Source organism: Pedococcus sp. P2_D7, from assembly GCF_056404295.1.
In genome coordinates this window covers 55679-112798 of the sequence record NZ_JBFUEH010000006.1, presented here as the reverse complement: position 1 = coordinate 112798, position 57120 = coordinate 55679, and the positions used below count along the sequence as shown (strand labels likewise).

General features: G+C 72.5%; 48 protein-coding genes and 1 pseudogene (2 of these 49 only partly in view). 29 read left to right on the top strand and 20 right to left on the bottom strand.

All coding sequences use genetic code 11. The features are described 5' to 3' along the window. Positions 1–707 carry the 5' portion of an LCP family protein gene (locus AC1DWJ_RS15565; RefSeq protein WP_477621260.1) on the bottom strand. It extends 571 nt beyond the left edge of the window, so only the first 707 of its 1278 coding nucleotides appear in the window; the start codon lies at positions 705–707; the stop codon falls past the left edge of the window. Between the two features lie 186 nt (positions 708–893). Between AC1DWJ_RS15565 and AC1DWJ_RS15560 the strand changes: the two genes are divergently transcribed. The 10 genes from AC1DWJ_RS15560 (at position 894) to AC1DWJ_RS15515 (ending at position 15556) form a co-directional block, all read left to right on the top strand. Next, positions 894–2441, top strand: a complete 1548-nt coding sequence (locus AC1DWJ_RS15560) for an LCP family protein (RefSeq protein ID WP_477621259.1) — start codon at positions 894–896, stop codon at positions 2439–2441. Continuing rightward, positions 2438–3478, top strand: a complete 1041-nt coding sequence (locus AC1DWJ_RS15555) for a glycosyltransferase family 2 protein (RefSeq protein ID WP_477621258.1) — start codon at positions 2438–2440, stop codon at positions 3476–3478. Before AC1DWJ_RS15560 ends, AC1DWJ_RS15555 begins: the two co-directional genes overlap by 4 nt. Positions 3479–3614: 136 nt before the next feature. After that, positions 3615–7097 (top strand): bifunctional glycosyltransferase/CDP-glycerol:glycerophosphate glycerophosphotransferase, encoded by a 3483-nt coding sequence (locus tag AC1DWJ_RS15550; RefSeq protein ID WP_477621257.1) that lies wholly within the window; start codon positions 3615–3617, stop codon positions 7095–7097. Positions 7098–7168: 71 nt separating this feature from the next. Next, on the top strand, positions 7169–8842 hold the full coding sequence (locus AC1DWJ_RS15545) for a glycosyltransferase family 39 protein (protein WP_457252531.1): 1674 nt from the start codon (positions 7169–7171) through the stop codon (positions 8840–8842). Beyond that, positions 8839–10038 carry a glycosyltransferase family 2 protein gene (locus AC1DWJ_RS15540; protein WP_457252530.1) on the top strand — a complete coding sequence of 400 codons (1200 nt, stop codon included), beginning with the start codon at positions 8839–8841 and terminating at the stop codon, positions 10036–10038. The genes AC1DWJ_RS15545 and AC1DWJ_RS15540 overlap by 4 nt, the downstream gene beginning before the upstream one ends. Positions 10039–10160: 122 nt before the next feature. Beyond that, on the top strand, positions 10161–10973 hold the full coding sequence (locus AC1DWJ_RS15535; RefSeq protein ID WP_457252529.1) for an ABC transporter permease: 813 nt from the start codon (positions 10161–10163) through the stop codon (positions 10971–10973). Beyond that, positions 10973–11722 (top strand): ABC transporter ATP-binding protein, encoded by a 750-nt coding sequence (locus tag AC1DWJ_RS15530; protein ID WP_457252528.1) that lies wholly within the window; start codon positions 10973–10975, stop codon positions 11720–11722. The genes AC1DWJ_RS15535 and AC1DWJ_RS15530 overlap by 1 nt, the downstream gene beginning before the upstream one ends. Continuing rightward, positions 11719–13764, top strand: coding sequence for a DUF5941 domain-containing protein (locus AC1DWJ_RS15525; RefSeq protein ID WP_457252527.1), 2046 nt, complete (start codon positions 11719–11721; stop codon positions 13762–13764). The genes AC1DWJ_RS15530 and AC1DWJ_RS15525 overlap by 4 nt, the downstream gene beginning before the upstream one ends. Further along, complete coding sequence (locus tag AC1DWJ_RS15520) at positions 13761–14567, top strand: CDP-alcohol phosphatidyltransferase family protein (protein ID WP_457252526.1); 807 nt, start codon at positions 13761–13763, stop codon at positions 14565–14567. The genes AC1DWJ_RS15525 and AC1DWJ_RS15520 overlap by 4 nt, the downstream gene beginning before the upstream one ends. Beyond that, complete coding sequence (locus AC1DWJ_RS15515; protein ID WP_457252525.1) at positions 14567–15556, top strand: glycosyltransferase family protein; 990 nt, start codon at positions 14567–14569, stop codon at positions 15554–15556. The genes AC1DWJ_RS15520 and AC1DWJ_RS15515 overlap by 1 nt, the downstream gene beginning before the upstream one ends. 2 nt (positions 15557–15558) lie before the next feature. Here the strand turns inward: AC1DWJ_RS15515 and AC1DWJ_RS15510 are convergent, their stop codons facing one another. Both AC1DWJ_RS15510 and AC1DWJ_RS15505 read right to left on the bottom strand, forming a co-directional pair. Continuing rightward, positions 15559–15969, bottom strand: coding sequence for a DUF2304 domain-containing protein (locus AC1DWJ_RS15510; protein ID WP_457252524.1), 411 nt, complete (start codon positions 15967–15969; stop codon positions 15559–15561). Positions 15970–15996: 27 nt separating this feature from the next. Next, positions 15997–16665: a glycosyltransferase family 2 protein gene (locus AC1DWJ_RS15505; RefSeq protein ID WP_457252523.1), complete on the bottom strand. Its 669-nt coding sequence runs from the start codon at positions 16663–16665 to the stop codon at positions 15997–15999. Between the two features lie 61 nt (positions 16666–16726). Here AC1DWJ_RS15505 and AC1DWJ_RS15500 point away from each other — a divergent pair, with 61 nt between their 5' ends. Beyond that, on the top strand, positions 16727–17794 hold the full coding sequence (locus AC1DWJ_RS15500) for a hypothetical protein (protein WP_477621256.1): 1068 nt from the start codon (positions 16727–16729) through the stop codon (positions 17792–17794). 6 nt (positions 17795–17800) lie between these two features. Here the strand turns inward: AC1DWJ_RS15500 and AC1DWJ_RS15495 are convergent, their stop codons facing one another. From AC1DWJ_RS15495 to pseB, 3 genes are read right to left on the bottom strand one after another with little or no spacing between them, the layout of a single operon-like run. After that, positions 17801–19252, bottom strand: coding sequence for a lipopolysaccharide biosynthesis protein (locus AC1DWJ_RS15495; RefSeq protein ID WP_477621255.1), 1452 nt, complete (start codon positions 19250–19252; stop codon positions 17801–17803). After that, complete coding sequence (locus tag AC1DWJ_RS15490) at positions 19230–20372, bottom strand: DegT/DnrJ/EryC1/StrS family aminotransferase (protein ID WP_457252520.1); 1143 nt, start codon at positions 20370–20372, stop codon at positions 19230–19232. The genes AC1DWJ_RS15495 and AC1DWJ_RS15490 overlap by 23 nt, the downstream gene beginning before the upstream one ends. Before the next feature lie 2 nt (positions 20373–20374). Next, positions 20375–21382: a UDP-N-acetylglucosamine 4,6-dehydratase (inverting) gene (gene pseB, locus AC1DWJ_RS15485; RefSeq protein ID WP_457252519.1), complete on the bottom strand. Its 1008-nt coding sequence runs from the start codon at positions 21380–21382 to the stop codon at positions 20375–20377. Positions 21383–21425: 43 nt separating this feature from the next. On the opposite strand from pseB, the gene AC1DWJ_RS15480 reads away from it, so the two are divergent. Together AC1DWJ_RS15480 and AC1DWJ_RS15475 are read left to right on the top strand one after the other, a co-directional pair. Then, a complete protein-coding gene (locus AC1DWJ_RS15480) occupies positions 21426–22154 on the top strand; it encodes a cytidylyltransferase domain-containing protein (protein ID WP_457252518.1) in 729 nt (242 codons plus the stop codon). Further along, positions 22154–23794, top strand: coding sequence for a GNAT family N-acetyltransferase (locus tag AC1DWJ_RS15475; RefSeq protein WP_457252517.1), 1641 nt, complete (start codon positions 22154–22156; stop codon positions 23792–23794). The genes AC1DWJ_RS15480 and AC1DWJ_RS15475 overlap by 1 nt, the downstream gene beginning before the upstream one ends. Here the strand turns inward: AC1DWJ_RS15475 and pseI are convergent. Next, complete coding sequence (pseI, locus tag AC1DWJ_RS15470; RefSeq protein ID WP_477621254.1) at positions 23791–24849, bottom strand: pseudaminic acid synthase; 1059 nt, start codon at positions 24847–24849, stop codon at positions 23791–23793. The two genes, AC1DWJ_RS15475 and pseI, sit on opposite strands and share 4 nt — an antisense overlap. A 202-nt stretch (positions 24850–25051) precedes the next feature. Here pseI and AC1DWJ_RS15465 point away from each other — a divergent pair, with 202 nt between their 5' ends. After that, positions 25052–27778, top strand: a complete 2727-nt coding sequence (locus tag AC1DWJ_RS15465) for an FG-GAP-like repeat-containing protein (protein WP_457252515.1) — start codon at positions 25052–25054, stop codon at positions 27776–27778. Next, positions 27765–29684 (top strand): annotated as a pseudogene (locus tag AC1DWJ_RS15460) (FG-GAP-like repeat-containing protein); the annotation flags it as partial. The gene AC1DWJ_RS15465 and the pseudogene AC1DWJ_RS15460, both read left to right, overlap by 14 nt. Before the next feature lie 92 nt (positions 29685–29776). On the opposite strand, the gene AC1DWJ_RS15455 reads toward AC1DWJ_RS15460, so the two are convergent. Further along, positions 29777–30418: a CoA transferase subunit B gene (locus tag AC1DWJ_RS15455; RefSeq protein ID WP_457252513.1), complete on the bottom strand. Its 642-nt coding sequence runs from the start codon at positions 30416–30418 to the stop codon at positions 29777–29779. A 1-nt stretch (position 30419) separates the two neighbouring features. Next, the gene (locus tag AC1DWJ_RS15450) at positions 30420–31241 is read right to left on the bottom strand and encodes a CoA transferase subunit A (RefSeq protein WP_457252512.1); all 822 of its coding nucleotides are present in this window, start codon (positions 31239–31241) and stop codon (positions 30420–30422) included. A 282-nt stretch (positions 31242–31523) separates the two neighbouring features. Here AC1DWJ_RS15450 and AC1DWJ_RS15445 point away from each other — a divergent pair, with 282 nt between their 5' ends. Then, a complete protein-coding gene (locus AC1DWJ_RS15445; protein ID WP_477621253.1) occupies positions 31524–33179 on the top strand; it encodes a peptidoglycan-binding domain-containing protein in 1656 nt (551 codons plus the stop codon). A gap of 41 nt (positions 33180–33220) precedes the next feature. Here the strand turns inward: AC1DWJ_RS15445 and AC1DWJ_RS15440 are convergent, their stop codons facing one another. Together AC1DWJ_RS15440 and AC1DWJ_RS15435 are read right to left on the bottom strand one after the other, a co-directional pair. Then, positions 33221–33931 carry a TIGR03089 family protein gene (locus tag AC1DWJ_RS15440; protein WP_457252510.1) on the bottom strand — a complete coding sequence of 237 codons (711 nt, stop codon included), beginning with the start codon at positions 33929–33931 and terminating at the stop codon, positions 33221–33223. Further along, positions 33931–34365, bottom strand: coding sequence for an FAD synthase family protein (locus tag AC1DWJ_RS15435; protein WP_457252509.1), 435 nt, complete (start codon positions 34363–34365; stop codon positions 33931–33933). The genes AC1DWJ_RS15440 and AC1DWJ_RS15435 overlap by 1 nt, the downstream gene beginning before the upstream one ends. Positions 34366–34437: 72 nt before the next feature. Here AC1DWJ_RS15435 and AC1DWJ_RS15430 point away from each other — a divergent pair, with 72 nt between their 5' ends. Next, positions 34438–36552 carry a hypothetical protein gene (locus AC1DWJ_RS15430; RefSeq protein WP_477621252.1) on the top strand — a complete coding sequence of 705 codons (2115 nt, stop codon included), beginning with the start codon at positions 34438–34440 and terminating at the stop codon, positions 36550–36552. Positions 36553–36567: 15 nt separating this feature from the next. Here AC1DWJ_RS15430 and AC1DWJ_RS15425 read toward each other — a convergent pair whose 3' ends face one another. Both AC1DWJ_RS15425 and AC1DWJ_RS15420 read right to left on the bottom strand, forming a co-directional pair. Continuing rightward, positions 36568–36882, bottom strand: coding sequence for a hypothetical protein (locus AC1DWJ_RS15425; RefSeq protein WP_477621250.1), 315 nt, complete (start codon positions 36880–36882; stop codon positions 36568–36570). A 25-nt stretch (positions 36883–36907) separates the two neighbouring features. Next, on the bottom strand, positions 36908–37699 hold the full coding sequence (locus tag AC1DWJ_RS15420) for an inositol monophosphatase family protein (RefSeq protein ID WP_477621249.1): 792 nt from the start codon (positions 37697–37699) through the stop codon (positions 36908–36910). A 177-nt stretch (positions 37700–37876) separates the two neighbouring features. Here AC1DWJ_RS15420 and AC1DWJ_RS15415 point away from each other — a divergent pair, with 177 nt between their 5' ends. The 4 genes from AC1DWJ_RS15415 (at position 37877) to AC1DWJ_RS15400 (ending at position 42842) form a co-directional block, all read left to right on the top strand. Next, positions 37877–39028: a glycosyltransferase family 2 protein gene (locus AC1DWJ_RS15415; RefSeq protein WP_477621248.1), complete on the top strand. Its 1152-nt coding sequence runs from the start codon at positions 37877–37879 to the stop codon at positions 39026–39028. A gap of 67 nt (positions 39029–39095) precedes the next feature. Further along, positions 39096–41012, top strand: coding sequence for a glycosyltransferase (locus AC1DWJ_RS15410; protein WP_477621247.1), 1917 nt, complete (start codon positions 39096–39098; stop codon positions 41010–41012). Position 41013: 1 nt separating this feature from the next. Next, a complete protein-coding gene (locus AC1DWJ_RS15405; protein ID WP_457252503.1) occupies positions 41014–42042 on the top strand; it encodes a lysylphosphatidylglycerol synthase domain-containing protein in 1029 nt (342 codons plus the stop codon). Next, positions 42039–42842, top strand: a complete 804-nt coding sequence (locus AC1DWJ_RS15400) for a class I SAM-dependent methyltransferase (RefSeq protein ID WP_457252502.1) — start codon at positions 42039–42041, stop codon at positions 42840–42842. The genes AC1DWJ_RS15405 and AC1DWJ_RS15400 overlap by 4 nt, the downstream gene beginning before the upstream one ends. Positions 42843–42910: 68 nt before the next feature. Here the strand turns inward: AC1DWJ_RS15400 and AC1DWJ_RS15395 are convergent, their stop codons facing one another. Next, positions 42911–43612 (bottom strand): DUF3105 domain-containing protein, encoded by a 702-nt coding sequence (locus AC1DWJ_RS15395; protein ID WP_457252501.1) that lies wholly within the window; start codon positions 43610–43612, stop codon positions 42911–42913. A gap of 90 nt (positions 43613–43702) precedes the next feature. Here AC1DWJ_RS15395 and AC1DWJ_RS15390 point away from each other — a divergent pair, with 90 nt between their 5' ends. After that, on the top strand, positions 43703–44635 hold the full coding sequence (locus AC1DWJ_RS15390) for a DNA-3-methyladenine glycosylase family protein (RefSeq protein WP_457252500.1): 933 nt from the start codon (positions 43703–43705) through the stop codon (positions 44633–44635). Between the two features lie 103 nt (positions 44636–44738). On the opposite strand, the gene AC1DWJ_RS15385 is transcribed toward AC1DWJ_RS15390, so the two are convergent. Continuing rightward, positions 44739–45794 carry a coenzyme F420-0:L-glutamate ligase gene (locus AC1DWJ_RS15385; RefSeq protein ID WP_457252499.1) on the bottom strand — a complete coding sequence of 352 codons (1056 nt, stop codon included), beginning with the start codon at positions 45792–45794 and terminating at the stop codon, positions 44739–44741. 2 nt (positions 45795–45796) lie between these two features. Next, on the bottom strand, positions 45797–46783 hold the full coding sequence (gene cofD / locus AC1DWJ_RS15380; protein WP_477621246.1) for a 2-phospho-L-lactate transferase: 987 nt from the start codon (positions 46781–46783) through the stop codon (positions 45797–45799). Positions 46784–47096: 313 nt separating this feature from the next. Between cofD and AC1DWJ_RS15375 the strand changes: the two genes are divergently transcribed. The 3 genes from AC1DWJ_RS15375 (at position 47097) to AC1DWJ_RS15365 (ending at position 52054) form a co-directional block, all read left to right on the top strand. Next, positions 47097–47312 (top strand): WhiB family transcriptional regulator, encoded by a 216-nt coding sequence (locus AC1DWJ_RS15375; protein WP_153269213.1) that lies wholly within the window; start codon positions 47097–47099, stop codon positions 47310–47312. Positions 47313–47408: 96 nt separating this feature from the next. After that, complete coding sequence (locus tag AC1DWJ_RS15370; RefSeq protein WP_457252497.1) at positions 47409–50570, top strand: glycosyltransferase; 3162 nt, start codon at positions 47409–47411, stop codon at positions 50568–50570. Then, a complete protein-coding gene (locus AC1DWJ_RS15365) occupies positions 50567–52054 on the top strand; it encodes a DUF5719 family protein (protein ID WP_457252496.1) in 1488 nt (495 codons plus the stop codon). The genes AC1DWJ_RS15370 and AC1DWJ_RS15365 overlap by 4 nt, the downstream gene beginning before the upstream one ends. A 53-nt stretch (positions 52055–52107) precedes the next feature. Here AC1DWJ_RS15365 and AC1DWJ_RS15360 read toward each other — a convergent pair whose 3' ends face one another. Next, positions 52108–52554, bottom strand: coding sequence for a metallopeptidase family protein (locus AC1DWJ_RS15360; RefSeq protein ID WP_477621245.1), 447 nt, complete (start codon positions 52552–52554; stop codon positions 52108–52110). A gap of 60 nt (positions 52555–52614) precedes the next feature. On the opposite strand from AC1DWJ_RS15360, the gene AC1DWJ_RS15355 reads away from it, so the two are divergent. The 4 genes from AC1DWJ_RS15355 to AC1DWJ_RS15340 are packed head-to-tail and all read left to right on the top strand — an operon-like array spanning position 52615 to position 55875. Continuing rightward, a complete protein-coding gene (locus AC1DWJ_RS15355) occupies positions 52615–52998 on the top strand; it encodes a DUF3499 domain-containing protein (RefSeq protein WP_056922854.1) in 384 nt (127 codons plus the stop codon). A 19-nt stretch (positions 52999–53017) separates the two neighbouring features. After that, entirely contained in the window at positions 53018–54460 is a 1443-nt protein-coding gene (locus AC1DWJ_RS15350) for a phosphomannomutase/phosphoglucomutase (protein ID WP_477621244.1), read from the top strand. Beyond that, a complete protein-coding gene (locus tag AC1DWJ_RS15345; protein WP_457252492.1) occupies positions 54460–54660 on the top strand; it encodes a Trm112 family protein in 201 nt (66 codons plus the stop codon). Before AC1DWJ_RS15350 ends, AC1DWJ_RS15345 begins: the two co-directional genes overlap by 1 nt. 18 nt (positions 54661–54678) lie before the next feature. Continuing rightward, positions 54679–55875 (top strand): SIS domain-containing protein, encoded by a 1197-nt coding sequence (locus tag AC1DWJ_RS15340; RefSeq protein ID WP_477621243.1) that lies wholly within the window; start codon positions 54679–54681, stop codon positions 55873–55875. 3 nt (positions 55876–55878) lie between these two features. Here the strand turns inward: AC1DWJ_RS15340 and AC1DWJ_RS15335 are convergent, their stop codons facing one another. The 3 genes in view from AC1DWJ_RS15335 to AC1DWJ_RS15325 are tightly spaced (each overlapping or abutting the next) and all read right to left on the bottom strand, a layout consistent with a single transcriptional unit that may run on beyond the window. After that, positions 55879–56571 (bottom strand): TetR family transcriptional regulator, encoded by a 693-nt coding sequence (locus AC1DWJ_RS15335; protein WP_477621242.1) that lies wholly within the window; start codon positions 56569–56571, stop codon positions 55879–55881. Then, positions 56546–56977 carry a DCC1-like thiol-disulfide oxidoreductase family protein gene (locus tag AC1DWJ_RS15330; RefSeq protein ID WP_477621241.1) on the bottom strand — a complete coding sequence of 144 codons (432 nt, stop codon included), beginning with the start codon at positions 56975–56977 and terminating at the stop codon, positions 56546–56548. Before AC1DWJ_RS15330 ends, AC1DWJ_RS15335 begins: the two co-directional genes overlap by 26 nt. Then, a protein-coding gene (locus tag AC1DWJ_RS15325) for a hypothetical protein (RefSeq protein WP_477621239.1) crosses the window boundary here: on the bottom strand, positions 56974–57120 show its 3' portion. It continues 312 nt past the right edge of the window; 147 of the gene's 459 nt are visible here — the last part of the coding sequence; its start codon lies beyond the right edge, outside the window; the stop codon is at positions 56974–56976. The genes AC1DWJ_RS15330 and AC1DWJ_RS15325 overlap by 4 nt, the downstream gene beginning before the upstream one ends.

Below are 57120 nucleotides of genomic sequence, written 5' to 3'. Positions count from 1 at the left end.
GTCACCTGCTCGACGGTCTGGACGAGGAGGTTGGGGCCGCCGAAGGCGAACGCGGCGTTGATCTTGTTGCTGCCGTGGCCCGGGATCGGGACGTAGGAGTCGCGCGGCAGCGAGATGAGGGCGGGCTTGCCACCGTTCGCGGGGACGTGGACCAGGATGATCGAGTCGGTGCGCCGACCGGCCGCGTTGCCGGTGGCGTACTCCTTGCGCTGGGCCTTGGTCAGCCCCTCGCGGCTGTCCGACCCGACGAGCAGGTAGTTGTAGCCCTTGGAGTCAGCCGGGCGGGTGCCGCCGGGGGTGGTGTCGACCTTGGTCACGGAGTTCCAGGCGTGCAGCGGCGTGAAGATCATGAACGCCACCCACGCGACGATGAGCAGCAGCACGATGCGACCCGCGGGGAACCGGCGCCGCCGCCGGGGCCCGTCGTCGTACCCGTGGTCATAACCGTCGTCGTAGCCACCGGAGTCGACCGGCGGCGGGGTGGCCCGGCGCGGCCGGTCGGACGCGGCCGGACGGGTGGCGCCGACCGGCATGGCCCGGGTCGACGACTCGTCACCCGAGCGAGGCCGACGGCGGCCTCGGACGTCGACGGTGTAGACACCCTCGGCGCCCTCTCCCGAGCCGTCGCCAGGTCCCGACGCGTCGTCGCCGGACCCCTTCTGGGGGATGGCTCGGGCGTCGTCGGGGCCGCTGCGGCGTCCAGTCATGTCGTCCAGTGTCCAGTGCGCTCCTGTGGACTGGCAAAACGCCGCACGGACTCGGCGGCTGGCCCCTGAGCCGCCCAAAGCCCGCAGAACGGGACGAACCCGACCGCGGCAGACAGAATGCGGCGACACTCGGGAAATCACACGCGTCACAGGAATCACACTGGTGCTGCCTGATACTGGTCCACCATGAGGGCCTCCCATGCCGCGCACGCGGGCGCTGACACCGGGGTCTACCTGTCCCGCCGGTCGGGCGGTGGGCTCGGTGACGCCGACTCGCTGACCCCGCGGATGCGCCGTCGGCGCGCCTTCACGCTGGTCCTCCTGACGCTCCTGGTCCCGGGCAGCGCCCAGCTCGTGGCCGGTCGCCGCGGTCTCGGCAGGTTCGCCCTGCGGGTCTGGGCCTCGCTGGCGGCACTGGCCGTCGTGCTCGCCGTCGTGTTCATGCTCAGCCAGTCGCTGGCCATCGGCGTGCTCGGGCGGGGGTGGGTGCTCACCGTGCTCCAGTGGCTGCTGGCCGGCTTCGCCCTCCTCTGGGCCATCCTCTTCGTCGACGCGTGGCGACTGGGTCGCCCCGCGACCCTCCTGCTCACGACCCGGCGCTGGCTCACCGGCGTGACCGCCGCGCTGCTCGTCGTGACCTCCGGTGGCCTCGTGTATGCCGCGAGCTCGGTGGGCGCCGGACGGGACGCCATGAGCGCGCTGTTCCAGGGCCACGAGGCGGTGGGCGCCGTCAACGGCCGCTACAACATCCTGATGCTCGGGGCGGACTCCGGACGGGACCGGGTCGGCACGCGCCCCGACAGCATCCAGCTCGTCAGCATCGACGCCGACACCGGCAGCGCGGTGACCTTCGGCTTCTCGCGCGACACCGAGAACATCAACTTCCGGCCGGGCTCCACGATGGCGCGGCTGATGCCCGAGGGCTGGAACTGCGGCGACGAGTGTCTTCTCAACGGCCTCTACACCTGGGCCCAGAACAACGCCGCCAAGTTCCCGCCCGGCACGGCCAACCCCGGGGTGCTCGCCACCCGCGAGGCGGTCGAGGCGCTCAGCGGCATGGACATCCAGTACTACGTGATGATCGACCTGCGCGGCTTCAAGAAGATGGTGGACGCGGTCGGCGGGCTGGACATCAACGTCAAGTACCGCACCCCGATCGGCGGCGGAACGTCGCCCATCGTCGGGTGGATCGAGCCGGGGGAGCAGCACCTCGACGGCTTCCACGCGCTCTGGTACGCCCGGTCCCGTCAGGGGTCCACCAACTACGAGCGGATGGCCCGGCAGCGCTGTGTCATGACCGCGATGGCCGACCAGCTCGACCCGCAGACCGTGCTGGTCCGGTTCCAGAAGATCGCGGGCGCCAGCTCCGGGCTCATCCAGACCGACCTGCCCCAGTCCGAGCTCGGCCGGTTCGCGGACCTCGCCATGAAGACGCGGCAGCACCCCATCCGTGGCGTCAACTTCGTGCCCCCGCTCATGAAGCCCTGGGACTACGACCCCACCCTGATCACCTCGACGGTCCAGAAGACCATCAAGGCTTCCGAGCGGGCCGCGGCAGCCAAGGGGAAGGGCTCCAGCACCAAGGCCACGACCGGCAAGACCGCGGGCAGCAAGCCCAAGGTCAGCACGAAGAAGCCCGCCGCTCAGCCCGGCACCGCGGTGCAGGACCCGAACAAGGCAGCAGGCAACGCGGCGGAGAACGACCTCTCCTCCGTATGCTCAGCAGCCTCATGACGACCCAGCACCACGACGAAACCCCCCAGCCAGCCGAGACCGCGTCCACCGCCGCGGCCCCCACCACGGCGCCGGCAGTGGGCGTCATCATGCCGATCCTCAACGAGGAGCGGCACCTTCGCGAAGCCGTCGACGCCGTGCTCGGCCAGGACTACGCGGGCGACCTCCACCTCGTGCTCGCGCTCGGGCCCAGCTCCGACGCCACCGACCAGATCGCCGCGCAGCTCTGCGCCGAGCACCCTGCCGTCCGCAGCGTCGCCAACCCGTCGGGGCGGACCCCGGAGGCGCTCAACGCTGCCATCGCCGCACTGGGGGACACCGAGGTGGTCGTCCGAGTCGACGGGCACGGGGTGCTGGACCGCGACTACGTGCGCACGGCGGTCGAGCTGCTCGACGAGACCGGTGCGGCCAACGTCGGCGGCCTGATGGACGCAGAAGGCGTCACCTCCTTCGAGCGCGCGGTCGCAGCCGCCATGACCTCCCGGTTGGGCGTCGGGGCCTCGCGCTTCCACACCGGCGGCGAGGCCGGACCCGCCGACACCGTCTACCTCGGGGTCTTCCGACGGCAGTGGCTCACCCGGCTCGGGGGCTACGACCCGCGGTTCGTCCGGGCGCAGGACTGGGAGCTCAACCACCGGATCCGCGAGGCCGGTGGGCTCGTCTGGTTCTCGCCCCGGCTGCGCGTGGCCTACCGCCCCCGACCGACCCTGGCCGCGCTGGCGCGGCAGTACCGCGACTACGGGCGCTGGCGTCGCGTCGTGGCCCGCACCCACGCGGGCACCATCAACGCGCGCTACCTCGCCCCGCCGGTCGCACTGGTGGGCGTGGTCGCAGGGCTGGTCGGCGGCTTCCTGTGGTGGCCCCTCTGGCTGGTGCCCGCGGCATACCTCGTGCTCACCACTGCGGGTGGACTCAGCGTCCGCGACCCGCGGCTGGAGCCGCGCGACCGGGTCTGGCTACCCGTGATCTTGCCCACGATGCACCTGGCGTGGGGCTGGGGGTTCCTCACCAGCCGCGTGCGGATCGAGCAGGCCTGACGCGTCCGCCGCGTCGCCTGAGGCCGCCCTGAACGGCCAGCCGCCGATGGGGGCCGGGGGTCCCTCCTGCGTTTAGCATGGCCTGAACCCGACTGACCCCACCGACTGACCCCCACGGAAAGGGACTCACCCCTCCATGCCTTCGCTGAGCGTCGTCGTGCCCATCTACAACGTGAGCGACTACCTCGTGGCCTGCCTGGACTCCCTCGTGGCCCAGACGCTGGAGGACCTCGAGGTCATCCTCGTGGACGACGGCTCGACGGACGGCTCGGGTGAGCTGGCCGACGCCTTCGCCAAGGACCGCGCGCACTGGCAGGTCCTGCACGTCGAGAACGGCGGCCTCGGACGGGCCCGCAACATCGGCATGGACCACTCGAGCTCGGACTTCGTCGCGTTCGTCGACTCCGACGACCTCATCCCGCGCGACGCCTACGAGCTGATGCTCCACGCCGTCTCCGAGAGCGGCTCCGACATCGTCTGCGGTGGCGTGCTGCGCTTCGACGGCGCCAAGACCTTCAACTCCCCGCTGCACCGCAGGGCGATCATGCGCAACCAGATGCGCACCCACATCCGCGAGACGCCCTCGCTCATCTTCGACACCACGGCCTGGAACAAGGTCTACCGACGCGCGTTCCTCACCGAGCACGACCTGCGCTTCCCCGAGGGCGTCTACTACGAGGACATCCCGCTGACCCTCCCGGCGCACTTCCTGGCCCGGTCGGTCGACGTCCTGGTCGACCCGGTCTACCTGTGGCGCGAGCGCCAGACCGCCGTGCAGTCGATCACCCAGCGCCGGGCCGAGACCAAGAACCTCGTCGACCGCCTCGCCGCGGTGGCTGCCGTGGACGACTTCCTCGTCGCGCGAGATGACAAGCAGGGCAAGGCGATCCACGACGCGAAGGTGCTGTCGATCGACATCCCGCTGTTCATCGATGTCCTCCACGAGGGCACTGACGAGTTCCGCGAGCGGGTCGTCGAGCTCGTCGGCAGCTACCTCGAGCGCATCCCGGCCGCTGCCGTCGCGAAGCTCCCGCCGATCCGGCGCCTGCAGTACCACCTGATCTCGAAGGGCATGCTGCCCGAGCTGCTCGAGGTGCAGGACTACTACCGAGTGCCCGCGAACCGCGGCAACTTCGTCCGGTCGGGCGTGCGCCTCTATGCCGACCTCCCCTTCCGGACCGACGCCAGCAAGGGGATCCCGGCGTCGGTCTACGAGACGACCCGGTCCCAGCCGCTGCGGACCGGTGTCCGCGACGTGCAGTGGGACGGCGACTCCCTCGTCGTCGAGGGCCACGCCTTCATCCACCGGGTCCCTGAGGCCACCTCGGTGTCCTCGGTGCGCCGGTTCCAGCTGCGCCGCGTGGGTGCTCCGGCCACCGAGCGCACGTCCGTCCGCGCGCGCCGGGTGCGCCGTCCGGACCTGACCGCCAACACCACGGGCACGGCGGTCTCCTACGACGCGGGCGGCTTCAGCGCCCGCATCCCGAGCAGCCGGCTCCACCTGCCCCCCGGCCAGCAGGAGGCCAGCTACGAGCTGCTGGTGCAGCTCGCCACCCCTTCCGCGCGCCGCGGCTCCAGCGTGGGCAACCCCGAGCTCGGGGCGGGCCGCCACCCCCGACGCCGACTCATCGCCCCGGACCAGCTCGCGGTGCCGGGCTACGACGGGCGCAAGCTCACCGTCACGGTCTACCGGACCGAGGCCCTCCTGGAGTCGGTGAGCGCCGAGGGCGAGAACCTCCGCTTCACGCTGCGCCGGACCGTCGGCGACTGGGACGACACCGCCCTCTACCTGCGCCGCACGGATGCCCTCCGGGGGCTCAGCGTCCCACTCGCGATCGACGGCCACACCGCCACGGCCGTGGTCAGCGCCGACCAGCTCGAGGTGCGGGCGGCGTCCTTCGCCGCGCGTGAGTGGGTCCTCGGCCTCGCCGACCCGGACCAGCCACTGGACGCGCCGCCACGCACCCTGCTGCACCTCGCGCCGGAGATGGAGGACGCCTTCGTCACGGTCCGCAACCGCTCGGTCGTCGTCCGCGAGGGTGCCGACGGCGGTGCCCGCCTGTGGGATGCGCGCCCCGGACCGGTCCTCACGTCGTTCCGCTGGACCGACGAGGGGCTCCACCTCGAGGGCGACGCGAGCGGTTCGCGGGTGGACGCGCTCTCCCTGACCACCGGCAGCGGCGCCAGCCACCAGATCCCGGTGACCGCCGACGGGACGCGCTGGCAGGCCACCATCCCGGCGCGCGGCGAGCCCGGTTCCGCGGTGCTGCGCTGGCTCGAGGACGGCCGCTGGTTCGTCAACCTCCTGACCGACGACGACGGCCAGCGCGAGCGCAGCGTGCGGACGGCCAGCACCGCCGAGGCGCTCCTCGGCAGCGTCGGGGCGGTCGACGGCCTGACCTACCAGCTGCGCTCGGACTCCGCCCACGAGCTGTCGCTGGTGGTCGACGCGTCGGGTGACTACAAGGACCGCGGGGCGTTGCACCGGATGCGCAACCGCAAGTACTACTACCGGCTCCAGCGCCGCCGACCCCTCGAGGACACCGTCTTCTTCGAGGCCTGGAAAGGCCGGCAGTACTCCGACAACCCGCGGGCCATCTTCGAGGAGCTGCAGCGCCAGGGCGACCCGCGCACCTGCGTGTGGGCCGTGCAGGACCACGCCGTGGAGGTGCCCGACGGCGTCACGCGCGTCATCACCGGCAGCCGGGAGTACTACCGCCGGCTCGGCACCGCCCGCTGGGTCGTGAGCAACGACTCGATGCCGGTGCACTACGTCAAGCGCGAGGGCAGCACCTATGCCCAGACCTGGCACGGCACGCCGCTCAAGCGGATCGGGTTCGACATCGAGTCGATCCAGATGTCCAACAAGAACTACCTCACCCAGTTCGCGCGCGACGTCGCGAAGTGGGACGCCCTGGTCTCACCCAACGAGTTCTCGACCGCGATCCTCAACAAGGCCTTCCAGTTCCCGGGCGAGGTCCTCGAGATCGGCTACCCCCGCAACGACATCTTCCACCGGCCCGAGCTCGCCCAGGAGCAGGCCGACGCCACCCGGCGGCGGCTCGACCTCCCCGAGGGCAAGCGCGTGATCCTCTACGCCCCGACCTGGCGCGACAACGACTACGACGCCAGCGGTCGCTACCAGTTCACGATGAAGCTCGACCTCGAGGCGCTCTACCGCGCCTACGGCCACGACAGCGTCCTGCTGATCCGCGGCCACCAGCTCGTGGCATCCGAGATCGACGCCGCCATGTTCGGGGGCTTCGTCCGCAACGTCTCGAGCTACCCCGACATCCGCGACCTCTACCTCGTGTCGGACGTCCTCATCACGGACTACTCCTCGGTGATGTTCGACTTCGTCAACACCGGTCGGCCCATCCTCTTCTTCACCTGGGACCTGGCCGACTACCGCGACAACCTGCGTGGCTTCTACTTCGACTTCGAGCAGGACGCGCCCGGACCGTTGCTCACCGAGTCCGTGGCCGTCATCGACGCCCTCGGGCGCCTCGACGAGGTGACGACCGAGTATGCCGCGCGGTACGAAGCGTTCCGCGAGCGCTTCACCGGGCTCGAGGACGGCGGTGCCTCCGCGAGGTTCATCGACCGGGTGCTCGGCTGAGTGGCGTGACCGGACTGGCACACACAGCCGATACCCTTGGCCCCACCCCGCGCGACCTTCCGGAGGACCCCTTGACCCACATCGAGAACTCCAGGCGCGAGCGCGCCCGGGCGTCCCGAGAGGTGGTCGACGACCCCGAGCGGACCGAGACGGCTGAGCCGGCCGAGACGGCCGAGCCGCGTCGCGACTGGCTCGCAGGCACGGCGTGGTCGCGCGCCGACGTCCTCGTCGCGGTGCTCGTCGGGGTGGCCGTGATGGTCCTGGCCTACGTCTTCCGGTCGATCATCGTGCCCACCGACCCCTGGCACTACGTGCGGGCGGCGATGCACTTCCCGGAGGACACCTGGGTCCCGCTCGGCTACACGCGCTACGGCATCATCCTGGCGTCGATGCCCCCGGCCTTCGTCTTCCGCAACGCCCAGGCCACCTACTACTTCTGGCCGCTGCTGTCGGCAGGGGTGCTCTCGGGTGCGGTCTACCTGCTGGGCCGCCGGTGGTGGGGTCGACTGGCCGGGCTGGTCGCGGTCGTGCTCGTCGTGTCCAACACCGTCGTCTTCTACAACCTGTCGCGTGGCTACCCCGACATCATGTCGATGGCCATCTTCACGCTCGCGATCGTGGTCGCCCTCATGGCTCGGGACCGCGAGTCCTGGGACCGGTGGACCATCGCCCTGGTCGTCGTCGTGGGCTTCCTGCTCGGCTGGGGGTTCGAGACCCGCGAGACCTCGATGCTGGCCTGGCCGCTCATCGCCGTCATCCTCTGGCGTCGTGGCCGGCTCGTCCGCACGGCGGTCTTCCTGCTGCTCCCGCTGGCGTTCTGGGCCGCGCTCGACATCGGCATCAGCGCCATCGCCTACGGCGACCCGCTGCTCAAGCTGCACGTCCTGAGCGGCACGGACATCAGCGCGACCAAGACGGCGGACGGCGAGCTGGCCAACGGCAACCTCGTCAACCAGCCCCGCCTGACCTACTTCACCTTCATCCCCAAGATGGCGTGGGCGATGGCCGGCGGGCACGCCATGGTCGTCATCGGCGTGATCGCGGCGCTCGGCGTCTTCGTGCGCAACGGCGGCATCCGCCTGATGGCCTGGTGGTTCCTGGGCGTCTACACCCTCACCGTCCTGGCCGCCGGAGGACTGGACCCGGCCCACCCTCGAGGCCGGCTCGACATCGCCCGCTACTGGATCCCGTTCGTTCCCGCCGAGTCGCTGGTCGTGGCCGGGATCGCCGCCCTGGCGACGGCCTGGGTGGTCCGACGACTCGCATCGGCCGGCGCGCCGCGGGTGGTCGCGAGCGTCCTTCCCGCGCTCGTGGCAGTGCTCGTCCTCGCCGTCCCCGTCTTCGAGGGTGCCCGTTACGCGACGACCGGGCCCGCCAGCACGGCCTTCGCGGCCAACGGCGGTGACGCCCTCGAGGAGCTGCGTGACCACCTCGACCAGGAGGACTTCAAGACCACCACGGTCTGGACCGACTGGGAGACCGCCCGCATCCTGCCGGCCTACCAGCGCGAGTTCTTCGGTGGCGACAAGGTCTGGGAGGGCAAGGCCGAGTCGATCACCGGCCAGGATGCCAAGCCGGTCAGCGGTGACTACGTCCTGCTGTTCCAGCCCGGCTCGCGCACGTGTGGCTTCTGCCTCACGGCACTGACCCCCTGGACGATCAAGAACCCCTCCGGGCCGCCGTCCACCTGGGAGCCCGTCTTCGAGTCCGATGCGCGCAACCTGACCCTCTACCGGGTGCGGTGACCGCGCCCTCGGGCCGGCCGCCCCTGCTCAGCGTCGTCGTGGCGGTCTACGACGTCGAGCGCTGGGTCCGTGAGTGCCTCGAGTCGGTGGCGCAGGTCGTCCCGCGTGACACCGAGGTCATCGTCATCGACGACGGCTCCACCGACTCCAGCCCCGCCATCTGCGACGCGATCGCCGCCGGCCGTCCGGGCTGGCGGGTCGTGCACCAGTCCAACGCCGGGCTCGGCGCCGCGCGCAACGTCGGCATCGACCTCGCCACGGGGGAGTACGTCGGCTTCGTGGACGGCGACGACGTGCTGCTGCCTGCGTACGCCGAGCTGGTCCGTCGTGCCGTCGCCGACGGGGTCCACGTCGCGACGGGTGCGGTGAACCGCACCGACGGCGAGCGCGACTGGCCGAGCGCCCTGCACGCCCGGGCCCTGCAGGGCGTGGGCGACCACGGCGTGCTGGTCGACGACCCGTCGCTGATCTTCGACACGACGGCCTGGAACAAGGTCTACCGACGATCCTTCCTGCTCGAGCACGGTCTGCGGTTCCCCGAGGGCGTCCTCTACGAGGACCTGCCCGTCACCGTGCGGGCCCTGCACTTCTCGGGCCGGGTGGCCGTCGTGCACGAGCCGGTGTACCGCTGGCGCAGCCGGCTGGGCGAGCGCTCGATCACCCAGCGGCGCAACGAGCTCGGCAACCTCACCGACCGGTTCGCGGCCGTGCGCGACGTCGACCAGTTCCTCGAGGCGCAGCAGCTCCACGGCCTGCGCGAGCACCACGACGTCAAGGTGCTCCAGCTCGACCTCCCGCTCTACACCGCGGCACTGCCGGAGTCGGACGGCGCCTACCGCGCGGCATACCTCACGTTCTTCCGGCACGTCGTGTCGGGGCTGCCGCAGCGCCTCCTGGACGCGCAGCCGCCCACCCTGCGGCTCTATGTCGCGCTGGCCGACGCGGGCCGGATGGACGACCTCGTCAAGGTGGTCCGCGCCCGGCGCGGCCGCAAGGCCTGGGCCGACGACGACCGGGGCCGGCTGGAGCGGGCCCGCGACAACCTCGCCAGCTTCGCCATCGAGCGCGAGGTGGGCCCCGCGACGACGGTGCAGCTCGTCCGCCGGGCCACGACCAGCACGCTCAAGGCACTCCTTCCCGAGCGCGCCAAGCAGCAGGTCGACGCGCTGCTGCGCGTCCGCGGCCAGGGCGGCTGAGCGGTGCGGATCAGTGCAGTGACGGGTATGCCGTGTGGCGTACGCTGCGTCGGCGGGTTCGCCGCGAGAAGATGGCCTCCGATGGAACCGCCGCGCGCGCGGCACACGACAGGCAAGGACGAATGAGACTCATCTCCCGGACGCAGGCCATCGCGGCCAAGCGGAGTGTGCTCTGGACCCTCATCGTGCGCGACCTCCGGGTCCGCTACTCGCGCAGCGTGCTCGGCTACGTCTGGACGGTCCTCGACCCGCTGCTGATGTCGCTCATCTACTTCCTCGTCTTCGTCTACATCTTCAAGCGCGGCGACATCGGCCACAAGCCGTACTTCCTGTTCCTCGTGATCGGGCTGCTGTCCTGGCAGTGGTTCTCCGGCTGCCTCACGGACACCTCGCGGGCCCTGATCCAGGAGGCGAAGCTGGTCCGGTCGACGAACCTCCCGCGCGAGATCTGGGTGCTACGGGTGGTGTTCTCCAAGGGCATCGAGTACCTGCTGTCGCTCCCGGTCCTGCTGGCCTTCACCGCCATCTACTTCGTCAAGCACGACACCCACCTCAACTGGTGGCTGCTGATGTTCCCGTTCGCGATCGTGGTGCAGGCGGTCGCGCTCACCGGACTCGGGCTCCTGCTGGCACCGGTGACGGCGCTGGTCACTGACATGCAGCGGGTGATCCGCATCTTCATGCGGATGCTCTTCTACGCGACCCCCGTCATCTACGCCAGCCACGTCGTCCCCAAGCCCTACGACAAGGTGACCTGGCTCAACCCGATGACCGGCATCCTCGAGATGATGCGAGCCGGGTTCTTCTCCCACGAGGGGAAACAGGCGATCTCGTGGGGTGCCATCAGCACGTCGCTGGTCGTGACGGTCTTGCTGCTGCTCATCGGCAACGTCGTCTTCGGCCGCCTCGAGCGCGCCGTCCTGAAGGAGATCTGATGGCCGATCCCGTCATCTCCGTGCACGACCTCGGGGTGGAGTTCTACCGCTCGCGTCGTCGTCGGATGCAGCTGCGCGAGCTGCTGTTCCACGGCCGCAACAGCGCACCCAAGGAGTCCTTCTGGGCGCTGCGCAACATCAGCTTCGACATCCACGCCGGCGAGGCGGTCGGCCTGGTCGGCGGCAACGGCGGCGGCAAGAGCACGCTGCTCAAGATGATCGCGGGCGTCCTCCTGCCCGACGAGGGCTCGGTCGACGTGACCGGGGGTGTTGCCCCGCTGATCGAGCTGACCGGCGGCTTCGTCGGCGAGCTCTCGGCCCGCGACAACATCTACCTCACGGCCGGTCTGCACGGCCTGAGCAAGGAGAAGATCGAGGCGCGCTTCGACGAGATCGTCGACTTCGCGGGGCCAGAGGTCCGGGCCGGGCTGGACACGCCCTATCGGCACTTCTCCTCGGGCATGAAGGTGCGACTCGGCTTCGCCGTGGTCACCACGCTCGACGAGCCGATCGTGCTGGTCGACGAGGTGCTCGCCGTGGGTGACCGGGCGTTCCGCGAGAAGTGCTACAAGCGGATGGAGGCAATGCTCGCCGACGGCCGCACGCTCTTCCTCGTGTCCCACTCCGAGAGCGACCTCAAGCGCTTCAGCACCCGGGGTCTCTACCTGCGGAAGGGACACCTCGAGATGGACGGCCCGATCACCGACGTGCTGGACCGCTACAACCACGACCTGGATGCCGGGGCGTGAGGCTCGACGAGCAGCCCTTCGTCGGCAGCGAGGCCGCCCGCGCCGTGCACGGACACTCTGCGGGCGGGTCGGTCGCCTTCCTCGGCGCGGACGAGCCGTCTGCCGACCTGCGCGAGTCGCTCGACCCCTTCGGCTTCTCCCTGGCGGGTCCGTGGGGTCCCGACCGCCCCGACTGGCTGGCGTCACTCGCCTCGCTCGCCGAGGGCGACGACGTCGCGCCACTGGTGCTGGTGGCCGCCGACCTGACCATCAGCCCGGTGGCCCTCCTCGACCTGCTCGACCGCCCCGGCGACCCCACCGCCGCCATCACCGTCGAGCTGCCTGCGCTCCGGACCCCCGGCGCCGACCTGACCCTCCTGCGGGTGCACCCCGAGCAGAAGCTCGTGCACTCGGTGGGCACCACCCGGCACACCGTCACGGCTCCCACGCACGTGGGTCTCGGCGTCGTGCGGCTCTCCGGTGCCGTCCGCGCGCAGGCCGCACAGGTGTGGCGGGCGGCCTCCTCGACGCCGGCTGCGGCAGACCCGGCGGTCGACCCGTTCGACCTGGCGCTGCTCGTGCTCGTCCGCGGCGGGGTCGCCGTCGGCTCGTCCCCCCTGGGGCCGTTCGCCTTCCGGCGGGGCAGCGACGAAGCAGTGGGCGCCCCGGGTTCGGCCTGGCAGCAACGACTTCGCGGCGCCTCCCGCGGCGGCGACGGCTACTTCTCGACCCGCGTCATCCGCCCCATGTCCCGCCGCGTCACGGCGGTCGGCCTGCGTCAGAACTGGACCCCCAACGCGGTCACCGTGACCAGCCTCGGGGTCGGGCTCGTGGCGTCGGGCCTCGCCGCGGTCGACAACCGCTGGGCCTGGGTGGCGGCGGCCGTCCTCCTCCAGGTGGCGATCGTCATCGACTGCGTCGACGGCGAGATCGCCCGGTTCACCCGCAGGTTCAGCGCGCTAGGGGCCTGGCTGGACGCGGTCGGCGACCGGATCAAGGAGTACTCGCTCCTCGCCGCCGTGGCCGTCGTGGCAGAGCGGCGGGGGACCGACCTCTGGGTGCTGGCGATCCTTGCGATGGTGCTCATCACGGCCCGTCACCTCGAGGACTACGCCTACGTCCACCGCAGCCGCGTCGCCAAGGCGCACGAGACGCCCGACCTGGTGCCGGTCGACGCACCCCGCGACAGCGGGCCGGAGGGTGCTCGGCTGACGATCCCCCCGGCGCGCCGAGGGCTCGCCGAGGCGGTGTTCTGGACCAAGAAGGTGCTCCACCTGCCGATCGCCGAGCGCTATCTCCTGCTGTCCGTCGGCCTCCTCACCTTCCACCCCCAGTGGCTCCTGTGGGCCATCACCCTCGCCGTCGCCTTCGCGCTCGTCTGGACCCAGGGCGGCCGCACGGTCAAGGCGGTGCTCGGCCTCGACGACCACCGTGCCGACGACGCGCTGTCCGCGGAGCACTGGGGTCACCTCGACCACCAGGCCGACCTCGGGCCGGTGGCTCGACTGGCCGGCCGTGTCCTGCCGGCGCCCCTGGCCGTGGCTCTCCTCGGGGTGCTCGTCCTGCTGGGCGCCGCGCTGGTGGCCTGGCGCACGGACCAGCCCTGGGTGGCGGTGGCGCTGGTCGCGGTCGGCGTGCTCCTCGTCGGCGCGGGCTCACACCCCCCGCTGCAGAGCCGGTTGGCCTGGCAGCTGCCCACCTTCCTCTGGGCCAGCGAGTCGGTCCTGGTCATCGCCCTGCTCGTGGCCGCCCCCGACGTCCACCGCTGGACCGGCTTCGCCTACCTCGCCGCCGTCGCCTGGCACCGGTACGACGTGGTCTACCGGCTGCGCGACACCGGGTCGCCCGCGAGCGCGTGGGTCACCCTGGTGACCCTCGGGGTCGACGGCCGGATGCTGCTCCTCGTCCTCGTGTGGGCCGCGGGCGGACCCGTGCAGGCCGTCCTCGCGTGGGGTGCCCTGGCCCTCATCGCCGTGTATGCCGTGGAGTCCGCCCTCGGCTGGCGGGCCTGGGCGCGCACGGAGGCCGGCCCGGTCACCTCGGGTGAGGAGGTGATGGTGTGAACCACGACCCCTCGGACAACCACCCGTCGCTCGCCGAGCTGCGCGCCGTGGCGCAGCCGCCGGAGCACATCGCGCGCTACAACGCCGAGCACTGGGCCGGCGCCCTCTACATCCGACACCTGTCCGTCTACGCGACGCGTGCCCTGCTCCCGACCCGGATCTCGCCCAACGGCGTCACCTGGCTGATGATCCTCGTCGGCGTGGTCGGGGCGCTGCTGCTCCCGCTCCCCGGCGTCGTCGGCCCACTGCTGTGCGTGCTGGCCATGCAGCTGCAGATCCTGCTCGACTGCAGCGACGGCGAGGTCGCCCGGTGGCGACAGAGGTTCTCACCCGCAGGCATCTACCTCGACCGGATCGGCCACTACGCCACCGAAGCCGCCATCCCGGCCGCGCTGGGGCTGCGGGCCGACGGGTGGTCGCTCTCCGAACCGGGCGACGTCGGCGGCTGGACCGTGCTCGGGCTGCTGGTCGCGCTGGTCGTCCTGCTCAACAAGGCGTTCACCGACCTGGTCCACGTGGCGCGGGCGAAGACCGGGCGTCCGGTCCTCGAGGACGTGGCCGCCACGACCCGCTCCAAGGTGTCCGGCCTCGCCGCGGTCCGTCGCGCGATGGGCTACCTCCCGATCTTCCGCGCCTTCGTCGCCGTCGAGGCGTCCCTGCTCGCACTGGCGGCAGGCATCGTCGACGTGGCGCGGGGTGACCTGCTCGGCACGCAGGTGCTGGTCGCCGTGATGGTCCCGCTGGCCCTCGTCACCGCGGGCGGGCACCTCGTCGGCGTCCTCACCAGCTCGCGGCTGGACTGATGGCCGGCGCCAGCGCACCCCACCGGTCGGCCCGCGTCCTCCAGTGGGCGCAGGAGCACGGCGAGGTGGGGGGCGTGCACGCCAGCCACCGCCAGCTGACGCAGGCGCTGCGCGCCGAGGGGTATGCCGTGGCCTACGTCGACACCGGGTCCGCCGCGCGGGCGGCCCGCTCGGTCCCCGGCTGGTGGGGTCGCCGCACCCTGCACCTGTTCCACATCACGCGGCTCTGGCGCGCGGTGGTGCTGGCACCGCTGTTCGCAGTGCTGCCCGGGCGCACCGTCGTCGTGCTCCACTCGGGCTCGACGCAACAGCAGGTCCGGCGCCTGGGTGGTGCTGGCACGACCGTGCTCCGCCTGGCCCTGCACGCCTACGACGAGATCTGGGCCGTCAACGACGAGATCCGTGGGGTGCTGCCCGACTCGCTCCAGGAGCGGGTGCGGGTCGTCACGCCGTTCGTGCCCACCCCGGCCGACCCGACGGTCGAGGCTCCCCGGCGTGACCCGCACGCCGTCTCCGTGGCGACCAACGCCGGCCTCGCGCACTACCGCGCCGAGCTCGCCGTCGAGGCGGTGCGCATCCTCCGTGCGGCCGACTGGCCCGATGCCACGCTGCGCGTGCTGGCCTACGGCCACGACGGTGAGCACCTGGGACGACTGCGCGCGGCCGTGGCCCCCCTCGACTGGGTGACCCTGACCTTCGACTCGCCCGCCGAGGAGGTCCGTGCGGTCCTGGCATCGTCCGGCGTCTTCCTGCGGCCGACGGACTGGGACGGCGACTCGGTCATCGTGCGCGAGGCGCTCGACGCCGGCGCGCGCGTCATCGCCAGCGACACCGCACCCCGGCCGCTCGGGGTCGAGCTGTCCGCCCTCGACGCCGCCGCCCTCGCCGTGGCCCTCGAGCGCGGTGGCCGCCCGAGCGACGGCACCGGGCTGGCCGTGGACACCCTGCTGGTGGCTGCCGAGGCGGCCCTGGCGACGCTCGAGGCCTGAGCTCAGGCCTGGTCGGTCGCGGGCGGGGAGTCCGCCCCGTCCTCGTCGGCGACGGGCTTGGCTGCCGGCCTCGAGGTCGCGTTGGCGCGAACCTCGTCGAGGGCGAGCCTGCGCGCGAGGCGGGTGTAGCGGGCCTCGAAGTCCCGGAACCGCAGGTAGGTGGTCACCGTGAAGCTGAGGAACGCCACCACGAGGGCGTAGAGGACCAGGTCGGTGCCGCGCCGGACGCCGGCGACGGTGGCCATCCGGTTCCACAGGTTCGGGAAGAGGATCGAGACGACGGCGAAGGCCGCGAACATGAGGAGTCCGAGCCGGCGCACCGCCTGCGAGCGGGCCCCGCGCGACCGGAACAGCCGGGCGGCCACCGCCACCACGACGACGATCAGCAGGACCTGGATCAGCACGATGTTCATCTCAGCGCACTCCTGCGGTCGGCCGGCTCATCGCAGGATCAGCTCGGCCAGGATGTTGACGGCGTTCCAGAGGGACTGGCCCTTGGCCTTGGAGTAGTCGGTGTAGAGGATGTGGACCGGGCTCTCGGCGTAGCGGATGTCGAGCGCGCCGATCTGCTGCACCAGCTCCGATGCGTGGGCCATCCGGTTCTGGGTGATCTCGAGCCGCTCGACGACCTCCCGCGAGATGAGCCGCAACCCGTTGTGGGCGTCGGTCAGCTTGGTGTGCGTGGTCAGGTTGGTGTAGCCGACGGCCATCCGCAGGACGAGCTTCTTGAGCAGGCCGGCATCGGTGCGGTCGTCGAGGAAGCGCGACCCGAACACGACCGCGAGGTCCTCGGCGCGGGCCTTCTCGAGCATCGCCAGGACGTCCGAGGTCTGGTGCTGACCGTCGGCGTCGAAGGTCACGACCCACTTCATGTCGGGCCGGGTGAGTGCGTACTCGAACCCGGTCTGCAGCGCGGCTCCCTGCCCCAGGTTGACGGGGTGCTGGACCACCACCGCACCGGCCGCGGCCGCAGCGGCCGCGCCGCCATCGCTGGAACCGTCGTCGACGCACACCACGTGGGGGAACGTCTCGCGGGCCTGGGCGACCACATCGCCGATCACTGCGGCCTCGTTGTAGAGAGGCACCACGAGCCAGACGTCGTCGTTCATCGCGCCCAGCCTAGTGGTCGCCGCCGGTGGGGAGCCGCAACCACCCCGATAGCCTTCCGGCATGGAGTCGCAGAACCATTTCTACGGGCACAGCGCCGCCTTCGCGGTGTATGCCGGTCGGCCGAGACCTCGTCACATCCACGGCCTGGTGCAACACGGCTGGACCGCCGTCTCCCCGGTGCAGACCCACTTCCGCGACTTCCCCAAGGTCGGGCTCGACGCCAAGAGCCAGCGGCGCCTGCTGGTCTGGTCGCACGAGTCGCGGGCCTGGGACTCGCAGGCGGAGCGGCACACGACGACGCCGGTCGGTGCGCAGTTCGCCTACCTCGCCCGCGCGGCGGGCCCGACGCCGCAGCCGCGGGACGAGCGCGACGAGGTCGTCCTCATGCCGGTGCACGGCATCCAGACCCAGCGGGTGCGCGGCGACCACGCCGGGCTGGCCCAGCTGTGGCGTGAGCAGGAGGGGCCGGCCACTGCCTGCCTGTATGCCGCGGACGCCGCCGACCCGGCGATCCTCGGGGCCTACACCGGGGCCGGTCACCGCGTCGTGGTGCTGGGGGAGCGGATGGACGCGGAGTTCCTCTGGCGGCTGTGGACGATGCTGGGCCGCGCCCGGCGGGTGGTCTCCAACCGGCTCTCGACCCCGGTCCTCTACGGCGGTCACCTCGGCGCCGACCTCGGCGTCTATGGCGACGCCCTGCGCATCGACGGCGAGAGCGACGCGATGAACGAACGTGTCCGCCAGACCTGGCCCGAGCTGCACGGCCAGCACCTCGACCCCGCCACTGCCCGCCCGGTGGTGGACCGCGAGCTGGGCGTGCAGCACCTCCTGGAGCCGGGCGAGCTCGAGCGCCTGCTGGGCTGGCGAGGGCTGGGCCCGGCCATCCCGGCCACCGAGTTCTGGACCACCTCGGTCGTGTCGAGGGCGGTCATCAACCTGCGTCGTCGCGCGGACGCGCCGGCCGCACCCCCTACCGCCACGGAGGGGGAGGCGCCCACCGGCCTCGCCTTCGGGCCGTGGCTGCGGGCGGCGATGTCCTACCTGCCGCGGCCGCTGCCGCGGAGCCTGCCCGCGGCTGGGCAGCTCGTCGAGCCGATCGAGGTGCCCCCCACGGCGTCGGTCGGCTGACCCCCGTCAGCGGGTGAGGACGCGGCGCAGCATGGCGAGGCTGGCCAGGAAGACGACCGCCGCCACCGCGAGCCGCACCACGGTCCACGACCCGTCCACCGGCAGGGCGGCACCCAGCGCGCAGAGCACGAACCCCAGCCCGAGGGCCGGGAGGAGAGCACGCTCGTGCCAGCGGGTCGGGCTGACCCGGCGGGCGAGACGCGCGACGCCCAGCGCCATCGCGGCATACGTGATGGTCATGCCGACGCCCACGGCGGCGACGCCGAAGAAGTGGCCCGCCAGCCACGCCCCGGCCGTTCCCAGCACCAGGGACAGCGGCGTGACCAGGGCGAGGCCCTCACTGCGCCCGGAGGCGAAGACGAGGTGGACGTTGCAGAGGTAGAGCACGGACAGCACCGTGCCGGCCGCGACCAGGCCGACCGCCGGGGTCATCTCGCCGGGGCTGTAGGAGGCCGGTGCCACGATCCGCAGCAGCACCGGTGCGGCCGCTGCGACGAAGCCGGCCGCCAGTGCGGTGAGCACGGCGATGTCGCGACCGGTGTGCTCGAGCACCTCGGCGCGGTCGTGCTCGGGGGTGCGGTAGACGATCGGCGCCCAGGCGTTGTTAAGGCTGGAGGTGAGCACCCCCGGGGCCGACCCAATGAGCACGGCGAGCTGCAGGCGACCGGCTTCCGCGGACCCGAACAGCCAGCCGGCGACCAGCACGAGGATTCCACTGGCCAGGAAGATGGCCACCTGGTGGGGCACCGTCGGCACCCCGACGCGCAGGGCCCGACGGGTGTCGCCGCGGTGGTGCTCGACCCCGCGCACGACCATCGCGAGGCCGCACAGGGCGGCGGCGAGGTAGCCGATGGCCAGACCGCCGAGGTAGAGGGCCGCGGTCGGCTCACCGGTGAGGAGGAGGAGCATGCCGAGCACCGGTCCGCCCAGGGCACTGCCGAGGGACAGCAGGACGAACGGCAGGGGACGGTCGAGCACCCGGAGGTAGGACTGGACGTTGACGACCATCGAGAAGCCGGCTGCCGAGGCGAGGGCGAGGACCAGCGCGAGGGGCTCGCGGATCCCCAGCCATCCGGCGCTCCAGCCTGCGGTCAGCGCGCCGAGCGCAGTGAGGACCACGGCAGCGGCCGCGCCCCTCAGCACCAGGCTCCGGGCGCCCGAGACGCCGGAGCTCTCGAGGATGCCGTGGCGCGTGATGGCGGCGGCCAGGCCGAGACCGGCCACGATCATGCCGACCTGGACGACCACCAGCCCGGTCGCCACGGAGCCGTACTCGGTGCTGCCCAGCTGGCGGGTGACGAACGGGGTGACGACCGCGTTGCTGAGCACCGGGGCGGCCGTGCCCATCGTGTAGAGGAGCCCACGGCCGAGGACGGCCTTGCTCGCGGTGCTGCCGGTGGAGCCGGCCGCGAGCCCGGGGTCGGACGGGAGCGGCTCAGCCACCCAGGACTCGGCCACTCAAGAACCTGCGGACCAGCTCGATGACCCGGTCGACGTCGGAGTCCAGCAGGTCGGGGAACAGCGGCAGGGAGATCTCCTGCTCGTAGTACTCCTCGGCCGCGGGGCACATGCCGCGCTGGTAGCCCTGCGCGGCATACAGGGGGTGCCAGTAGACCGGGATGTAGTTGACCTGCACCCCGATCCCGTTGTCGCGCAGGTGGTCGAACAGCGCGCGGCGACGTCCGTCCCGGATCCGCAGCGAGTAGAGGTGCCACGTGGGGTCGGCGCCGGCGCGGGTCGGGGGCAGCACCAGCTCCTCGAGCCCGGCCAGGCCCTCGGTGTAGCGCGCGTGCAGCTCGGTGCGACGGTCCTTGAAGTGGCCCAGCCGGGTGAGCTGGTTGGACCCGAGGGCGGCCAGGACGTCGGGGAGGCGGTAGTTGACCCCGACGTCGTGGACCTCGTACCACCAGGCGCCCTCGTCGGTGCGCTGCAGGCGCTCGGGGTCCTTGACCATGCCGATGTTGCGGAATGTCGCGGCGCGGAGCAGCACCTCGGCGTCGGTGGCGACGACCGCACCGCCCTCAGCAGTCGTGAGGTTCTTGGTGGGGAAGAACGAGAAGGTCGTGACGTCGGCCAGCGACCCGACCGGGGTGCCGTCGAGGCTGCCGCCGATCGAGTGGGCGGCATCCTCGAGGAGGAGCACGTCGCGCCCGTCGATCGCCGCGCGCAGGCCGGGCGCGTCGATCGGGTGGCCGCCGTAGTCGACCCCCGCCACGACGCGGGTGCGGTCGGTGAGCGCGGCCGAGACCGACGCGGCGTCGAGGTTGCCGGTGTCGGGCGTGACGTCGGCGAAGACGACCGTGGCGCCGAGCATGGTGGCGGTGCTCGCCGTGGCCACGAAGGTCAGTGGGGTGGTGACCACCTCGTCGCCGGGGCCCACCCCGATGGCCGCGTATGCCGTGTGCAGGGCTGCCGTGCCCGAGGTCACCGTGACCGCGCCCTGGGTGCCGGCGAGGGCAGCGAGCTCGGACTCGAAGGAACGCACCCACGGCCCGGTGGTCAGCCAGTCACTGGTGAGGACCTTCGAGACCGCGGCGACGTCGCTGTCGTCGACCGACTGGCGACCGTAGGGGAGCACGCTCAGACGTCCGTCTCGAGCAGTGCGGTGAAGTCCTCCCTGGTGAACCACTCGGTGTTGTTGTCCGAGGTGTAGTGGAAGCCGTCCGGGACGGACTCGCCGTGCTCCGGAGCGGTGTAGCCCCAGGACGCGAGGTCGGGCTGGAGGACGAAGCGGTCACCGAGGCGCAGCGCCCGGCGGCCTTCCTCGGGGCTGATCATCTCCTCGTGGAGCTTCTCACCGGGGCGCAGGCCGATCTCGTGCATCTCCGCACCGGGGGCGACCGCCTGGGCGAGGTCGGTGATCTTCATCGACGGGATCTTGGGCACGTAGAGCTCGCCGCCCTGCATGATCTCGAACGAGTCGGTCACGAACTTGACCGCCTGGGGCAGGGTGATGAAGAAGCGGGTCATCCGCAGGTCCGTGATGGGCAGCGACTTCCCGTCGGCCGCGAGCTTGCGGAAGAACGGGATCACCGAGCCGCGGCTGCCCATGACGTTGCCGTAGCGGACCACGGAGAAGCGGGTGGGGTAGGCGGCGGCGTAGTGGTTGCCGGTGATGAAGAGCTTGTCGGCGGTGAGCTTGGTCGCGCCGTAGAGGTTGATCGGGGAGGAGGCCTTGTCGGTGGACAGGGCCACGACACGCTTGACGCCCGCGTCGATGCAGGCCTCGATGACGTTCTGCGAGCCGACGATGTTCGTCTGCACGAACTCCCACGGGTTGTACTCCGCGGTGTCGACCTGCTTGAGCGCGGCAGCGTGGACGACGTAGTCGACTCCGTGCATGGCGCGGTTGAGGCGGTGGCGGTCGCGGATGTCGCCGATGAACCAGCGCAGTCGCGGGTCGTCGCCGAACAGCTGGCGGCACTCGTACTGCTTCAGCTCGTCGCGGCTGAAGATCACGATCCGCTTGGGGTCGTGGTTCTTCAGGGCCTCGGTGATGAACGCCTTGCCGAACGAGCCGGTGCCTCCGGTGACGAGGATCGAGGAGCCGGAGAGAACGGACGAGGGTGCAGGGGTGTCGTCAGGCATGGGCGCAATAATGGCACGTCACCCCACCCCCCGTAGGAGCCGCATGCGCGTCATCGTCGTCGTCCAGGCCCGGATGGGATCCACCCGGCTGCCGGGCAAGGTCCTCGAGGACCTCGGGGGCCTTCCCGTGCTCACGTGGGTGGTCCGCGCCTGTCGGGCCGCGCGGCTCGTCGATGACGTCGTCGTGGCCACCAGCGCCCTTCCCGGCGACGACCCCGTGGCCGACCTCGCGCGCGAGCTCGGCGCACCCGTGGTGCGGGGGAGCGAGGACGACGTGCTGTCCCGCTACCTGCAGGCGCTCGACGAGCAGCCGGCCGACGCCTTGGTGCGGATCACGGCCGACTGCCCGTTCACCGACCCTGCGATCATCGACACGGTGGTCGGCGCCTGGCTGGCAGACACCACCCTCGACTACGTCTCGACGGTGGTGGTGCGCACGCTGCCGCACGGTCTCGACGTCGAGCTGGTGACGGCCGAGGCGCTGCGACGGGTCGACGCGACGGCCACCGACCACCACCGCATCCACGTGACGTCGGGGATCTACACCGCGCCAGACGACTTCGCGGTGATGGGCCTGTGCTTCGCCCCTGACACCACCGACCTGCGGATCACCCTCGACACGCCACAGGACCTCGAGGCCCTGCGGGCGATCGTGGCCGAGCGGGGCACCGACATCGCCGAGCGGCGCGAGATCGTCGCGCTGCTGAGGGCCCGGCCCGACCTGGCCGCGATCAACGCCGACATCGCCCAGAAGTCGCTGGAAGCCGGCTGATGCGGCTGCTCCTGCGGTGCGACGGAGGGCCGGACATCGGGGTGGGCCACGTCGTGCGCAGCCTCGCGCTGGCCGAGGAGGCCACGGCGCGCGGCCACGAGGTGGCGCTGCTGGGCCGGGTCGAGGGACCGTTCCTGACCGCGCTGGCCGCCGCGGTCGGTCCCGGCCTGACCCTGCTCGGACCGTCGCCCTCTGACCTGCCGGAGGACCTGGCGCGGGCGGCGGCCGGGTTCGACGTCCTCCACGTGGACCACTACGAGCTCCCCGAGGGTCTGCTCGAAGCGCTTCGATCCGACGGTGCCGGGTCGCCCACCCCGGTGCTGTCGACGACGGCCGACGGCCCCTTCGGGGCCCGCGCGGCCGACCTCGTCATCGACCCCACCGTCGACGCGCAGTGGTCCGACCCGCCGGCGCCGGCCCGGTGGTACCTGGGCGGTGCACGGTTCGTGGCGCTGCGGCGGTCGGTCACCTCCCTGCGCGCCGGGGACGATGACTCGCTGGGCCCTGACGGTCCTGACGGTCCTGGCGGTCTTGGCGGTCCTGGCGCCGCGCACGCGCCCGGCCCGCAGGCCTCGCGGGCGGCCGCCCCTGCCCTGCGGGTCCTCGTGGTGATGGGAGGAGTCGACCCCACCGGCGCTGCGCCGCGGGTGGTCGATGCCCTCGCGGCCACGGGCCTCGAGCTCGACGTCGTCGTGGTGGCCAATGCGCAGACCGGGCCGCAGCTGTCCGCCCGCGCCGACGACTGGCGGCACGGCACCCTCACGGTCACCGACCCGGTCCCTGACCTGCCGACCGAGATGGCGTCCGCCGACCTGGTCGTCACCGCGGCCGGCACCTCGGTGTGGGAGCTCTGTGCGATGGCCCGCCCGATGGCCGTCCTGGCCGTGGTCGACAACCAGGTCCCCGGCTACCTCGCGCTGCTGCGGGCCGGGGCGGCAGTCGGCCTGGGCACCCCGTCCGCGGTCGCGGACGTCCCGTCGATGGCCGCGGCGCTGACAGCGGTGCTCGCCGACGACACCGCACGGCACGACCTCGCGTCGGCGGCCGGCCGCATGGTCGACGGGCTCGGCGCCTGGCGCCTGGTCTCGTCGCTCGAGGACGTGGTCGGTGGTGCCAGGTCGTCACGCGGACCCGGCGAGGTCGAGGTGCGCGCGGCCACCCTGGCCGACGCCGAGCTGCTCTGGCACTGGCGCAACGACCCCGCCACCCGCGAGAACTCGCGCTCGCACGAGCCGGTCCCGCTCGAGTCCCACCTCGCCTGGCTGGAAACCAGCCTGGCCCGCGCCGACCGGCGCCTGCTCGTGGGCGAGGTCGCCGGTCGTCCGGTCGGCACCGTCCGCTGGGACCACGAGGCCGCGGGGGAGTGGGAGGTGTCGATCACGGTCGCGCCCGACAGCCGTGGTCGCGGCGTCGCGGCAGGCCTGCTCGCCGCCGGCGAGGCCTGGCTGGCCCGCGAAGCCACGCCGATGGACCCGCCAGCCAGCCCAGGTGGGCCGGGCGACCGAGCCGGCGTCGCGGCATACCTCGCGGCGGTGCACACCGCGAACGCCGCGTCGAGGCGGCTGTTCCTCGGGAGCGGCTACCTGCCCGACCTGCCGGCCGACGCCGACGGCTTCGAGCGGTTCGTGAAGACGGCCTAGATCAGGTCCCAGGTGAGGGGCGTGCCGCGCTCCACGCCGGTGGTGAAGGTGCGACCGAGCACCTTCTCGATCTCGTCGGTCGCGAGGCCACCCGCGGGACGGATCGACCGGATGTTGTCGCGGGTGACGGGGTCGCCGGCGGCCACGTCGGTCACGACGTAGAGGGAGCGACGCAGCGCCAGGGTGTCCATCTCCGACTCGGTCGGCCCGAACCGCGGGGGCTGCACGGCCTTGCGTGCCGCGGCGGACTCGCGGACCAGCGCGGTCAGCTCGTGCGGCTCGAGGGAGAAGTCGGAGTCGACACCGCCGTCGGCCCGCGCGAGGGTGACGTGCTTCTCGAGGGCGACGGCGCCGAGCGCCACGGCTGCCACCGAGACACCGATGCCCTCGGTGTGGTCGGACAGCCCGATCGGGATGCCGAAGGCCTCCTGGAGCGTCGGGATCGACAGGAGTCGGGCGTCCTCGGGTGCAGCGGGGTAGGACGCCGTGCAGGCGAGCAGGACCATCTGGGTGCAGCCGCCGTCGCGCGCTGCAGAGAGGGCACGGTCGATCTCGCCGAGCGTGGCCATGCCGCTCGAGATGATCATCGGCTTGCCGGTGGAGGCGACCTCGCGGATGAGCGGCAGGTCGACCACCTCGGCGGAGGCGATCTTGTACGCCGGGGCGTCGAGCGACTCCAACAGCTCGATCGCCGTGGGGTCGAACGGGCTGGAGAACGGCGTCAGGCCGCGCTCACGGGCGCGCTCGAACATCGGGGCGTGCCACTCCCAGGGGGTGTGCGCCTCCTGGTAGAGGTCGTGGAGGGTGCGGCCACCCCACAGGCCGTGGTCGGCCCGGATCTGGAACTGCGGGCCCTTGGCGTCGATCGTGATCGTGTCGGCCGTGTAGGTCTGGAACTTGACCGCCTGCGCGCCCGACTCGGCGATCGCGTCGATGATCTCCAGGGCCCGCTCGAGCGAGCCGTTGTGGTTGCCGGAGACCTCCGCGATGACGAACGGGGTCTGTCCCGGCCCCACCTGGTGGCCGTCGATCTCAATGGGTGCAGGGCTGGTCATGGGACCAGCCTAGGCGACGGTCCCGCGAAGCCCCGACTCGTGGTCCGGGCGGCCGGTCCGGTCGCGGATCGGTAACAAATCCCTGTGTCTGCTGTGAAAATTGGGAACTTGTGCTGCTTATGCACCGGTTGTGGGGCATCGTGTCGGGTAACTCGCGCTTGCTGCTCCATGCCCACCGCACCCGACTCCTGCGAGATCTCTCATGTCTGCGTCCCCACTGATCTGGTCCGCCCTGCTGCACCGGACCGCTGCCCCCTCGCTCGGTCTGAGCCTGGCCCTGGTCGCCGCCTCGGTCGTCACCGTCGGGCCGCTCCCCGGCAGCGCCGCCGCGGCGCAGACCCACCCGGTGCGGTCGAGCCGGGTGCAGGTGACCGCCACTGCGAAGGCCGTCGACCAGCTCGGCGGGGCCCGGCCGTCGTCGACCCGGTCGGGGGCGGTCACCGCGGCCCAGGCGGTGCACCGCGACCTCGCGGTCGTCGGCGCGACCTGGGTCAAGGGACAGCTCGGGGCCGGCGACGTCATCCAGGTGCGCATCCACAAGGACGGCGTCTGGGACGCGTGGCAGACCATGGACCGCGACGACGACCACGCCCCGGACGTCGACGGGCCGGGGGGCGCCGAGGGACGCCGCGTCACGCGCGAGGGCACCAGCCCCTACGTCGTGGACGGCGACCAGACCCAGGTGCGGGTGCTCAGCCCCAAGGCTGTGGCGCCGACCGTGCAGGTGTCGGTCGTCGACCCCGGCAGCTCGGACGCGGACGGCGCCGCGGGCGCCGCCACCCCGGGGGCAGCCACGGCTGCTGCGGCGCGGCCGACCATCCACACGCGCAAGGAATGGGGTGCCGACGAGTCGATGCGGAAGGGGAGCGTCGGCTACGGGCAGGCGCACATCGCCTTCGTCCACCACACCGCCGGCACCAACACCTACTCGAGCGCCCAGGTGCCGGCGATCATCCGCGGCATCTACGACTACCACGTGAACGGCCAGGGCTGGAACGACATCGGCTACAACTTCCTCGTCGACCGGTTCGGCCGGACCTGGGAAGGGCGCTACGGCGGAGTCGACAAGGCCGTCATCGGCGCGCACACGGCCAATTACAACTCGTGGTCCTTCGGCGTCGCCGCGATGGGGGACTTCACCTCGGCCACCCCGCCAGCCGCGATGCTGACGGCGATCGAGCGCACCATCGCCTGGAAGTTCACCCTGCACGGCAACCCCGCCACGGGCACCGTGTTCGCCCGCGACAAGACCTTCAACCGCATCTCGGGGCACCGCGACGGCGTCTCGACCAGCTGTCCCGGGCAGGCGATGTACAACCGCCTGCCCACGATCCGCAGTGCCGTGGCGTCGATGATCGGCTCGCTGCAGCGGTCGGGCATCTCGCGGTCGCTCGACAGTGGCCCGACCCCCGACCTGCTCACCTACCCGGGCACGCTCAACCCGCCGGCGATGAGTGGGACCGTCCAGCGGCTCACCAGCGCCTCCCCGCAGCCGGTGACCTCGTCGCGGATCATCGGCAGGGGGTGGAACGCCCTCGACGACATCATCCTCACCCCGGACTTCACTGGTGACGGTCGGGCCGACATCATCGCCCGCGACCCCGGTCGCAACGCCGTGCTCGTCTACCCGGGGAACGGCCGCGGCGGCTTCGGCACGATGGCCGTGAAGGGTGGTGGCTGGAACGTCATGAGTCGACTGGTCGCCGCAGGCGACCGCACCGGCGACGGTCGCGCCGACCTCCTGGCCGTGCGCAACGACGGTGCCCTGCTCCTGTATGCCGGTGACGGCCGCGGGTGGGTGACCTCCGGTGTGGTCATCGGGTCCGGGTTCGGCGGCGTCCGGACGCTCACGAGTGCCGGTGACCTGACCGGCGACGGTCACCCCGACCTGCTGGGCATCCGCACCTCCGACAACCAGCTCGTGCTCTATCCCGGCACGGCGTCGGGAGGCCTCGGTGCGGCCCGCACCTGGGGGAGCGGCTGGAGCTCGCTCGACAGCATCACGGCGGGCCCGGACCTCGACGGTGACGGCCACGCCGGTGACCTCGTCGTCCGCCAGCGCGACGGCGTGATGCGCACCTACTACGCGGATGCCGCGGGCAGGCTGGCCCGCTACAACTTCTGGGGCGGGGGCTGGTCCTCGCTCGACCACGTCACGAGTGGGGCCGACTGGGACGGTGACGGCCACGCCGACGTGATCGCTCGCGTGCCGGGTGACTCGACCCTTCGCCTCTACAGCGGCACGGGTCAACGGGACTTCGGCTCCGCGCCCGCGTCGGCCGGTGTGCAGGTGGCCGGGATGGACCTCGTGCGCGTCGTCGGGGACCTCGACGGCGACGGTCGCACGGACGCCGTCGCGAGGGACGCCGCCAACGGCGACCTCTTCCTCCTGCGCGGCCAGAGTGGCGGAGGCTTCGCGACCTCCAGCACCCCGATCGGCAAGGGCTGGCAGGTCTTCGACCTCGTGGAGGCCGCCGGTGACCTGAGCAACGACGGGGTGCCCGACCTCCTCGCCCGGACCGCGGGAGGCGAGCTGCGGATGTACACGATGACCCGCAGCGGGACCTTCGCGTGGTCGATGCAGCTGGGGCTCGGGTGGCAGGTGATGAGCAGCGTCACCGCTGCCGGAGCCGTCAACGGCGACTTCAACGGTGACGTCGTGGCCCTGCGCAAGAGCGACGGGGCAGTCCTGCTCTACCGCGGTAGTGGTCCCGGCACGCTGAACGACTACGTGGTGGCCATTTCCGGGCAAACCGACCTACGTCGCGTGATGGGGGTGGGAGACTTGAACGGAGACCGCAAGAACGACCTACTGGCAGAGGACAACGGTGGAAAGCTCTGGCTCTACGCTGGCGACGGCACGAAGGGGTTCAGCTCCATTCGCCAGCCCGTCACCGCTCCTGCAGGTGCTGCGAATGTCCTGGGCTAGGTCGGGCCCGCTGCGGTCGCTGACCGCCGCCGGGGTGGCCGTGGCCGTCGGCCTCGTCGTGTCCGCGGGCCCGGCGGGTGCCGCCGAGGTGTACCCCCGACCCGCCGACGGCACCCTGACCATCACGGGTCACGGCAACGGCCACGGGCACGGCATGTCCCAGTACGGCGCCCTCGGGGCGGCGGAAGCGGGCCTCACCTGGCAGCAGATCGTGGGCTTCTACTACCCCGGCACCACCGTCGGCTCGATGGGCAACCCCACGATCCGGGTGCGGGTGGCCTCCCTCGGCACGACCGTGCAGGCCGTGCCGGCCACCGGGCTGCGCGTGACCTGGAACCTCACCGACTCCTCGCCCCTGCCGACCGAGCGGGGCGGCCAGACCATCACCCGGTGGCGGCTCATCCCCGCGCCCAAGGTCTCGGGCACCCCGACGAAGTTCCGGCTCGAGTACCTCCCCACCGGCTCGGCGACCTGGCTGCTGTACGCCAACGCCAGCGTGCCGTCGACCGGCGCCTTCCTCAACAGCACGTCCGGGATCGTCACGACCTACCGCGGGACCACCCAGGTGCAGTACCGCGGGCAGGTCAGGGGGATCCTCAGCGGCAGCCCCGGCGCCGAGTCCCTCGTGCCGGTCGTGGCGCTCCCGATGGAGAGCTACCTGCGGACCGTGGTGCCGAGCGAGGTCTTCGCCTCCTGGCCGGCCGCCACCCTGCGGGCCCAGACCGCGGCGGCCCGGTCGTTCGCCGAGTGGCACCGCACCAATGCGCCGGTCTCGCCCCCCTGGTACGACGTCTACGACGACACCCGCAGCCAGGTCTTCAAGCCGACCAAGACCGGCAGCACCTCGAACGAGTTCACGTCGACCAACGACGCCATCACCGCCACGGCCCAGATGGCGGTGCTCTACACCGGCAAGGCCGCCTTCACCCAGTTCAGCGCGTCGGACGGGGGCTGGTCCTCCGACGGTGGCAAGCCCTACCTCGTGGCCAAGCGCGACGACTACGACGCGACGCCCTCGAACCCGTACCACACGTGGACGCACACGATCTCGACCTCGACGATCGAGGGCAGCTACCCCACCATCGGGTCGTTCAAGTCGATGACGATCACCCAGCGCAACGGGCTCGGCGACCAGGGTGGCCGGGTCCTCGCCGCCACGATCGCCGGATCCAAGGGGTCGGTCAGCCCGAGCGTCTCGTCCCTGCGCAGCGTCTTCGGCAACACCTGGAGCGACTGGTTCGCGCCTCGGCTCGAGTCCGCCTCGTCGTTCCCGCGCGACGTCACCGGCGACGCGAAGATGGACGTCCTCGCGGTCCATGCCAGCAGTGGCGCGTTGCGGGTCTACTCCGGCAACGGCACGGGTGGGTGGAGCTCCAGCACGGTGGCCGAGCCCAGCGGCTGGAACGCCTACGCCAAGGCCCTGACGGCCGGCACGTGGGACGCCGACACCACCAGCGACGTCATCGTGCAGGACACCGCCGGCAACCTGTTCCTGCGCAGCGGCACCGGCAGCGGCACCTTCGCGGCCCCCAAGAAGATCGGCGCCGGCTGGACCATCCACAACCTGGTCCTGCCCGTCGGTGACTTCGACGGCGACGGCCTGACCGACCTGATCGCGCGCCGGGCGAGCGACGGCGCGCTCTGGCTCTACTCCGGCAACGGAACCGGCGGCTTCAAGAGCCACACCACGATCGGTGGTGGCTGGAACATCTTCACCTCGATCCTCAGCCCCGGGGACTTCACCGGTGACGGCCACCCCGACGTGCTGGCGCGGACGGCCGACGGCACCTTGTACCTCTACGCCGGCGACGGCTCGGGTGGGTGGCAGCCGACGGTCAAGGTCGGCAGCGGCTGGAACACCTTCACCGCCCTCACGAGTGGTGGGGACTTCAACGGCGACGGCAAGGCCGACGTCCTCGCCCGCACCTCGTCAGGTCTGCTCGGCCGGACCCGTGGGTCCGGCCGGCTCTGTCGTGGCTGCTGCCTGACGCGGTCGCCCTACGCGGTGAGGTCGACGGTGAAGTCGGGCTCGGTCTTGTCCCGGACCTCGTCCTCGGTGACGCCCTCGGCGAGCTCGCGCAGCACCAGGCCCGAGTCGGTGACGTCGAAGACGCACAGGTCGGTGATGATCCGCTGCACCACACCGCGTCCGGTGTAGGGCAGGGAGCACTCGTCGACGATCTTGTAGGAGCCGTCCTTGGCGTTGTGCTCCATGAGGACGATGACCTTCTTGGCGCCGTGGACCAGGTCCATCGCACCGCCCATGCCCTTGACCATCTTGCCGGGGATCATCCAGTTGGCGATGTCGCCCTTGGCCGAGACCTGCATGGCGCCGAGGATCGCGGCGTCGACCTTGCCGCCGCGGATCATCCCGAACGACGTGGCCGAGTCGAAGAACGACGAGCCACGACGCAGCGTGACCGTCTCCTTGCCGGCGTTGATGAGGTCCGGGTCCTCTTCACCGTCAACGGGATACGCACCGACGCCGAGGATGCCGTTCTCGGACTGCAGGACGATCTCGACGTCGTCGGGGACATAGTTGGGGACCAGCGTCGGCAGGCCGATGCCGAGGTTGACGTAGGAGCCGTCGGACAGCTCCGAGGCCGCGCGGGCGGCCATCTGCTCACGGGTCAGTGCCATCTCAGGCCTCCTGCGCGGTCGTCTGGTTGGTCTCGTCCGTGGTGGTGACAGGGGGGCGGGGGCGCACGGTGCGGCGCTCGATCCGCTTCTCCCTGGCCTGGTCGGCGGTCAGCGGCAGCACCCGGTGCACGTAGATGCCGGGCAGGTGCACCTGGTCGGGGTCGAGCTCGCCGGGCTCGACCAGCTCCTCGACCTCCGCGACCGTGACCCGGCCGGCCATCGCGGCCAGCGGGTTGAAGTTGCGGGCGCTCTGGTTGAAGACGAGGTTGCCGTGCCGGTCGCCCTTCCAGGCCCGGACCAGCCCGAAGTCGGCGACGATCGCGCGCTCGAGGACGAACTCCTTGTCCTGCCCGTCCACCTCGAAGACCTTGGTCTCCTTGGCCGGTGACGCCTTCGCGACGGTGCCGTCCGCGGCATACAGCCAGGGCAACCCGCCCTCGGCCACCTGGGTGCCGGCGCCCGTCACGGTGTAGAACGCGGGGATGCCGCTGCCGCCGGCGCGCAGCCGCTCGGCCAGCGTGCCCTGCGGCGTCAGCTCCACCTCGAGCTCGCCCGAGAGGTACTGGCGCTCGAACTCCTTGTTCTCCCCGACGTACGACGAGACCATCCGGCGGATCCGCTTGTCCTTGAGCAGGATGCCCAGGCCCCAGTCGTCGACGCCACAGTTGTTGCTGATCGCCTCGAGGTCCTTCACCCCCGCATCGTGGATCGCCGCGATGAGCACGCTCGGGATGCCACAGAGCCCGAACCCGCCCACCGAGAGGGAGGAGCCGTCGACGATCCCGTCGATGGCTTCGGCCGCGGTGGAGACGACTTTGTCCATGGCGTGGACTCTAGCCGGACCCCTCCGGCCTCTTTGCGTGGTCCCTCCCCACAGTCCGCGGTATGCCGCGTGCGCGCCGCACATGGCGGCCGTCGGGTGGGTGGCTGGGCCGTTCGGGGGAGGCGGGAGCGAATTCCGTGGTTGTAGTTCGCTCGAACCTCTTGTGACGGGTGAGTACTGGTGGGACAAATGTCCTGCCTGCTCCGCACGTGACGCGTGGGGCGGGTGTTTCATTCGTCCGTGCGGCTCGGGATCCGGGTCGCCCTTCCCCGTGGAGTTCTCGTGTCGCGTGTCGTGCGTGCCTTCGGCGTCCTGGCCATCCCTGTGCTCACCGTCCCCGTCGGGATGGCGACCGCGGATGCGGCCACCCTGCCCAAGTCCCCGACCAAGAGCCTGCCGTCCGCCCTCGACGTGGCCCCGCCCTACCAGGCGCAGCGGCTCTGCGACCCGCAGGCCAAGCCGGGCGTCGTGGCCTTCGCCAAGCTGATGTCGAGCCACTACAAGGTCGGCACCTCGGAGTGGGGCATCACGCGGAACTGCAACAGCGGCCTCACCGAGCACTCCGAAGGTCGTGCCTGGGACTGGATGCTGAGCGTCAACAAGCCCGACGAGAAGGCCATCGCCGACTCGGTGACCCAGTGGCTGTCGGCGCCTGACGCGCAGGGTCGTCCCGGTGCCATGGCCCGCCGGTTCGGGATCATGTACATCATCTGGAACCACAAGATGTGGCGCGCCTACGACCCGGCGCGCGGCTGGGCTCCCTACACCGGCCCGGTGCCGCACACGGACCACATCCACTTCTCCTTCTCGTGGGACGGGGCCTACGCCCGCACCTCCTGGTGGACCGGCAAGGCCCTCACGACGGTCAGCCCCGGGCCCGCCTCGGCACCCAAGCCGACGACGCCACCGCAGACTCCCTCGGCCGTCTACTCCTTGCTCATCCAGGGCGCGACCGGTCCAGACGTGGTGCTGGCGCAGAAGGTCATCGGCGTCACGGCCGACGGCGTCTTCGGTCCGAAGACCGCCGCCGCCCTCAAGACCTGGCAGGCCGCCCACGGCGTCAAGGTGACCGGCCAGCTCGACCCCGCGACCTGGGCGAAGATGGTGGCGCTCAAGCTGATCCCGCCCCGCGGCACGGCGACGACGCCCCCCACCCCGGCCAAGCCCCCGGTCACCCCGGCCAAGCCCCCCGTCACCCCGGCCAAGCCGCCGGTCACGACCCCCGCGAAGCCGCCGGTGACGACTCCCGCCAGCCCGCTCGCGGCCTACGCCAAGCTGACCTTGACGAAGGGCTCCTCGGGGGCCGCGGTCGTCGCCCTCCAGAAGGCCCTCGGGATCACGGCCGACGGTGCCTTCGGTCCCCAGACCGAGGCTGCCGTGAAGGCGTTCCAGGCCCGCCGCAACCTCCCTGCCACCGGCATCGTCGGCCCGAGCACGTGGGCCGCGCTGATGGGCGGCACCGGCAGCACCGACTCGGCCTCCCGGAGCACCACGCGCGTCGCCACGCCGTACACCGCGCTGAAGTCCACCGTCCTCAAGGCCGGCTCGCGCGGCACCGCCGTCAAGACCCTCCAGCGGGCCCTCGGCGGCCTGGCCGTCGACGGTGCCTTCGGTGCGCGCACGACCGCCGCGGTCAAGGCCTTCCAGAAGTCCCACCAGCTGGCCCAGACCGGTGTGGTCGACAGCCGGGTCTGGCAGGCCCTCGAGAACCGCGACTACCCGCTGCGCGCCTACTACGGCACCGTCCTCAAGCCGGGCTCGCACGGGACGGCCGTCACGGCGCTGCAGAAGGCTTTGGGCACCAAGGCCGATGGCACCTTCGGGCCGGCCACCACCACCGCGGTCAAGGCGCTCCAGGGCCGCGCCAAGCTCGCCCGGACCGGGGTGGTCGCCACCCTCACCTGGCAGGCCCTCGAGGCGGAGCTGCGCCGCCGCTAGGTGCGGTGGCTCCAGGTGCGGTGGCGCTGGGTGTTGCGGCGCTAGGCCTCGACGGTCACGCCTTCGGAGGACAGCCGAGCGGAACGGCCACCGTCGGGCTCCGGACCGCGGGACAGCACGAGCGAGCCGTCCACCGACCACGCGCCGAGGGCCGTCGACAGCACGCTCGCGAGTGAGTCGTCCGCGGTGTGCACGCGGCTGCCCTCGGCCCAATTCGCTGGTGGGACAACGGATTCGTATGCCGCGTCGGCGCCGGCGCCGGTCACGGCAAGGTCGCTGGGAGCCGGCTCCTCCCACGGGCTGAACTGGTCGGCATACGTCGCCAGCTCCTTGGCCTCGTCCATCACCCCCGCGGGGACGGGCGCCGCCGCGCCGCGGGTCAGGGCGGCGAGCGTCACGAGCACGGACGGCGTCGGGGCCGGGGTGGCCCTCGCAGGGTCATCGGTGACGACGAGGTCGGCGTCACCGTCGTCGAGGACGACCGTCGCGCCGACCGACCAGACGGCCAGCGCCCAGTAGAGCGAACGCCAGTGCGGGGGCAGCGCGAGCCGCACCCGCGACCCGGGGGCGAGGTCCCACTCCTCCTGGAGGGCGTTGGCGGCCTTGCTGACCCAGTTGGCGAGCACCTTGGCGCTCAGCTCGATGCGCTCACCGCGGGTGGCGCCGGGGGTGTCCTCGTAGAAGGTCACCCGGGGGCGGCCGGGGTCGGACCGCAGCATCGCCGCGAGGACCTCGGCGGGGGTGGCGGGCATCAGGCGGTGTTGGCGATGTGTTCGATGAGCTCGGTCGTCGACACGGACGGGGTGCGCGGGAAGTAGACGACCTCGCACAGGTCGGACACGAAGTCGAAGCGGCCCTTCCAGTCGTCGCCCATCGCCAGGACGTCGGCCCGGTGCTCCACGATGTAGTCCCGCTTGAGCTCGAGGCTCTCCTCGACGAAGACGTCGTCGACGAACTTCAGGCTGCCGATGATCTCGAGCCGCTCGTCCTGGGAGAAGACCGGGGCGCGGCCCTTCTTGGCCTCGTTGAGCGCATCGGCCGAGACGCCGACGACGAGGCGGTCGCCCAGGGAGGCCGCGCGCTTGAGGATCCGGATGTGCCCGACGTGCAGCACGTCGAAGGTCCCGAAGGTGATGACGGTGCGCGGAGTGGTCGGGTCCGCGGACTGCGTGGTGTCGTCAGGCATGGCCGTGAGGTTATCGCGAGGGTGCGCACCGGTGCGCGGCCGAGGCCCTCCCGCGCAGTAGCGTTGCCGTCTGTGAGCAGCCGCGAGTCCCGCCGCTACCCCTATGCCCCCGACCCCGGCGACCTCCCGCTGCTGAAGGGCGAGGCCTGGGGCGGCTGGCTGGTGACCCGCACGGTGGTGTGGGCCGCCCTGTGGCTCGTCCTCGGCTCGGTCGCCGCGGCGCTCCTGTCGCTCGGCGGGCTCTGGAGCCCCTGGGTCGCCGGGCCGGTGTTGCTGGTGCTGGCGGTGGTGGCCGGGTTCGGCGCGGCGCTCGTGCCCGTGCGGCCGCTCCCGGTCTGGTCGGCCGGCCTGCTGGTGCTGCTCTCCGTGGGAGCCGTCGTCTGGGCGGGCGCGACCCACTCCGAGCAGGTGCTGCCGCGGCGTGACTCCGGCTCCTACCTCCAGTCCGCGATCCAGCTGGCAGCCGGCCACTCCCGCCCGATCGCGGTGGGCCCCGACTCGGTCGGCGGACCTGACGTGCTGGCCATCGACGGCATCACGCTGGCCAGCCCGGCCTTCTACGCGACCGGCACCCCATCGCACCCGAGCATCCAGCCGCAGTTCCCGGTGGGGGCGTCGGCCTGGTACTCCGTGGCGTGGTGGGTCGCCGGTCCAGCAGGCACGGCCTGGGCGCCCGCCATCCTGTTCGGCCTCACGGTCCTGGGCGTGGGGCTGCTCGCTGCCACGGTCGTCGGCCCGCGGTGGGGACCGCTCGCCGCGCTGGGCACGGGCCTGCTCTTCCCGCTGCTCCACGTCGCCCGCTCGACCTACTCCGAGCCCGTGTCCCTCCCGGTGCTGGCCGCTGGGCTCCTGGCCCTCGTCCTGGCGGCCCGCAGCGCGGCGTTCCCGGACGTCGTGTCGGCCCGCCGTGCCGCCGTCGTGGCGGGGGTGTTGATGGGCGGCGCGATCGCCATCCGCGTCGACGCGCTGCGCGAGGTCGTCCTGGTCGTCCCGGTCGTGGTGCTGGCTGCGCTCCAACGCCAGACGCACGCCAGGGCCCTCGCCGTCTCGACCGCCCTGTCGACCGCGATCGCCTTCGGCACGACCTGGCTGACCTCGAGCGAGTACCTCGGCAGCATCGCCGGCTCGCTCCTCCCGCTCGTCGCCATGGGCGTCGCTGCCTGCCTGCTCGGCGTCGTCCTGCTGTGGGGTTCGGCGCGCGGCTGGGCGCTGCCGACCATCGTCCAGGCGTGGCTGCCGCGGGTCCTCGCCGTGGGGTTCGTCCTCGGGGGCCTGGTGCTCGCGAGCCGTCCCCTGTGGCAGGTCGTGCGCCAGTCGGCCGCCGATCCCGGGGCACGGGTGGTGGCCGGGCTGCAGGCGCGCCAGGGGCTGACCGTCGACGGAGGCCGCACCTACGCCGAGCACACGCTGGTCTGGATGTCGTGGTGGGTCGGGCCGGCGGCCCTCGCGCTCGCCCTGGTCGCCACCGCCGCGCTGGCCCATCGCGCCGGCTCGGCCTGGGTCGACGGTCGCGCGCTGCCGGGCTGGACCGCGCCGGCGATCGTCGCGATCGGCTCCACCCTGCTCACCCTCTACCGTCCGGGCATCACGCCAGACCACCCGTGGGCCGACCGCCGGCTCGTCATCGCCCTGCCCACCGTGGTGGTCCTCACCGTGGCGTGCGCGGCGGTGGTGTCGCGGTGGTCCACCAGGCGCCTCCCGTATGCCGTGAACGTCGCCGTCAGCGTGGGGATCGCGGCCGCCCTGATCGTGCCCACCGCGCTGGCCACCCGTCCGCACGCCGACGAGCGGGTCGAGCGGGGGGAGTGGGCCGCGGTCGACACGGTCTGCGCCGCCTTGCACCCGGGCGACGTCGCCGTGATGGTGGACTCGAGGGCCGCCAACGAGTGGCCCCAGGTGCTGCGCGGCTACTGCGGCGTCAGCGCCCTCTCGACGACGTCGGCCCTGCGCAACGACCCGGCTCGGTTGGGGGCCGCCGTCCAACAGGTCCAGCGGGCCGTCGAGGCCCGGGGAGGGCGGGTGGTGCTGGTCGCCGCCGACTCGGCCGAGGGGCTGCAGCGGCTCGGGCTCAAGGGCTTCGTCGTGGGCGCGGATGCGCGGGTCCAGGAGGACGACCGGCTGCTCGAGCAGCGCCCCGACTCCTTGGTGGAGCTGCCGATCCGGGTCTACCTCGGCCGGCTCGGCTGACCCTTCGTCTCCGCCTCAGGTCTGCGCTGACCAGGTGGGGGTCCAGGTGGTGGTCCTGCCGTCGGGGCCGACCAGCGACCCTGCGGCCAGTGCGGAGCGGATGAGCTCTCGCACCTCCTGTTCGTCCTCGGGGTCGGCGTCGAAGCACACCGTGACCACCACGGCGCCACCGTCCACCTCCGGGCGGGTGACGTGCTCCCACCGGCACGGACCCTCGTGCTCCCAGTGGCCGCAGAGCGCCACCGTCACCGCGCCACCCAGTGCGGCGGGGTCGCCCGCAAGGGCGACCGCGCGGCATACCTCGGTGTGGGCCCACGTCCTCGACGTCATGGGGCGAGGGTACGGCGAGTGCTCGTCAGCTGCGCTTGGCGAAGGCGTCGGCCGCGTGCCGACGCACCGCGGCATACGTCCCGCGGTCGGCGGCCACGATGATGCCCGGCGTGAGCACCGTTGGTGAGTATGGCGTTCCGTCGGCGAAGCCGGTGAAGCCGCCGGCCTCGGTGACCATCAGCGTGCCGGGGGAGTGGTCCCAGGGGCTGTTGCGCGCATAGAGGATGTAGTCGGCGGCACCCTCCATCAGCCGGGGGTAGTCGACGCCGCAGCAGACCCAGGACCCGACCAGGGCGGGCATCGACCCCAGCGAGTGCCCGCGCAACGGCCAGATCGACGTGACACCCCGTGGGGGGACCCCGTCGGCGACCGGCTCCCGGACGATGCGCTCGCTGTTGCGGTAGACGCCGGCGCCCTTCTCGGCGACCCACGCGACCTCGTGCTCGGGCTGCCAGATCCACGCCCGGACGGTCTCGCCGCGGACGACCTCGCTCACCATGACGGCGTGGTCGGGGGAGCCGTGGACGAAGTTCTTGGTGCCGTCGACCGGGTCGACCGTGAACGCGTGCTCGGCCTCGACGAAGCGGTCGAGGGTGGTCGGGTCGAATGAGGTCAGCTCCTCGCCGAGGACGAACGCACCGGGGAAGGCTGCCGACAGCTCGCGCGTGAGGATCGCCTCCGACTCCTGGTCGGCGATCGTGACGAGGTCACCCGGGTTCTTCTCCATCACCTCGCCATCGGCCAGCGAACGGAACCGCGGCGTGATGACCTCGGCGGCGACGGACTTCATCAGCTCAAGCACCTGTTGGGTGTCCACGACCCCACCGTTCCACACCCGAGCCGACGGTCGTCACCCGGTCCGCTGCTGGGACCTGGACCTCCGTCCGCGAAGTTCGGAAGATCCGCCGGGTCCTGGTCCGGCGGATCTTCCGAACTACGGGGCTCGGCGAGGGTGGGCACGGGGGAGTGGGGCGACGGGTAGGCTCCTCGCGAGATGAGCGAGCACCCCAGCACCGGCCCAGCCGCCCCCGTCACGGAGCGCATTCCCGTCGACCCCGCACAGGTGTCGAACCCCGCGACCGAGGTGATCGGCACCGGCGGACCAGCAAGCAGCGCACCGGCCACCCCGGCCACAGCGGCCACCCCGGCCACAGCGGCCACCCCCGCAGCGCAGGCGCCGATGCACCCGGCCGACGCGGCATACCTCCCGGCGGTCGCACCCACCGCGGCCCCGCTGCCGGGCGAACCGGGCCACGGCAAGCCGTACGTCACGATCGTCCTGCCCTGCTTCAACGAGGGTGAGCACGTGCTCAAGGAGATCGACCGGATCACCGCGGCGATGAACTCCAGCGAGTTCACCTACGAGGTGCTCTGCATCGACGACGCGTCGACCGACAACACCCTCGAGGTGCTCGAGCAGGCGAGCCGCGACTACGCCAACATCCGGGTGATGCCGTTCCGCCGCAACGGGGGCAGTGGCACCGCGCGCCGCATCGGCACCCAGCAGGCGCACGGCGAGATCGTCGTCTGGACCGACGCCGACATGACCTACGAGAACGAGCGGATCCCCGAGCTGGTCCGGATCCTGCGCGACGACCCGAGCTACGACCAGGTCGTCGGCGCACGCACCACCGAGGAGGGCACCCACAAGTGGGCGCGCGTCCCGGCGAAGTGGCTGATCCGCAAGATCGCGGAGAAGCTCACCAACCAGACCATCCCCGACCTCAACTCGGGCCTGCGGGCGTTCCGGCGCGAGGTCTCGTTGCCCTACCTGCGGCTCCTGCCCCCCGGCTTCAGCTGCGTCACGACGATCACGCTGGCGTTCCTGTCCAACCAGCACGACGTCAAGTACGTCCCGACGAGCTACGCCAAGCGCGCCGGGGTGAGTAAGTTCCACTTCGTCCGCGACGCCTACCGCTACATCCTCCAGGTGCTGCGCATGGTGATGTACTTCGACCCGCTCAAGGTGCTCATGCCGCCGGCCCTGTGGCTGATCGTCATCGGCGTGCTCAAGGCCGTGGTCGACATGGTGCGCCACCCGTTCTACTTCCCGGCGAGCACGGTTCTCCTCATCGTCAGCGGCATCATGATCGGCTCGCTGGCGTTGCTGTCCGACCTCGTCGTGCGTTCGCGGACCGGCGTGTGAGCACGACCCGGTATGCCGGGTGGCCGGCTCGCGTGGCGACGCGCGGTCGGCGGTCCGGGGGCGTCCGATGAGCCCCAGCGCGGCCCTCAAGGTGGCGGTCGTCGGCCCCACCCACCCCTACAAGGGTGGCGTGGCCGCGCACACCACGAGCCTCGCGCACGAGCTGGCCGAGGCCGGCCACGACGTGACGCTGGTGTCGTGGTCACACCTCTACCCCTCGAAGCTCTACCCGGGTGAGCAGGCCGTGCCCGGTGGGACCCCTGACGTGGAGCCGTTCCCGCGCACCGTGCGGGCGCTGAGCTGGGCCCGACCCGACACGTGGGTGCGCACCGGGCGCCGGCTGCGCGGCTTCGACGTCGTCGTGGTCGTCCACGTCATCCCCGCCGTCGTGCCCGCCCACCTCGCGCTGCTGCGCGCGGCCGGAGTGGGCCGCCGGTCGGTCCAGCGCACGACCCGACACCCGGGCCCGCGCACGGTGGTGATCGCCCACAACGTCCTGCCCCACGAGACGCACCCCGGTGACCGTGAGCTCATGCGGCAGTTCCTCGAACGGGTGGACGCCGTCCTCGTGCACAGCGACGAGCAGGCCCGGCTCGCCTACGAGCTGGGGGCGCCGCGCGTCTCCGTGACCGACCTGCCACCACACCTGCCGGGTGGCGCACCGGTGGACCGCGTCGAGCACGCCGGACCACCGCGGCTGCTCGCCATCGGCATGGTCCGCGACTACAAGGGCGTCGACCTCCTCATGGAGGCGCTCGCCGACGTGCCCGGCCCGACACTGACCGTGGCCGGCGAGATGTGGGGCTCCAGCGGCGAGCGCGTCAAGGAGCTGGCCCAGGACCCTCGGCTGCGCGACCGGGTCCAGGTGCACGGCGGCTACGTACCCGCCGACCGGCTGGCGCCGTTGTTCGCCGCTCACGACGTCCTCACCCTGACCTATCGCAGCGCGACCGCCTCCCAGAACGCCCTGCTCGGCCAGCAGCACGGGCTGCCGGTCCTCGCCTCCGACGTCGGCACCTTCGGCGGACAGGTCCGCGACGGCGTCGACGGCCTCCTCGTGCCGCCGGGCGACAAGGCGGCGCTGGTGGCCGCCCTGCAGCGGCTGGCCCAACCGGGCGTCGCCGACCAGCTCCGGGCCCAGGTGCGCCCGCCCGACCTGTCAGGGCCCTGGGCGCGCTACGTCGGGACGATCGAGGCGCTCGCGGCCGTGGAGACGGCCACCGAGCCGGACGACGACGACGTGGCCGAGGGCCCTACCGGCGCAGCCGCCGTCGCGGGTCACCTGCGGCACCGGATCTCCAGCACGGTCCGCGCCGTGGTCGCCGCGTCCCGGCCGGAGGTCGAGCTCTCCCGTGCGGACCTGCCCGACTGGGTGCGCGCCTCCGACGTCCTCGCCGACGGCCACGACGCAGACGACGCGAAGGCCCTCGCGCGGAGCCTCGGGCTGCCGCGGTGCGGCGACGGGATCGCCGCCTGGGCGGCCCTCGGTGCCCTCGCCGCGATCGTCAGGGTCCGCGACGACGGCCGCCGCAGCGCCGTGATCGTCGACGAGTCGGGGAGCCGGTCGCCGCTGTCCCGGTGGGCGCGGGCGATCGGGTTCGCGCCGGTCGAGCTCGAGCTCACCGGCCACCGGTCGAGCGTCGAGGTGCTCGACGTCGACACCGCCTCGCTCGACGTCATCGTGCGGCTGCACCCCGGCGGCTGCGACGCCGACGACATCGACGAGGCGATGAGCCAGGCGTCCTGGGCGCTGAAGTCCGGCGGCCTGCTCTGCGTCACGCTCCCGATCGGCCACCCCGGGGCCGAGGGCGCCCTCGGGCCGGCCGACGTGCGCGCCGTGCTGGCCCGTTCCCACGACTTCGGGTTCGTGCTCGTCGGCGACCTCGACGGCGACATCACCGGGCGGATGCGGTCGGCTTCCGACACGTCCACCCGCACCGACGCGGCATACGGGCTGCTCCGGCTCACCCTGCGGAGGCGCTGACATGGCCCCGGGCCCCACCACCACGCCCACCACGAACCGCGCTCGCCTGTTCAGCGGGCTGCGGATCCTGTTGGCCCTGTTGGTCGTCACGGCGGTGACCGTCGCGGTGGCCAAGAACTGGCGCGAGGTGTCCGCCGACATCGGGCGCATCGACGCCGGGACGTTCGCACTGGCCGCGGTGCTCGTCTGCCTGCCCCCGGTCTTCACCGTGCTGGGGTGGCGGGTCCTCATGGCCGACCTCGGGTCGCCCCTGCACGTCGCGCCGGCCGGCGGCATCTTCTTCGTCGGCCAGCTGGGCAAGTACGTGCCCGGAGCGGTCTGGAGCATCGTCGCGCAGGCCGAGATCGGCGCCCGGCTGCACATCCCGCGCAAGCGCTCGGCGGTGGTCGCGTTCGTCTCGGTGGCGATGGCGGCCATCTGCGGGCTGATCGTGGGCGCGCCCGCCCTGCCCCTGCTCATCACCCGTGACGACTCGGCGGCGCGCACCGGCTGGGCACTGCTCCTCGCGGTGCCGCTGCTGGCCGTCGTGCTCTGGCCGCCGCTGCTCAACTGGGGGATCGCCACCGTCCTGCGGGTGCTCCGCCGAGAGCAGCTCGAGCACCGGCTCTCCGGGCGGGCCGTCCTCACCGCGACCCTCTTCTTCATCGGCGCGTGGATCTCCTCCGGCCTGCACGTCCTCGTCCTGGCCCGGGCGATCGGCGCCGACACGGGCACGGGTCAGCTGGTGCTCGCGAGCCTGTCCGGCTTCGCGCTCGCGTCGTCGATCGCGATGTTCAGCGTGGTCCTGCCAGCCGGCGTCGGGGTCCGCGAGGGCGTCCTCGTGCTGATCCTCGCCCCGGTGACCTCCACCTCCGCCGCCACCGCCGTCGTCGTCATCTCGCGCTTCCTCACCGTGGCCGCCGACGTCGTGTTCGCCTTCGGCGGCTGGCTCTACGCGCGCTCACACCACCTGGTCACCTCTCCTGAGGAGCGCGAGCACGACCACATCGAGGTCGACCCCGACGTGACTGCCGAGGAGTCCCGCTCGTGACGTCCGACGGGTCCGCCCGCGAGGAGCAGCTCGCCTACTCCGAGCTGATGGGCGCGATGCTCGACGAGCGCAAGCGGCGGCAGAAGGCCCAGAAGATCCTGGCCGTCGTGCGGCACGCGCTCGGGCGGGACGACCTGGCTGGCCTGCGCGCCCTCGACGTGGGCTGCTCGGCCGGCTTCATCGCCGACGAGCTGGCCCTGGCCGGTGCGCGCACGACCGGCGTCGACATCGACGAGCCCGGGCTGGTCGCGGCGCGGGAGCGGTTCGGGGAACGCGTGGAGTTCAGCCTGGCCCGGGGCGAGGCGCTGCCGTTCGAGGACGGGTCGATGGACGTCGTCGTCTTCAACCACATCTACGAGCACGTGGTCGACCCCGAGTCGGTCGTCGCCGACATCCACCGCGTGCTGAGCCCCACCGGCGTGCTCTACCTCGGCATCGGCCACCGCCACCAGGTCGTCGAGCCGCATTACAAGCTGCCGTTCCTCTCCTGGCTGCCGCAGGGTGCCGCGGACCGCTACCTGCGGCTGACCGGCCGCGGCGAGCACTACTACGAGCACTACTACTCCCGGGCCGGGCTGCGCCGGCTCTTCGGCGCCTTCGACGTCTGGGACTACACGCTGCCGGTGCTCGCGGACAGCGCGGCCTTCGCCGGCACCGACCAGATTCCGGCCTGGGTGTCCCGCGTCCCCGGCCGCGTCCTCGAGGCGGCCGCACCGATGGCCCCGACGTACATCTGGGCGGCCTTCAAGGACGCCGCCCCCGCGGGCCCCGCGCTCCGCGTCAGCCCCGTCCACCTCTGACACGGGTATGCCGCCCGGCTTGGCGGGCGGCATACCTGGTGCCGCGGTCGGGTCCGAAGACCCGGGGGTCAGGCGGCGCCCGGCTCCTGGGTGTCGTCCTTCGGGTACTTCTTCACGAAGTCGATGATGACCTGTCCGGAGAGGTCGCCGCAGAGCTGGCGGTGACCGGCGTCCTTGGCCCAGTGCGAGAGCGCGTAGGGCTTGTCGGCCGGGAAGGCGCCACGGCTGGGGTCCCACTCGACGACCTTGAACTTGCCGCTGGTCTCGGCGACCTTGTTGGCCTGGTCGGCGACGTCCTTGAGCAGCGTGGTGTCCTTCACCTTGGTGCCGTCGTACCAGAGGATCGTGTAGCCGTGCTCGAGGTTGTGGACCAGCGTCTCGAGGACCGGGCGGTCGGTGGCGGTGTAGAAGTCACGGCCGCTGACGTCGGGGCTGACGAAGTGGGCGCCGTTGCTCGGCGGGATCGTCGAGTACTGCACCGAGGTCTGGTCGGGCTTCTGCGTGCCCGGCCCGACGTGCTCGCCCGAACCGGTCGCGGCGTCGGTGGTGACGGGGTCGCACTTGGCGGCCGCCACGGAGACACCGAGGGCCGGCAGCTGCTTGCCCTTCGCGTCGTTGATCGCGTAGAGCACGACCCCCGTGAGACCGGCCAGCAGCACGAGACAACCGACGACGATGCCGGCGACGACCTTGCGCTCCTTGGCTTTCTGCTGGTTCTGGATCTCGGCCAGTCGGGCCTTGCGGTCCTGGCTCGCGCGCTTGTTTGCCACAGGTTCCTCGGGGTCGTTCGGGGGCGGGTCGCGCAGAGTCTACGTGGCCCGCCTGCGGACTCTGTCACCCCAACGCGCAACACTGGCGTCATGTCCCCGACCGCCGAGACCACCCGTGTGTGGCGTCCCGGCAGGGCCACTGCGGTGGGGCTGGTGATCTCGGCGTTCCGTCGCGGGGGAGGCGATCCGACCTTCCAGTCCGACCGGGGCGACGGCTGGTGGCTCGGGCTGCCGACCCCCACCGGGGCGGCAACGCTGCGGCTCGTCCAGCGTCGCGACGCCGGTGAAGTCGTGGCGACCGCCTGGGGTGATGGAGCGCAGTGGGCCCTCGACCAGGTGCCGGCGCTGCTCGGCGACGGAGACGACGACAGTGACTTCGTGGCGCACCATCCGCAGGTCGCCACGGCGTGGAAGCGGTATGCCGCGTGGCACGTGCCGCGGTCCGGCCTGGTCATGCACGCGCTGGTCCCGGGGGTGATCGAGCAGAAGGTCACCGGCAAGGAGGCGTTCGGTGGATACCGGGCGCTGGTCCACCGGTTCGGCTCGCGCGCCCCTGGCCCCGGTGAGCAGCGTCGGCTGTGGGTCGCCCCGACGGCGCAGGAGTGGGCGGCCATCCCGTCCTGGGACTGGCTGGCGGCGTCGGTGGACGGCGCGCGGTCAGGGACGGTGATGAGGGCGGCCGCGGTGGCGGGCCGGCTGGAGGAGTGCGCCACCCTGCCCCTCGACGCGGCCCACCGACGGCTGCGGTCGGTGCCGGGCATCGGCGTCTGGACGGCGGCCGAGGTCGCCCAACGCGCGCTGGGTGACCCCGACTCCGTGAGCTTCGGCGACTACCACGTGGCCAAGAACCTCACCTGGGCGCTGTTGGGCGAGGCCCGCGACGACGACGTCCTCGCCGAGCTGCTCGAGCCCTACCGGGGCCACCGCTACCGCGTGCAGCACCTGCTCGAGCTGTCCGGGGCGGCTCGTCCGCGGCGGGGTCCCCGGATGGCCCCGAGGACCCACCTCCCGACGCGCCGCTGACGAAGTCCGCCCGCAGGTGTTGGGTTCCGGTGGTCACCAGGCCGCCGTGACCCGCGTTCGGTGACGAACAGGTCGCCACAGGGCGCGGTGCGACGGGGTGGCCTCAGCGGTCGGTGACCGTCACGCGGACCCGGGCCTCGCCGTCCGGGCCGAGGAAGTCCGCACCGTCGAGCGCGGAGTCGATGCCCTCGCCCCACAGCGCGACCTGAAGACGGGCGGCCACCACACCCACCTGGAACGGCGTTTTTGCCGAGAGCTCGACGAAGGCCTCCCCGCTGGTGTCGGCACCGCTGCCGAACGGGAGGTGGGCGGCTGCGACCGAGCACGCTCGCTCGACGCGCACGGCGAGGGGTTCCGGTGCGACAGAAGCGATTCCGAGCTGTGCGGCGCCCGAGCTGCCGGGCTCGAGGCCGAGGGCGGCCCGGACGGCCTCGGCGCGGCCGTAGTCGAACCAGTCGTCGCGTCCTGCGCGGATGAGCGCGCGGGCGCCGCGGCCGCGGTCGGCCAGGACCCACTCGGTGCCGCGGACCACGGCGGCGGGGATCGCGTCGGCCTTGCCCTTGACCAGGTCTGCGGCAGCCGCGAGCTCGTCGCCGACCGCGCGGGCGGTGACCGACAGCGGCCGACCGTCGGCGTCGACACCACCGCGCAGGTCGTCGACGACGTCGATGCCTGCGGCACCCAGCGCGAAGTCGGTCTGCCCGAACCGCCACGGTCGCCCAGCGGTGTCGCTCAGCACCACACCCAGGCGCCTGAGGCCGGTCGCGGCCAGCAGCGCCACCCGCAGGTGCTCCGCCTCCGCATCGGGGTCGGCCGGCAGCAGCAGCACGGCATCTCGCCCGCCGGTGTTGGAGGCGTCCACCCCGGCCGCGGCCAGGATCGGGCCGGCCGTCGACCGGACGATCTGTGTCACCTTGTCGCCGCTCAGGCGCTCGGCCACCACCCGGACTGTCTGGCTGACGACGGCCGCGCTCTTGATCGTCGAATCTGCCCACAGGCCAAGGGATTTCGAGACGATCTTGCTCGAGACCACGAGCACGTCGCCATCCACCAGGGTCAGGCCCGCCGCTGCGGCGGCGTCGAGCAGCAGGACGACCAGCTCGTCGCCGGGTCGCACCTCGGGCATGCCCGTCAGTGGCACGATCGAGAGCGTCGGCACGGTCAGGCGTCCTTGGTCTGGGTGGTCAGCTCGAGCGCCAGGTCGAGGGCGGCACCCGCGATCTCGGCTGCCGCGTCCGTGTCGGTCATCAGCAGCGGTCGGCCACGCACCGCCGCCCGGGGCAGTCGCACCGACGACTCGTCCTCGGGGGAGACGAGCCACCCGTCGAGGAAGTCCTCGTAGAGTCCCGCGACGGCGGCGGTCGTGGAGTCCACGCCGATGGCCCGCAGGCACGCGTCGGCGTGGCCTCGCACCGGCATACCTCCGATGAGTGGTGACACGCCGACCACCGGAGCAGCGGTGCCGCGCAAGGCATCTCGCACGCCCGGGACCCCGAGGATGATCCCGATGGACACGACCGGGTTGCTCGGCGGCAGGAGCACCACGTCGGCGCCACGGATCGCGTCGAGGACGCCGGGAGCGGGGGTGGCGCGGTCCATGCCGACGGCCTGGAAGCGCTGTGCCGGGATCGACGCCTGGTGGCGGACCCACCACTCCTGGAAGTGGATCGCCCGCTGTCCCTGCTCGTCCTCGACGACCACGTGGGTCTCGACGGGCGAGTCGCTCATGGGCAGCAGCGTGATGCGCTGGTCGGGCAGCCCCCACCGGGCCGCGAGACGGGCGGTCACCTCGGACAGGGACACGCCCTGGCCCAGCCACTGCGAGCGCACGACGTGGGTGCCGAAGTCGAGGTCGCCGAGGGCGAACCACTGGGGCACGGCACCGTAGGCCGCCAGCTCCCCGAGCACCCGGTGGCTCTCGTCGGCACGCCCCCAGCCCTGGCCCTCGTGGATGCCGCCGCCGAGGGTGTAGATCAACGTGTCGAGGTCGGGACAGACCCGCAGTCCGAAGAGGGTGATGTCGTCACCGGTGTTGCCGATGATGGTGAGCTCGGTGCCTGCGAGGTCGGGGGAGCGGTCGAGGTGGGTGCGGAGGCCACGCAGGAAGCGGGCACCTCCGACGCCGCCGGCCAGTGCCGTGATGCGCATGTCCCGCAGTCTTGCAGCCCCGCCCTGCGAGGCGACCGGTGGCTCCCGCAGGATGGACGCCCGTGGCCGCCGGACCTACGCCGGGCACGTGCACCGCACTTCTACCGCACCTCTAGCGTCCGGGGAAGAGGCGTTATCAAGGTTCGTCCGATCGGGCAAATATCAGACTTCCGCTTGACGAACCACGTATGACACGCGTGTAATTCCATTGTTGTGATCGCGCTTGATCACACACATGGCGGCGCACCGGGTCGAGGAGGAAGCCGTGCAAGAGCTTCAGTTGGTCACCTTTGAAGGTGGCGAAGAGGTACAGATGTCGTGGCAGGAGCGGTCGCTCTGCGCCCAGACGGACCCCGAGGCGTTCTTCCCTGAGAAGGGCGGGTCGACGCGGGAGGCCAAGAAGGTCTGCGTCGGGTGCGAGGTCCGGGCCGAGTGCCTGGAGTACGCCCTGGCCCACGACGAGCGGTTCGGCATCTGGGGCGGGCTGTCCGAGCGTGAGCGCCGCAAGCTCAAGAAGCGTGCGGTCTAGTCGCCGGCGCGGCGACTCCCTCGTGACCAGCGCATGACGCTTGCCCCGCCCCATGATGTGACGGACCCCGCAGGACCTCCTGCGGCGGTCGCGACCGTGACGGCGGTTCTGGTGCTCCGGGGCCCCGCCTCGGCGCTCCCGGAGACCCTCGACTCCCTCGCGCGCCAGACGCGCAGCCCCGAACGCCTCGTGGTGGTCGACCCCGGGGTGGACGGCAACGCCGTCGAGACCGTGCGGGCCCACGATGGCGTCGCGGACTCCATCCCCTCGATCAGCTTCGTCACCGTCCCCGGCGCCGCCTCCCTCGCGTATGCCGTGCGCTCGGCCCTCGCCCAGGACGCTCTCGCCCAGGACGCCCCCGCGCAGGATCACGCGTCCCGTGGTGACGAGCGCGACCCGGCCACCCACGTGTGGGTGCTGACCTCCGACAGCGCCGCCGCGCCCATGACCCTGGCCCGCCTGCTCGACGCGGTGCGTCGCAGCCCGTCGGTCGGGGCGGCCGGTCCCAAGCTGCTCGACTGGACCCGCGCCGGCGCGCTGCGCTCCGTGGGCCTCCAGCTGACCCGCAGCGGACGACTCATCCCGTCCCCGGCCGCCGGTGAGCCCGACCAGGGTCAGTACGACCGCCGCACCGACGTCCTCGCCATCCCCGCGACCGGCATGCTCGTCGAGCGGGACCTGTTCGAGCAGCTGGGTGGTCCGGAGCGCAGGTTCGGCGACTTCGGTGCCGACATCGACTTCTCGTGGCGGGCCCAGCAGTCCGGCCGTCGGGTGGTCGTGGTGCCCCGCGCCACTCTGCGGACGGGGGCCGAGGCGGCCCCGGACGACGTCGTGCCGCGCGACTCGGCGACCCGCCTGCGTCGACAGGCGCGCCGCGTGGCGCTGTCGCGCTGCGCCTGGTGGACGCTGCCGTTCCTGACCGCGTGGATCGTCCTCTCGAGCACGCTCGCGGCCGTCGCCCTCCTGCTCGCGAAGCGCCCGCGCGCCGCCTGGGCGGAGTTCTCCGACATCGGTGCCGTGCTCACGCCCGGCCGCGTGCTGGGCGCCCGCTGGCGGTCGCGCGGCACGCGCCAAGTGCGTCGCCGCGACCTGCAGGGACTGTTCGTCCCGTCGCGCACCGTCCTGCGCCACACCACTGACCTCATCCGTGACGGAGTGGCCCTCGAGCCGGGCCAGGTCGACTCCGCCCGCGCCTCCGCGATCGAGTCGGGTCCCGTCGCCGACGAGGCGCAGGACCTCAACGTGCTCGGTGCCACCTGGGCATCCCGCGCCGCCCGCAACCCCGGCCTCCTCGTGGTCCTCGCGGTGACGGTGGTGTCGGTGCTGGCGACCAGGCGGCTCGGTGGCAGCTTCGGCGACCGCCTCGACAACGGACTCACCGGCGGCGAGACCGTCGGGGTCCGGGCCGGTGCGGGCACGCTCTGGCACACCTGGCTCGACGGCTGGCACGGCGCGGGCCTCGGGTCCGGCGCCGAGCAGGGGCCCCACCTCGTGGTACTGGCCGGGCTCTCGTGGCTGGCCGCCCACCTCCCCCTCCTCAGCGCTCCCGCCTCGCCCGCCGGTGCGGTCGTCACCGTGCTCGTGACGTTCGCGCTCCCGCTGGCCGCGCTCACCGCATACCTCGGCGCCCGGGTCGTGACCCACTCGCGCCTGCCCCGTGCCCTCGCGGCCCTGGCGTGGTCCACGACTGCGGTGCTGGCCACCGCGGTCGGCTCCGGCCGGCTCGGAGCCGTCGTCGCCGCGGTCGTGCTGCCGCTCGTCGCGGCGGGCGTGGCGCTGGCCGGTCGCCGGACCGGCACGGCCACCGCCACGGCGGCCACCGTCCTCGCGGCCGCCGTCCTCGGGGCGTTCGCTCCCGCCCTCCTGGCCCTGGTGGTCGTCGCCGGCGTCGCGGTGGTCGTCGCCGGGCACGGCTGGGCCCGCGTGCGGGGCCTGGCGATCGTGCTCGGTCCTGTGCTGCTGCTCGGACCCTGGGTGGCCACGCTGGTCGCGCGCCCGGCGCTGGTGTTCACCGGTCCCGGCCTCTCCGTCTGGGGCACCGGTCAGGCGCAGCCCTGGCAGATCGCGCTGCTCCACCCGGGTGGAGCCGGCTCCTACCCCGTCCTGCTGTCGGCACCGCTCGTCCTCGCGGGGCTGCTCGGCCTGCTCAGGGCGGGTCGCCGTGGTCCGGCCGCGAGCGTCCTTGCCGTCGTCGCCATCATCGGGCTCGGCTATGCCGTCCTCGCTCCCCGGATCACCCTCGGGGTCGTCCCGCAGGGACTTCCGGAGGCAGGCCGGCCGATCACCGCCTGGGCCGGCACCGGCCTGCTGGTGTGCGCCCTTGCCCTCGTCGCGGCTGCCCTGCTGGGGGCCGAAGGCCTCGCGGTGAGTCGGTCCCGCGGGGGCTGGGAGGCGCTGGCCCGATGGCCCGTCGCCGCAGCCCTGATCGCCTCTGTGCTGCTCAGCGGTGCCTGGCTGACCTGGCGCACGGTGGGCAGCGAGCTGCGCGCCTGGCAGGACCCGCGGCCCGCGGTGGCTGTCGACCAGGCCGAGAGCGGCATCGGCAACCGCATGCTCCTGCTCGCCCCGGAAGGGGAGGGGCTGACCTACCAGCTGCTCGGCCGCGAGGTCAGCGACGTGGCGCGCTCGTTGCCGACCCCCGCCGCCGATCGCGCCCCACGCGCCGACAGCGCGGCCCTGGCGACCTCGGTCGGTGCGCTCTTCGAGCAGGGCGCTGCCCCCGGGGCGCTCACCCCGGCGGCAGACCTGTCCGACCAGGCCGTGGGTTTCGTCGGCCTGCGCACCGAGGCCACCGACCCGCGGATCCGCGCGCTCGACGCGACGGCCGGGCTCAGCCGCCTGGGCGAACACGACGGCGTGACCTTCTGGCGCGTGCTCCCCGGAGGCGGTGGCACGGCCGACGACGCGGTCGCACCGTCGCGGGTCCGACTGGTCACCAAGACCTCCGAGCAGGCCCTGCCGGTGAGTGGCTCACACGCCCGTGTCGAGGTGAAGTCCGTGGTGCCGCAAGGCGCTTCGCTCGTCCTCGCCGAGCCCGACTCCTGGGTGCGCCACGCCAGGGTGACCGTCGACGGCCGGATCCTCGCGCCCAGCGGCGACGGCGCGGCATACCCACTGCCCGCCGGTCCGGCGACGATCTCCGTGGAGGTGCTCCCCACCAGCGCCACCTGGCGCTCCGCGCAGGGCATCCTCCTGCTGCTGGTCGTCTTCCTCGCCGTGCCGTTCGGCAACCGCTCCTCGAGGAGGAGGCGCCCGTGAACGTGTCAGCCAGCGGACTGGTCCGCACGTCCCTCGTGGCCCTCGCGGGTGTGGGCATCGTCGTCGCCGCCACGCACGGCCAGGGTGCGCTGGCCGTCGGGTCCGACGTCGGCGCCGACCAGGCCAGCAGCGCAGTCACGAGCCCGGTGCGCAGCTCCTCGCTCGTGTGCCCCGGCCCCGAGCTCAAGGGGATCCAGGGCGTCGACGACGCCGACGTGCCGGTGCGGGTCGCCGCGGCCGCGGCGCCGCCTCGTGCCCTCACCGGCAGCCAACCCGCCACGGCCGCAGGCACGCTCAGCGTCGCCCGTATGCCGAGTGGTGCCCTCGGCGCCCCCGTCACCGCTCGTGGGGCCAACCTCTCGGCCGACCAGGCCACGGCCGCTGGCGTGCTCGTGTCCGGGACCGAGTCGATGGCGGCCGGAGTGGCGGCGGTCCAGAGCTGGCTGGTGCCCTCGGGCGACCTGCGCTCCCTCGGAGGGGCGCCGTGCAGCCAGCCGGGTGCCGAGTTCTGGATCCTCGCCGGTGGAGGCGACCCCGGTCGCCAGGAGCGGCTCGTGCTCACCAACCCGGGTGGCAACCCGGTCACCGTGGACGCGACGCTGCACGGGGCCGACGGGCCGGTCTCCTCTCCCAACGGCAAGGACCTCGTCGTGCCGGCCCACGGTCGCACCTCCTTCCTGCTCGACTCGATCTCGGGTGACCTCGCCAACCCCGTCGTGCACGTCGTCGCCCAAGGTGGCGTCGTCGGCGCCGTCGTCAACGACACCTGGCTGGACGGGACGAGGGCGGGAGGGTCGGACGACGCGGTGCCGGCCGCCATGCCCTCGCGCGACCAGGTCATCCCGGCGGTCGCCGTGACCGGCAGGTCGGTGCTGCGCGTCGCGGTGCCCGGCGGCTCAGAGGCCGTGGTCCAGGCGAGGGTGCTCACCGCCCAGGGCGCCCGGGCCCTGCCGGGGGGAGGCGTCATCCGCATCAACGGCGGCGCCGTGCGCGACATCGACCTCTCGACGCTCCCGCCCTCCACCGTGGGGATCCAGGTCCGGGCCGACGTGCCCGTCGTGGCCGCCGCGATGGTGACCCGTGCCGACCCCGCCAAGCCCGGCGACCTGGCCTGGGCCTCGTCGACCCCACCGATCACGGGGGTGGCCGGGATGCCGCTCGTCGCTCCCGGCGCGGCCACCGGTGTCCAGCGCCTGCTGTCGCTGACGTCGTCGGGTGACACCGCCGGGGTGGAGGTGGTGACCGTCGACGCCCACGGGGTCGAGACCTCGCGCAGGCCGCAGGTCGGCGTCGACGCCACCTCGTCGATCGACGTCACCGGTGCCGCCTCCGTGTGGGTGCACCGCGTGTCCGGCAACGGTCAGCTGCGAGCCGGCGTCATCTCCCTGCTGGAGGACGACCAAGGGCAGCTCATCTCGGTCACGCCGCTCAGGGACACCGTCCTGCGGACGACCTCGGTCGGCCTGCGCGAAGTCACCCAGTAGCGGTCCGTCCGGGCAGTCCCGGCAGTCCCGGCAGGGTGTTCAGGGCAGGGCGGTCAGGCGCCGTCGTCGTAGCGCGGGTCGAGGTCGCCCGGAGGCAGGTTGAACAGTCCGGCCACCTGCTCGACCACGACGTCCTGCACGATCGCGGTGAGGTCCCGCTGGCTCTCGGCGCGGGCCTCGATCGGCCTGCGGTAGATGACGATCCGGGCAGGCTGCCGTCCGTGGGCGGGAAAGGCCCGGCCGAGCGGGGCGCCCTCGCGCTCCCACGGCGCAGGGTCGGTGGGCGGGACGTCCTCCACCGCGAACTCCAGCTGCTCGAAGCGCGGCCCGAGCCGACCTTCGAGGCGGGCCGCGCTGTCCAGCACGAGGTCGTCGAACTGCTGGCGCCGCGTGGTCATCGCCGGCACGGCCGGCCACGCCAGCGGACCGCGCACGCCACGGCCGCGGCGGTCCCGCCGACCGGGCCCGGAGGAGCGCTGGGGGGAGCCGGCCGAAGTCACTCCCGCAGCCTACGGCGTGCCGACCCGGCGGCCCCGCCGTGCTGGCATAGAGTCCGCGACGTGAGTCTGTCCAGGAGGTGCTCCCGCACCGCGTGCTCCAAGCCCGCCATCGCGACGCTCACCTACGTCTACGGCGACCAGACCGCGGTGGTCGGCCCGCTCGCGACCTTCGCCGAACCGCACACCTACGACCTGTGCGCCACCCACGCCGAGGGCCTGACCGCCCCGCGGGGCTGGGAGATCGTGCGCCTGTCGGGCGAGTACGTCGAGCCCGAGCCGTCGCACGACGACCTCCTGGCCCTGGCGAACGCCGTGCGTGAGGCTGGCCGTCCCCGGCTCGGCGAGGCCGCCGTGCAGGCGCGCCGCCAGCCTGCCGACGAGGATGCGTCCGGCGCGATCGAGACCGGTCGCCGAGGACACCTGCGCGTGCTGCGCGACTCCTGAGACCGCTAGGGTTTCGGGCGTGCCGAAACCCGTGCTGTCCGACTTCGTCAAGGCCTATGACGTCCGTGGTCTGGTCCCCGACCAGCTCAACGTGGACGTGGCCTGGGCGCTCGGAGCTGCGTTCGCGCAGACCGTCATCGCCCCTGAGGGCGCGTCGGGCGTGGTGATCGGCCACGACATGCGCCCGTCGTCACCGGAGCTCTCGCGCGCCTTCGCGGCAGGTGTCACGGCCCAGGGCCTGGACGCCACCCTGATCGGGCTGTGCAGCACCGACGGCCTCTACTACGCCAGTGGCGCCCTCGACCTCCCCGGCGCGATGTTCACGGCGTCGCACAACCCGGCCCAGTACAACGGCATCAAGCTCTGCCGCGCGGGCGCCCGTCCCGTCGGGCAGGACTCCGGCCTGGCCGACGTCAGCGCCCTGGCCCAGCAGCTCCTCGACACCGGCACCAGTGCCGGACCGGTCGACGGTCGCGTGGGCGAGGTGGTCGAGCGCGACCTGCTGACCGACTACGCGGTGTTCCTGCGGGGCCTCGTGGACCTCTCCGCCGGACGCCCCCTCAAGGTCGTCGTCGACGCCGGGAACGGCATGGGCGGCCACACGGTGCCGGCGGTCCTCGGCACGGCCGCAGGCCTGCCCGAGCTCCCGCTCGAGGTCGTGCCGCTCTACTTCGAGCTGGACGGCACCTTCCCCAACCACGAGGCCAACCCGCTCGAGCCCGAGAACCTGCGCGACCTGCAGGCTGCGGTCGTCGAGCACGGCGCCGACCTCGGGCTCGCCTTCGACGGCGACGCTGACCGCTGCTTCGTCATCGACGAGCGCGGCGAGCCGGTCAGCCCGAGTGCCGTGACCGCGCTGGTGGCCACCCGCGAGGTCGCCAAGCGGGTCGCTGCGGGCACCGCCGCGGCCGACGTCGCCGTGGTCTACAACGTCATCTCGTCGGCAGCGGTCCCCGAGATCATCGCCGAGCAGGGTGCGCGCGGCGTCCGCACTCGCGTGGGGCACTCGTTCATCAAGGCCGAGATGGCCCGTGAGGACGCCGTCTTCGGCGGCGAGCACAGCGCGCACTACTACTTCCGCGACTTCTGGTTCGCCGACACCGGCATGCTCGCCGCGATGCACGTCCTCGCCGCCCTCGGCGAGCAGGCCGAGCCGCTCAGCCGGCTCACCGCGGCATACAGCCGGTATGCCGCGTCCGGCGAGATCAACTCGACCGTCACCGACGCGCCGGCCGCGACCGCGCGGGTGCGGGAGTGGGCGGCCGAGCGGGGTGCGGAGTTCGACGAGCTCGACGGGCTGACGGCGACCCACGCGGCGACGCAGGACTCCCCGATGTGGTGGCTCAACCTGCGCGCCTCCAACACCGAACCGCTGCTGCGACTCAACGTCGAGGCTGCCGACCGAGACACGATGAGCCAGGTGCGAGACGATGTGCTCGCACTGGTGAGAGGAGAACGCTGATGTCGCAAGGACAGGACGTCCGGATCGAGCCGTGGCTGCGGGAGATCCTGAGGTGCCCGGCCTGCCGCTCCGAGCTCACCGACGCCACCGTGGAGGGCAAGCCCGAGCTGCACTGCACCAACGCCGAGTGCGGACTGCAGTACCGCATCGACGACGGCGTGCCAGTGCTGCTGGTCGACGAAGCCCGCAAGCCGGTCTGACGGACTGCCGGCGCGACGATGGCCTCCTTCTTCGACGAGTCGCGCGTCGACAGTGACGAAGCGCTGACGGCCCTCGACTCGCACCAGACGCTGCGGGCCCTCGCCACGTCCGGTGCCCAGGTCCGCGAGGCCGTCGCCCTGTCCGCAGAGGCGGGGATCGAACGGGTCGGAGGGGGTGAGCGGCCGCGCTCGGTGCTCGTCGCGTCGCTGGGCGGGTCCGCCGTCGTGTGCGACGTCCTAGAGCTCCTGGCCGAGCCGGGGTCGCCGGTGCCGGTGAGCGTACGGAGGAACGTGCCCCTGCCCGGCTGGGTGGGCCCCCTCGACCTCGTCATCGCGGTGTCCCTGTCGGGCCGCGCTCCGGGTCCGCTCGCGCTGGCCGCCGAGGCCGCCCGCAGGGGCGCCTCGCTGCTGACTGTCGGCGCCGTGGACTCGCCGCTGGCCGACGTGGCCGCACAGGCCAGGGGCGTGCACATCGGCATCGGCCGTGGCCGGACGACGTCCCGGACCGCTCTGTGGTCCCTGCTCGCACCGGTGCTGCTCGGGGCCGGCCACCTGGGCATCGTCGACGTCGATGCCCGCGTGCTCACCCAGACCGCCGACCGCCTCGACGAGCTGGCCGAGACCTGCCGGCCGTCGTCGGAGTCGTTCGTCAACCCGGCGAAGGTCCTCGCCGCCGACCTCGCCGAAGGGGTGCCGGTCGTCCTCGGCGACGGCCCCCTCAACGGGGTCGCCGCGGGCCGCGCCACGTCGATGCTGGCCCGGACCGCCCGCGTGCCGGCCACCTCGGGCGAGCTGCCCGACGACGCGGCCCAGGTCGTGGCGTGCTTCGACGGACCGTTCACGGCGGCCTACTCCGGTGGGGCACCGGCACTGGCGACGGGTCAGGACCGCGGCGACGACATCTTCGCCGACCCGTTCCTCGACGGTCCGGCAGCCCCCCGCCTGTCGCTGCTCATGCTCCGCGACGTCCTGCCCGACCCGCTGACCCGTGCGGCCGACGAGGCGCGGATCCTGGCCGAGGCCGTGACGACCGCTGCCCGCGAGGCGGGCGTGCGGGTCAGCGAGGTGACCGCCGAGCCGGGGCACCCCCTGACCCGGCTCGCCGGCCAGATCGCCACGACCGACTTCGCCGCGACCTACCTCGCGCTCGGGCTGGGGCTCGACCCGGCGGTCTCACCCCACGTGGCCGACCTGCGCGGGCGCACCGGCGGCTGAACGTCAGGGACGGACCGAGCGGATCAGCTCTACCGCGTCGCCCACGACGCCCCGCATGCCGGGCAGGCGGCTCAGCCGCACCAGCTTGTCGACCAGGGGGACGACCTGGCGCACGAGGGCCCGCGTGCGCGTCTGGCCGGCGCTCGAGTCGTGCACCCAGAACAGCACGACCCCCATCTGGAGCAGCCACAGCAGCTCGGGCAGCTCGGCCCGGATCGGTGCCGGCACCTTGAGGTCCGACCCGTCGACCACTCTCCGGAACAGGTCGATGCTGGCCTCGCGGGCGCCCCGCGACTCGCTGCTGAACGGCGACAGGGGACTGGTGGGCTCGGCGGCGACCTTGAAGAACTTGCCCGCGAACCCGTGGAACGGCTCGGCGACGTCGACCCACGTCGTCAGCACGCCGCGCAGGCGGTCGGCGAACTTCTCGGTGCGCTCGAGCGAGTCGTGCGCCGCGGCCGCGTGCTCGACCTGGATCTGGTCGTAGAAGGCCTGGACCAGGTGCTCCTTCGATGCGAAGTAGTAGTAGGCGTTGCCGATGCTGACGCCGGCCCGGTCGGCGACGGCGCGCATGGTGGTCTTGTCGTAGCCACGCTCGAGGAAGAGCTCCTGGGCGGCCGCCGCGATCGCGGCCCGGGTCTGCTCGCCGCGGTCGGACCGGTTGGCTGGGTCAGACCGGTTGGCAGAGTCCGTCACAGTCGTCAGCGTAGCCACCCCCTCCGGAGGGGGTGGGCACGCCCAACTCAGCTGCGTGCGTCGTGGTGAGGGAGGCGCGCAGCCCTGCGGCGGCATACGCCATCGCCCTGGCGACGGGCACGCCGAGGGGGGTGGACAACCGGAGGGCGAGGTCGCGGTGCTCGACGGTGGCCCACAGGCAGGTGACCCACGCGCTGGCGCCGGTCCACACCGCGCCGGTGTCGGCCACGACGGTGATCTCGCGGAGGGTGGCGGCGTGGTCGAGGCGGGGGAGCAGCTCACGGGCGGCGGCGGAGCCGGCAGGGACCGCGGTGACCGGCACGAGGTGCGGCTGCCCGACGAGCCAGGACCGGAACCGCGAGCACATCGGGCAGCCGGCGTCGTAGAGGACGACCAGCTGGTTCACGGCCCGGCCTCGACGCCGTGGGCGTGGTCGCCCCGGGTGCGGCGGCCCCGGGTGCGGCGGTCCCGGGTGCGGTCTGGGGTGCGGTCGGCGAGGACGGCAACCCCCAGGCCAGCCACGGCGGGGGCCACGAACACCCCGACGCT

What these genes read in the sequence shown, in the direction of transcription:
- AC1DWJ_RS15560 (WP_477621259.1), top strand. Translation starts at nt 894, where the DNA reads ATGAGGGCCTCCCATGCCGCGCACGCGGGCGCTGACACCGGGGTCTAC.
- AC1DWJ_RS15555 (WP_477621258.1), top strand. Translation starts at nt 2,438, where the DNA reads ATGACGACCCAGCACCACGACGAAACCCCCCAGCCAGCCGAGACCGCG.
- AC1DWJ_RS15550 (WP_477621257.1), top strand. Translation starts at nt 3,615, where the DNA reads ATGCCTTCGCTGAGCGTCGTCGTGCCCATCTACAACGTGAGCGACTAC.
- AC1DWJ_RS15535 (WP_457252529.1), top strand. Translation starts at nt 10,161, where the DNA reads ATGAGACTCATCTCCCGGACGCAGGCCATCGCGGCCAAGCGGAGTGTG.
- AC1DWJ_RS15530 (WP_457252528.1), top strand. Translation starts at nt 10,973, where the DNA reads ATGGCCGATCCCGTCATCTCCGTGCACGACCTCGGGGTGGAGTTCTAC.
- AC1DWJ_RS15515 (WP_457252525.1), top strand. Translation starts at nt 14,567, where the DNA reads ATGGCCGGCGCCAGCGCACCCCACCGGTCGGCCCGCGTCCTCCAGTGG.
- AC1DWJ_RS15510 (WP_457252524.1), bottom strand. Translation starts at nt 15,969, where the DNA reads ATGAACATCGTGCTGATCCAGGTCCTGCTGATCGTCGTCGTGGTGGCG.
- AC1DWJ_RS15505 (WP_457252523.1), bottom strand. Translation starts at nt 16,665, where the DNA reads ATGAACGACGACGTCTGGCTCGTGGTGCCTCTCTACAACGAGGCCGCA.
- AC1DWJ_RS15500 (WP_477621256.1), top strand. Translation starts at nt 16,727, where the DNA reads ATGGAGTCGCAGAACCATTTCTACGGGCACAGCGCCGCCTTCGCGGTG.
- pseB (WP_457252519.1), bottom strand. Translation starts at nt 21,382, where the DNA reads ATGCCTGACGACACCCCTGCACCCTCGTCCGTTCTCTCCGGCTCCTCG.
- AC1DWJ_RS15480 (WP_457252518.1), top strand. Translation starts at nt 21,426, where the DNA reads ATGCGCGTCATCGTCGTCGTCCAGGCCCGGATGGGATCCACCCGGCTG.
- AC1DWJ_RS15475 (WP_457252517.1), top strand. Translation starts at nt 22,154, where the DNA reads ATGCGGCTGCTCCTGCGGTGCGACGGAGGGCCGGACATCGGGGTGGGC.
- pseI (WP_477621254.1), bottom strand. Translation starts at nt 24,849, where the DNA reads ATGACCAGCCCTGCACCCATTGAGATCGACGGCCACCAGGTGGGGCCG.
- AC1DWJ_RS15465 (WP_457252515.1), top strand. Translation starts at nt 25,052, where the DNA reads ATGTCTGCGTCCCCACTGATCTGGTCCGCCCTGCTGCACCGGACCGCT.
- AC1DWJ_RS15455 (WP_457252513.1), bottom strand. Translation starts at nt 30,418, where the DNA reads ATGGCACTGACCCGTGAGCAGATGGCCGCCCGCGCGGCCTCGGAGCTG.
- AC1DWJ_RS15450 (WP_457252512.1), bottom strand. Translation starts at nt 31,241, where the DNA reads ATGGACAAAGTCGTCTCCACCGCGGCCGAAGCCATCGACGGGATCGTC.
- AC1DWJ_RS15440 (WP_457252510.1), bottom strand. Translation starts at nt 33,931, where the DNA reads ATGCCCGCCACCCCCGCCGAGGTCCTCGCGGCGATGCTGCGGTCCGAC.
- AC1DWJ_RS15435 (WP_457252509.1), bottom strand. Translation starts at nt 34,365, where the DNA reads ATGCCTGACGACACCACGCAGTCCGCGGACCCGACCACTCCGCGCACC.
- AC1DWJ_RS15425 (WP_477621250.1), bottom strand. Translation starts at nt 36,882, where the DNA reads ATGACGTCGAGGACGTGGGCCCACACCGAGGTATGCCGCGCGGTCGCC.
- AC1DWJ_RS15415 (WP_477621248.1), top strand. Translation starts at nt 37,877, where the DNA reads ATGAGCGAGCACCCCAGCACCGGCCCAGCCGCCCCCGTCACGGAGCGC.
- AC1DWJ_RS15410 (WP_477621247.1), top strand. Translation starts at nt 39,096, where the DNA reads ATGAGCCCCAGCGCGGCCCTCAAGGTGGCGGTCGTCGGCCCCACCCAC.
- AC1DWJ_RS15405 (WP_457252503.1), top strand. Translation starts at nt 41,014, where the DNA reads ATGGCCCCGGGCCCCACCACCACGCCCACCACGAACCGCGCTCGCCTG.
- AC1DWJ_RS15390 (WP_457252500.1), top strand. Translation starts at nt 43,703, where the DNA reads ATGTCCCCGACCGCCGAGACCACCCGTGTGTGGCGTCCCGGCAGGGCC.
- cofD (WP_477621246.1), bottom strand. Translation starts at nt 46,783, where the DNA reads ATGCGCATCACGGCACTGGCCGGCGGCGTCGGAGGTGCCCGCTTCCTG.
- AC1DWJ_RS15375 (WP_153269213.1), top strand. Translation starts at nt 47,097, where the DNA reads ATGTCGTGGCAGGAGCGGTCGCTCTGCGCCCAGACGGACCCCGAGGCG.
- AC1DWJ_RS15345 (WP_457252492.1), top strand. Translation starts at nt 54,460, where the DNA reads ATGTCGCAAGGACAGGACGTCCGGATCGAGCCGTGGCTGCGGGAGATC.
- AC1DWJ_RS15340 (WP_477621243.1), top strand. Translation starts at nt 54,679, where the DNA reads ATGGCCTCCTTCTTCGACGAGTCGCGCGTCGACAGTGACGAAGCGCTG.